At 69.6% G+C, this 54,490-nt stretch carries 59 protein-coding genes (2 of these 59 running past the window's edge); 25 read left to right on the top strand and 34 right to left on the bottom strand.

The features are described 5' to 3' along the window. Both hslU and IEY36_RS18600 read left to right on the top strand, forming a co-directional pair. Positions 1–844, top strand: the 3' portion of a protein-coding gene (gene hslU, locus IEY36_RS18605) for an ATP-dependent protease ATPase subunit HslU (RefSeq protein ID WP_188969470.1). The gene continues 482 nt to the left of window position 1, outside the view; 844 of the gene's 1,326 nt are visible here — the last part of the coding sequence; the start codon falls outside the window, past its left edge; the stop codon is at positions 842–844. A gap of 87 nt (positions 845–931) precedes the next feature. Continuing rightward, positions 932–1,720 (top strand): FTR1 family iron permease, encoded by a 789-nt coding sequence (locus IEY36_RS18600; RefSeq protein ID WP_188969468.1) that lies wholly within the window; start codon positions 932–934, stop codon positions 1,718–1,720. A 278-nt stretch (positions 1,721–1,998) separates the two neighbouring features. Here the strand turns inward: IEY36_RS18600 and IEY36_RS18595 are convergent, their stop codons facing one another. Further along, the gene (locus IEY36_RS18595) at positions 1,999–2,979 is read right to left on the bottom strand and encodes an adenosine kinase (RefSeq protein ID WP_188969466.1); all 981 of its coding nucleotides are present in this window, start codon (positions 2,977–2,979) and stop codon (positions 1,999–2,001) included. Positions 2,980–3,062: 83 nt separating this feature from the next. Here IEY36_RS18595 and IEY36_RS18590 point away from each other — a divergent pair, with 83 nt between their 5' ends. Next, positions 3,063–3,293: a hypothetical protein gene (locus IEY36_RS18590; protein WP_188969464.1), complete on the top strand. Its 231-nt coding sequence runs from the start codon at positions 3,063–3,065 to the stop codon at positions 3,291–3,293. 14 nt (positions 3,294–3,307) lie between these two features. After that, positions 3,308–3,820, top strand: a complete 513-nt coding sequence (locus IEY36_RS18585) for a DUF1345 domain-containing protein (RefSeq protein ID WP_188969462.1) — start codon at positions 3,308–3,310, stop codon at positions 3,818–3,820. 87 nt (positions 3,821–3,907) lie between these two features. Here the strand turns inward: IEY36_RS18585 and IEY36_RS18580 are convergent, their stop codons facing one another. The 4 genes from IEY36_RS18580 to IEY36_RS18565 form a co-directional block, all read right to left on the bottom strand. Further along, entirely contained in the window at positions 3,908–4,822 is a 915-nt protein-coding gene (locus tag IEY36_RS18580) for an AEC family transporter (RefSeq protein ID WP_188969460.1), read from the bottom strand. Positions 4,823–4,838: 16 nt separating this feature from the next. Beyond that, the gene (locus tag IEY36_RS18575; RefSeq protein WP_188969458.1) at positions 4,839–5,381 is read right to left on the bottom strand and encodes a hypothetical protein; all 543 of its coding nucleotides are present in this window, start codon (positions 5,379–5,381) and stop codon (positions 4,839–4,841) included. Between the two features lie 157 nt (positions 5,382–5,538). Continuing rightward, a complete protein-coding gene (locus IEY36_RS18570; protein ID WP_188969769.1) occupies positions 5,539–6,027 on the bottom strand; it encodes a bactofilin family protein in 489 nt (162 codons plus the stop codon). Positions 6,028–6,351: 324 nt separating this feature from the next. Next, a complete protein-coding gene (locus tag IEY36_RS18565; RefSeq protein ID WP_188969456.1) occupies positions 6,352–7,011 on the bottom strand; it encodes an EI24 domain-containing protein in 660 nt (219 codons plus the stop codon). A gap of 300 nt (positions 7,012–7,311) precedes the next feature. Between IEY36_RS18565 and IEY36_RS18560 the strand changes: the two genes are divergently transcribed. Further along, positions 7,312–8,109 carry an EcsC family protein gene (locus IEY36_RS18560; RefSeq protein WP_188969454.1) on the top strand — a complete coding sequence of 266 codons (798 nt, stop codon included), beginning with the start codon at positions 7,312–7,314 and terminating at the stop codon, positions 8,107–8,109. A 16-nt stretch (positions 8,110–8,125) separates the two neighbouring features. Here the strand turns inward: IEY36_RS18560 and IEY36_RS18555 are convergent, their stop codons facing one another. From IEY36_RS18555 to IEY36_RS18535, 5 genes are all read right to left on the bottom strand, one after another. Further along, positions 8,126–8,344: a DUF4170 domain-containing protein gene (locus tag IEY36_RS18555; RefSeq protein WP_188969452.1), complete on the bottom strand. Its 219-nt coding sequence runs from the start codon at positions 8,342–8,344 to the stop codon at positions 8,126–8,128. 65 nt (positions 8,345–8,409) lie between these two features. Then, positions 8,410–9,222, bottom strand: coding sequence for a sugar phosphate isomerase/epimerase family protein (locus IEY36_RS18550; protein WP_188969450.1), 813 nt, complete (start codon positions 9,220–9,222; stop codon positions 8,410–8,412). A 324-nt stretch (positions 9,223–9,546) separates the two neighbouring features. Continuing rightward, complete coding sequence (locus IEY36_RS18545) at positions 9,547–10,704, bottom strand: dihydrodipicolinate synthase family protein (RefSeq protein ID WP_188969448.1); 1,158 nt, start codon at positions 10,702–10,704, stop codon at positions 9,547–9,549. A gap of 91 nt (positions 10,705–10,795) precedes the next feature. Further along, positions 10,796–11,950, bottom strand: a complete 1,155-nt coding sequence (locus IEY36_RS18540; RefSeq protein WP_188969446.1) for a Gfo/Idh/MocA family protein — start codon at positions 11,948–11,950, stop codon at positions 10,796–10,798. A 12-nt stretch (positions 11,951–11,962) separates the two neighbouring features. After that, positions 11,963–13,015, bottom strand: coding sequence for a dihydrodipicolinate synthase family protein (locus tag IEY36_RS18535; RefSeq protein ID WP_229681417.1), 1,053 nt, complete (start codon positions 13,013–13,015; stop codon positions 11,963–11,965). Between the two features lie 120 nt (positions 13,016–13,135). Between IEY36_RS18535 and IEY36_RS30710 the strand changes: the two genes are divergently transcribed. Together IEY36_RS30710 and IEY36_RS30705 are read left to right on the top strand one after the other, a co-directional pair. After that, positions 13,136–13,558 (top strand): LysE family translocator, encoded by a 423-nt coding sequence (locus IEY36_RS30710; protein ID WP_229681416.1) that lies wholly within the window; start codon positions 13,136–13,138, stop codon positions 13,556–13,558. Positions 13,559–13,561: 3 nt separating this feature from the next. Then, positions 13,562–13,786 (top strand): hypothetical protein, encoded by a 225-nt coding sequence (locus IEY36_RS30705; RefSeq protein ID WP_229681415.1) that lies wholly within the window; start codon positions 13,562–13,564, stop codon positions 13,784–13,786. A gap of 194 nt (positions 13,787–13,980) precedes the next feature. Here IEY36_RS30705 and rpsO read toward each other — a convergent pair whose 3' ends face one another. Together rpsO and truB are read right to left on the bottom strand one after the other, a co-directional pair. Continuing rightward, the gene (gene rpsO, locus IEY36_RS18525) at positions 13,981–14,250 is read right to left on the bottom strand and encodes a 30S ribosomal protein S15 (RefSeq protein WP_188969444.1); all 270 of its coding nucleotides are present in this window, start codon (positions 14,248–14,250) and stop codon (positions 13,981–13,983) included. Positions 14,251–14,338: 88 nt separating this feature from the next. Continuing rightward, entirely contained in the window at positions 14,339–15,307 is a 969-nt protein-coding gene (truB, locus tag IEY36_RS18520) for a tRNA pseudouridine(55) synthase TruB (RefSeq protein WP_188969436.1), read from the bottom strand. A gap of 71 nt (positions 15,308–15,378) precedes the next feature. Between truB and IEY36_RS18515 the strand changes: the two genes are divergently transcribed. Next, positions 15,379–15,609 carry a hypothetical protein gene (locus IEY36_RS18515; RefSeq protein WP_188969434.1) on the top strand — a complete coding sequence of 77 codons (231 nt, stop codon included), beginning with the start codon at positions 15,379–15,381 and terminating at the stop codon, positions 15,607–15,609. Here IEY36_RS18515 and IEY36_RS18510 read toward each other — a convergent pair whose 3' ends face one another. The 6 genes from IEY36_RS18510 to rimP form a co-directional block, all read right to left on the bottom strand. After that, positions 15,610–15,945: an acyl-CoA thioesterase gene (locus tag IEY36_RS18510; protein WP_188969765.1), complete on the bottom strand. Its 336-nt coding sequence runs from the start codon at positions 15,943–15,945 to the stop codon at positions 15,610–15,612. 44 nt (positions 15,946–15,989) lie between these two features. Continuing rightward, positions 15,990–16,406: a 30S ribosome-binding factor RbfA gene (gene rbfA, locus IEY36_RS18505; protein ID WP_188969432.1), complete on the bottom strand. Its 417-nt coding sequence runs from the start codon at positions 16,404–16,406 to the stop codon at positions 15,990–15,992. Positions 16,407–16,572: 166 nt separating this feature from the next. Beyond that, complete coding sequence (gene infB / locus IEY36_RS18500; RefSeq protein ID WP_188969430.1) at positions 16,573–19,314, bottom strand: translation initiation factor IF-2; 2,742 nt, start codon at positions 19,312–19,314, stop codon at positions 16,573–16,575. A gap of 58 nt (positions 19,315–19,372) precedes the next feature. After that, a complete protein-coding gene (locus tag IEY36_RS18495) occupies positions 19,373–19,993 on the bottom strand; it encodes an RNA-binding protein (RefSeq protein WP_229681414.1) in 621 nt (206 codons plus the stop codon). After that, positions 19,977–21,527, bottom strand: a complete 1,551-nt coding sequence (gene nusA, locus IEY36_RS18490; RefSeq protein ID WP_188969426.1) for a transcription termination factor NusA — start codon at positions 21,525–21,527, stop codon at positions 19,977–19,979. The genes IEY36_RS18495 and nusA overlap by 17 nt, the downstream gene beginning before the upstream one ends. A gap of 117 nt (positions 21,528–21,644) precedes the next feature. Then, a complete protein-coding gene (rimP, locus tag IEY36_RS18485) occupies positions 21,645–22,172 on the bottom strand; it encodes a ribosome maturation factor RimP (RefSeq protein WP_188969424.1) in 528 nt (175 codons plus the stop codon). A gap of 152 nt (positions 22,173–22,324) precedes the next feature. On the opposite strand from rimP, the gene IEY36_RS18480 reads away from it, so the two are divergent. Together IEY36_RS18480 and IEY36_RS18475 are read left to right on the top strand one after the other, a co-directional pair. After that, complete coding sequence (locus tag IEY36_RS18480; protein WP_188969422.1) at positions 22,325–22,915, top strand: YceI family protein; 591 nt, start codon at positions 22,325–22,327, stop codon at positions 22,913–22,915. Then, positions 22,896–23,465: a cytochrome b gene (locus IEY36_RS18475; RefSeq protein WP_188969420.1), complete on the top strand. Its 570-nt coding sequence runs from the start codon at positions 22,896–22,898 to the stop codon at positions 23,463–23,465. The genes IEY36_RS18480 and IEY36_RS18475 overlap by 20 nt, the downstream gene beginning before the upstream one ends. Positions 23,466–23,683: 218 nt before the next feature. On the opposite strand, the gene IEY36_RS18470 is transcribed toward IEY36_RS18475, so the two are convergent. From IEY36_RS18470 to IEY36_RS18420, 11 genes are all read right to left on the bottom strand, one after another. Further along, entirely contained in the window at positions 23,684–24,658 is a 975-nt protein-coding gene (locus IEY36_RS18470) for a Bug family tripartite tricarboxylate transporter substrate binding protein (protein WP_188969418.1), read from the bottom strand. Next, positions 24,655–25,197: a 3-isopropylmalate dehydratase small subunit gene (locus IEY36_RS18465; RefSeq protein WP_188969416.1), complete on the bottom strand. Its 543-nt coding sequence runs from the start codon at positions 25,195–25,197 to the stop codon at positions 24,655–24,657. Before IEY36_RS18465 ends, IEY36_RS18470 begins: the two co-directional genes overlap by 4 nt. Continuing rightward, positions 25,194–26,489 (bottom strand): 3-isopropylmalate dehydratase large subunit, encoded by a 1,296-nt coding sequence (locus tag IEY36_RS18460; protein WP_188969414.1) that lies wholly within the window; start codon positions 26,487–26,489, stop codon positions 25,194–25,196. The genes IEY36_RS18465 and IEY36_RS18460 overlap by 4 nt, the downstream gene beginning before the upstream one ends. Then, positions 26,459–27,472, bottom strand: coding sequence for an alpha/beta fold hydrolase (locus IEY36_RS18455; protein WP_229681413.1), 1,014 nt, complete (start codon positions 27,470–27,472; stop codon positions 26,459–26,461). The genes IEY36_RS18460 and IEY36_RS18455 overlap by 31 nt, the downstream gene beginning before the upstream one ends. Positions 27,473–27,702: 230 nt before the next feature. Further along, positions 27,703–29,106, bottom strand: a complete 1,404-nt coding sequence (ahcY, locus tag IEY36_RS18450; RefSeq protein ID WP_188969410.1) for an adenosylhomocysteinase — start codon at positions 29,104–29,106, stop codon at positions 27,703–27,705. Between the two features lie 122 nt (positions 29,107–29,228). Further along, positions 29,229–29,447: a hypothetical protein gene (locus IEY36_RS18445; protein ID WP_188969409.1), complete on the bottom strand. Its 219-nt coding sequence runs from the start codon at positions 29,445–29,447 to the stop codon at positions 29,229–29,231. 438 nt (positions 29,448–29,885) lie between these two features. After that, positions 29,886–31,712: a phosphoenolpyruvate--protein phosphotransferase gene (gene ptsP, locus IEY36_RS18440; protein WP_188969407.1), complete on the bottom strand. Its 1,827-nt coding sequence runs from the start codon at positions 31,710–31,712 to the stop codon at positions 29,886–29,888. Continuing rightward, complete coding sequence (locus tag IEY36_RS18435; protein WP_308423189.1) at positions 31,702–32,064, bottom strand: HPr family phosphocarrier protein; 363 nt, start codon at positions 32,062–32,064, stop codon at positions 31,702–31,704. Before IEY36_RS18435 ends, ptsP begins: the two co-directional genes overlap by 11 nt. Beyond that, entirely contained in the window at positions 32,061–32,504 is a 444-nt protein-coding gene (locus tag IEY36_RS18430) for a PTS sugar transporter subunit IIA (RefSeq protein WP_188969405.1), read from the bottom strand. The genes IEY36_RS18435 and IEY36_RS18430 overlap by 4 nt, the downstream gene beginning before the upstream one ends. Next, positions 32,501–33,481, bottom strand: coding sequence for an RNase adapter RapZ (rapZ, locus tag IEY36_RS18425; RefSeq protein ID WP_188969403.1), 981 nt, complete (start codon positions 33,479–33,481; stop codon positions 32,501–32,503). Before rapZ ends, IEY36_RS18430 begins: the two co-directional genes overlap by 4 nt. Continuing rightward, complete coding sequence (locus tag IEY36_RS18420) at positions 33,481–33,912, bottom strand: HPr kinase/phosphorylase (RefSeq protein ID WP_188969401.1); 432 nt, start codon at positions 33,910–33,912, stop codon at positions 33,481–33,483. The genes rapZ and IEY36_RS18420 overlap by 1 nt, the downstream gene beginning before the upstream one ends. A 125-nt stretch (positions 33,913–34,037) precedes the next feature. Between IEY36_RS18420 and IEY36_RS18415 the strand changes: the two genes are divergently transcribed. Beyond that, a complete protein-coding gene (locus tag IEY36_RS18415; RefSeq protein WP_188969399.1) occupies positions 34,038–34,967 on the top strand; it encodes a threonine/serine dehydratase in 930 nt (309 codons plus the stop codon). A gap of 28 nt (positions 34,968–34,995) precedes the next feature. Then, positions 34,996–35,691: a hypothetical protein gene (locus IEY36_RS18410; RefSeq protein ID WP_188969397.1), complete on the top strand. Its 696-nt coding sequence runs from the start codon at positions 34,996–34,998 to the stop codon at positions 35,689–35,691. Between the two features lie 102 nt (positions 35,692–35,793). Here the strand turns inward: IEY36_RS18410 and IEY36_RS18405 are convergent, their stop codons facing one another. Further along, complete coding sequence (locus IEY36_RS18405) at positions 35,794–36,327, bottom strand: hypothetical protein (protein ID WP_188969395.1); 534 nt, start codon at positions 36,325–36,327, stop codon at positions 35,794–35,796. Between the two features lie 256 nt (positions 36,328–36,583). On the opposite strand from IEY36_RS18405, the gene IEY36_RS18400 reads away from it, so the two are divergent. Next, entirely contained in the window at positions 36,584–38,182 is a 1,599-nt protein-coding gene (locus IEY36_RS18400) for a calcium-binding protein (RefSeq protein WP_188969393.1), read from the top strand. Between the two features lie 166 nt (positions 38,183–38,348). Continuing rightward, a complete protein-coding gene (locus tag IEY36_RS18395) occupies positions 38,349–39,050 on the top strand; it encodes a ribonuclease activity regulator RraA (RefSeq protein WP_188969392.1) in 702 nt (233 codons plus the stop codon). Positions 39,051–39,659: 609 nt separating this feature from the next. Here IEY36_RS18395 and IEY36_RS18390 read toward each other — a convergent pair. Further along, the gene (locus tag IEY36_RS18390; protein WP_188969390.1) at positions 39,660–40,454 is read right to left on the bottom strand and encodes a hypothetical protein; all 795 of its coding nucleotides are present in this window, start codon (positions 40,452–40,454) and stop codon (positions 39,660–39,662) included. Between the two features lie 46 nt (positions 40,455–40,500). Between IEY36_RS18390 and IEY36_RS18385 the strand changes: the two genes are divergently transcribed. From IEY36_RS18385 to IEY36_RS18350, 8 genes are all read left to right on the top strand, one after another. Next, complete coding sequence (locus IEY36_RS18385; protein ID WP_188969388.1) at positions 40,501–42,249, top strand: hypothetical protein; 1,749 nt, start codon at positions 40,501–40,503, stop codon at positions 42,247–42,249. A gap of 461 nt (positions 42,250–42,710) precedes the next feature. Further along, entirely contained in the window at positions 42,711–43,607 is an 897-nt protein-coding gene (locus IEY36_RS18380; protein ID WP_229681412.1) for a DUF2272 domain-containing protein, read from the top strand. Then, complete coding sequence (locus IEY36_RS18375; protein WP_188969386.1) at positions 43,604–44,716, top strand: NADH:flavin oxidoreductase/NADH oxidase; 1,113 nt, start codon at positions 43,604–43,606, stop codon at positions 44,714–44,716. Before IEY36_RS18380 ends, IEY36_RS18375 begins: the two co-directional genes overlap by 4 nt. Positions 44,717–44,776: 60 nt before the next feature. Then, positions 44,777–45,667 carry an alpha/beta hydrolase gene (locus IEY36_RS18370; RefSeq protein ID WP_188969384.1) on the top strand — a complete coding sequence of 297 codons (891 nt, stop codon included), beginning with the start codon at positions 44,777–44,779 and terminating at the stop codon, positions 45,665–45,667. A 101-nt stretch (positions 45,668–45,768) separates the two neighbouring features. After that, positions 45,769–46,062, top strand: coding sequence for a DUF1330 domain-containing protein (locus tag IEY36_RS18365; RefSeq protein WP_188969382.1), 294 nt, complete (start codon positions 45,769–45,771; stop codon positions 46,060–46,062). Further along, on the top strand, positions 46,059–46,511 hold the full coding sequence (gene hemJ, locus IEY36_RS18360; protein ID WP_188969380.1) for a protoporphyrinogen oxidase HemJ: 453 nt from the start codon (positions 46,059–46,061) through the stop codon (positions 46,509–46,511). The genes IEY36_RS18365 and hemJ overlap by 4 nt, the downstream gene beginning before the upstream one ends. Before the next feature lie 459 nt (positions 46,512–46,970). Beyond that, positions 46,971–48,245 carry a transcription termination factor Rho gene (gene rho / locus IEY36_RS18355; RefSeq protein ID WP_188969378.1) on the top strand — a complete coding sequence of 425 codons (1,275 nt, stop codon included), beginning with the start codon at positions 46,971–46,973 and terminating at the stop codon, positions 48,243–48,245. Positions 48,246–48,389: 144 nt separating this feature from the next. Next, complete coding sequence (locus IEY36_RS18350; RefSeq protein WP_188969376.1) at positions 48,390–50,270, top strand: AsmA family protein; 1,881 nt, start codon at positions 48,390–48,392, stop codon at positions 50,268–50,270. 204 nt (positions 50,271–50,474) lie between these two features. Here IEY36_RS18350 and IEY36_RS18345 read toward each other — a convergent pair whose 3' ends face one another. Further along, positions 50,475–50,639 (bottom strand): hypothetical protein, encoded by a 165-nt coding sequence (locus IEY36_RS18345; RefSeq protein ID WP_188969368.1) that lies wholly within the window; start codon positions 50,637–50,639, stop codon positions 50,475–50,477. A gap of 53 nt (positions 50,640–50,692) precedes the next feature. Here IEY36_RS18345 and IEY36_RS18340 point away from each other — a divergent pair, with 53 nt between their 5' ends. The 3 genes from IEY36_RS18340 to IEY36_RS18330 all read left to right on the top strand — a co-directional run bounded on the left by IEY36_RS18340 (position 50,693) and on the right by IEY36_RS18330 (position 52,400). Beyond that, positions 50,693–51,250, top strand: a complete 558-nt coding sequence (locus IEY36_RS18340; protein ID WP_188969366.1) for an HD domain-containing protein — start codon at positions 50,693–50,695, stop codon at positions 51,248–51,250. 118 nt (positions 51,251–51,368) lie between these two features. Beyond that, positions 51,369–51,728 (top strand): hypothetical protein, encoded by a 360-nt coding sequence (locus IEY36_RS18335; protein WP_188969364.1) that lies wholly within the window; start codon positions 51,369–51,371, stop codon positions 51,726–51,728. Between the two features lie 126 nt (positions 51,729–51,854). Next, positions 51,855–52,400: a nucleotide exchange factor GrpE gene (locus IEY36_RS18330; protein ID WP_188969362.1), complete on the top strand. Its 546-nt coding sequence runs from the start codon at positions 51,855–51,857 to the stop codon at positions 52,398–52,400. Between the two features lie 130 nt (positions 52,401–52,530). Here IEY36_RS18330 and IEY36_RS18325 read toward each other — a convergent pair whose 3' ends face one another. Together IEY36_RS18325 and IEY36_RS18320 are read right to left on the bottom strand one after the other, a co-directional pair. Further along, complete coding sequence (locus IEY36_RS18325; protein WP_188969360.1) at positions 52,531–53,946, bottom strand: flavin monoamine oxidase family protein; 1,416 nt, start codon at positions 53,944–53,946, stop codon at positions 52,531–52,533. Then, on the bottom strand, positions 53,946–54,490 hold the 3' portion of the coding sequence (locus tag IEY36_RS18320) for a hypothetical protein (RefSeq protein ID WP_188969349.1). Its footprint extends 94 nt past the window's final position; only the last 545 of its 639 coding nucleotides appear in the window; the start codon falls outside the window, past its right edge; the stop codon is at positions 53,946–53,948. The genes IEY36_RS18325 and IEY36_RS18320 overlap by 1 nt, the downstream gene beginning before the upstream one ends.

Genomic DNA, 54,490 nt, shown 5'->3' with positions numbered 1-54,490 from the left:
AGCCCGCGAGATTGAGGTGCAGGTCGCCGATGCGGCTGGCGGCATGCCGATTGGCATGATCGACCTGCCGGGCCAGCAGGGCATCCAGATGCAGAACATGCAGGAGATGCTCGGCAAGATGTTCGGCGGCCGGCAGAAGCCGCGAAAGATGTCGGTGGCCGAGGCGCGCATCGCGCTGACCAAGGAGGAAGCCGACAAGCTGCTCGACCAGGACGCGCTGGTGCGCGATGCGGTGTCGAATGCCGAGAACAACGGCATCGTCTTCCTCGACGAGATCGACAAGGTCTGCGCGCGGACCGGCGAGGGCGGCGTGCGCGGCGGCGACGTCTCGCGTGAAGGCGTGCAGCGCGATCTGCTGCCGCTGATCGAGGGCACCACCGTCACCACCAAGCATGGGCCGGTGAAGACCGACCACATCCTGTTCATCGCCTCGGGTGCCTTCCACCTGGCCAAGCCGTCGGACCTGCTGCCGGAATTGCAGGGCCGCCTGCCGATCCGCGTCGAGCTCGCCGCTCTGACGCGCGACGATTTCCGCCGCATCCTGACCGAGCCGGAGCATTCGCTGCTGAAGCAGTACACCGCCCTGCTCGGCACCGAGGGGGTGACGCTCGCCTTCGATGCCGAGGCGGTGGATGCGCTGGCCGACCTCGCCGCCGAGATCAATGCGACGGTCGAGAATATCGGCGCGCGACGGCTCGCCACCGTGCTCGAGCGGCTGCTGGAGGAGGTCTCCTTCACCGCCTCCGACCGAGGCGGCGATACGGTGCAGGTCGATGGCGCGATGGTGCGCGGCAAGGTGGCGCCTCTCGCGGGCAATGTGGATCTGTCTCGGTTCATTCTCTGATCGGCATGCATGAAGGAGGTTTCACGCGACTTGCGTGAGACCTTCCGTCATTGATTGCGAACGCCTCGCACTCGCTGGTGAAACACCATGACCTCCCACGCTATCGACGCCGGACTGATCCTCTTTCGCGAGGGGATGGAGGCCATCCTCGTCCTCGCCGCCTTGTCCGCCTTCCTGCAACGGGCGGCGCCGGAGCAGGGCCGCTCGCTCGGCTTCGGCGCCCTCGCCGGGGTGGGCGCGAGCCTGCTCGCCGCCGCCGCCTTCATGGCTTGGCGCGACGGCGCGCATGACGACCGGCTCGAAGGCGTGGTCTGCCTGCTGGCGGCCGGGCTGATGTTGTGGACCGGCGGCTGGCTGGCACGACGGTCCGACCCACGGGCCTGGACGGCGGAACTTCGGCGCAAGACGGAAACGGCCATGGCCTCCCCGCGCGTCGGGCTGGCGGTGGGCGCGATCGGCTTCCTCGCGGTGTTCCGCGAAGGGGCGGAGACGGTGCTGTTCCTCGCCGCGCTGCTGCGCGACGCGCCGTCGCCGGCGGCGCTGCTGCCGGGCATCGCGGTGGCGGTGGTGATGCTGGCGGCCTTGTGGTTCGCGCTGACGCGGCTGGCGCTGCGACTGCCGCTCCGCCCGCTATTCCTCGGCACCTCCGTGTTCCTGCTGGTGATGGCGGTGCGGCTGGCGGCGGCGGCGGTGCAGGAATTCCAGGAACAGGCGATGCTGCCGCTCGACCCCATCGACCTGCCGCGCTGGGCCGACAGCCTTGGGCTGCCGGACAATCTGGAACAGATGGCGGCGATGGCGCTGGTCGTGGTGCTGGCGATCCCGGCGCTGGCCGCCGGGCTGCGCGGCGGTGGGGCGCGTTCGGCCGCGGCCTGACCGGGTGGGCCAAGCGGCGGCGCGGTCATCCCCGCGCCGTATCGCTCCGGCAGGTCCTTGCCATGCGACCCCGAACCCAGCACCAACAGGCATTCATTGGCGAACGGCCGGTTGTCCGGCCTGCATCGGCGACCGTGCCGGGCAGCCACGGCGTGTCGGTCAACGCGTACCGGCTCGTCCCCGTCGTCAGGCACGGAACCCCGAGACTCAGCGCCTCGTCCGACCGGAATGCCGAATTGCCGATCGGACCTGACGGCGAATCGGCACCTCCGTCGCGTTCAGCGCGCCACCAGCGCCTTGAGGTCCGCCTGCGGCCGCGCCCCGAAATGCGAGATCGCCTCGGCCGCCGCGACGGACCCCCAGCGCCCGCATTCGGCCAGGTCCCGCCCGTCCGTCAGCGCCGCCAGGAAGCCGGCGGCATAGGCGTCGCCGGCCCCGGTCGTATCCACCACCGTGGTCGGCTCGGCGGCCACTTCATGCGCCGTGGTGGCGGTGAGGACCAGGCTGCCCTTCTCGCTGCGCGTCAGGGCGGCAAGGCCGACCTCGGTCTGGGCGATGGTCGCCGCCGCCTCGACATTGTCGGTCTGGTACAGGGCGCAGATCTCGGCCTCGTTGGCGAAGAGGATGTCGGCCTCGTCGCGGACGAAGGCGCGGAAGGCGTCGCGGTGGCGACCCACGCAGAACGGGTCGGACAGGGTGATCGCCACTTTCCGCCCGGCGGCGTGGGCGATGCGCGCGGCGGCGCGGAAGGCGGCCTGCGCGGCCGGCGGGTCGAACAGATAGCCTTCGAGGTAGGTGACCTGCGCCGCGGCGATCGCGGCCTCGTCCAGGTCGGCCTCGCCGAAGGTCACGCAGGCGCCGAGGAAGGTGTTCATGGTCCGCTGGCCGTCCGGCGAGACCAGGATCAGGCAGCGCGCGGTGGGCGCCCCGCCGGCCAGCGGCGCGGTCGGGAAGGTCACGCCGGCGGCGGTAATGTCGTGGCGAAACACCTGGCCGAGCGCGTCATCAGCGACCTTGCCGAGATAGCCGACCTTGGCACCGAGCGCGGCCGCGGCGGCGCAGGTATTGGCGGCCGAACCGCCGCTGCTCTCGATGCCCGGGCCCATGTCGCCATAGATGCGCTCGGCATCCTCGGGGCCGATCAGGGCCATGCTGCCCTTGGCCATGCCGTGGCGGGCGAGGAAGGCCTCCTCGGCGCGCGCCAGCACGTCCACGATCGCGTTGCCGATGCCGAGGATGTCGAGGGCGTGGGTCGTCATGCGCAGCACTCCAGTTTCGCGTCGTGCGCGGGATAGCGGCGGCCGCGGCCGACGGCAACCGCGCATGGACGGGACAACCGCGCATGATCGCCAACTGGCACGCGCCGCCGGGCGCGGCCCTGCCGCTTCGCACGGGCGGCGATGGGCCTAGTGTGATGGGCATGTCGAAGGATGTGATGACGGCACCCTCGGGAGGCGCGCCAGCCCCCGAGCCGCGCTGGCCTGTTGCGCTGACGATATTCGGCGTGCTGATCATCGCCGCAGCAATGCCGGACCGGCTGACGCTGCTGCCGCCCTGGGCGCCACTGCGATAGCCTTCATCGCCCTGTTGCCGCTGGCCGGCGTCACGCTGGCCAGCGGCAAGCGTCGATGGCTGCGCATCGAGCGCGCCGTGTTGCTGGCGGCCGCGACCTTGATCCTGGTCCTGACGGTGGTCGCCCTCGCCACCCTGATCCGGCACATCATCGTGGGCGGGCCGGAGCGGCTCGGCGGGCTCGAACTGCTAACCTCGAGCGTCGTCTCCTGGGTGGTCAACGTCGCCGGCTTCGCCCTGCTGTTCTGGCAACTGGATGCCGGCGGCCCCCGCGGGCGGACGACCGGCGCGAAAATCCGGCCGGACTGGCTGTTTCCTCAGACGGCGCCAGGTGATGCTGCGCCTGGCTGGGCGCCGGGCTATGTCGACTACCTCTACCTCGCCTTCTCGACCGCCACGGCCTTCAGCACGACCGACGTGATGCCGCTAACCGGGCGGGCGGAGATTCTGATGATACTGGAGGCGTCGATCGCGCTGGTCACCATGGTCATCGTCGCCTCGCGGGCGATCAACGTCCTCGCCAACTGACGGGCGGGCCACCAGCCGCGGCACGCTTGCTGCGCCGGGCACGGGCGGAAGGGATGCGGCAGCTCGGCGCGGGCCGGGCGCCGTCCCTCACGGCGCGACCAGCCAAACCCAGAACGGCAGCGTGACGATCGCCGCGATATGCTCCGTGGTGGTGATCGCCGCCATCAACGGCGCGTCCCCGCCCATCGCGCGCGCCATCACGTAGGACGTCGCGGCCGTCGGCAGCGCCATGAAGATGACCGCCACCGCCATCGCCAGCGGCGGCACGCCGAGCGCCATGCACAGTGCCCAGGTCACCGCCGGCATCACGGTCAGCTTGAGCACGCCGGTGACGGCTTGCGTACCGACCCGGTCGGTGAAGCTGTCGAGCGACAGCGCCGCCCCGACGCAGAGCAGCCCCAGCGCCACCGAGGCACGCCCAAGCGCCTGCACCGTCGGGGCGAGGCCAGGTGGCAGCCCGCCCAGCGCCGCGATGGCGAAGCCAGCCGCCACCGCCAACAGCAGGGGGTTCAGCGCGAGCTGGCGGATCACCGTGGCGGGCCGTGGCGGGCCGCGCTTGCCGTCGAAGGCGAAGGCGAGCGTCGTCACCGTCTGCACGAAGGGCACGATGATGCCGGTGGAGACGGCGCCGAACCCGGTGCCCTCGGCGCCGAACAGCGCGCCGACGATGGCGAAGCCCATCAGGTTGTTGAAGCGAATGCCGCCCTGCAGCACCGAGGTCATGGCCGCATGCCCGTGCCCCAGCGCGCGCGCCAGCAGCACCGAAATGACGGTGCCGAGCCCGAGCGCCGCCCAGATCGCCACCGCGATCCGCCCCAGCGGCAGGCTGCCCAGGTCGAGCGGCGACAGCGCCGCGACGATCAGCGAGGGCAGCAGCACCCAATAGATCAGCCGTTCCATGCCCGCCCAGACGGTGTCGTCGCGCAGCAGCCGGCGCTTCAGCAGCGCACCGAGGCCAAGCAACGCAAAGGCTGGAATGAAGGCGTCGAGCCAGGCGTTCATGCGCGGGCCGGCACGGTCACGCGCGCGGCCCGGGTGCTGCCCAGGGCGTCGGTGCCGGCGCGGTCGCCACGGCGGCCAGGCAGGCCGACTCCGTCACGCCCTCGGCCCCGCCCAGGGCGCGCGCCGCGGCAAGGCCAACCACCAGCGCCGACCCTTCGGCATAGAGAATGACGTCGAGCCGGCATGTGGGCGCCTCATACAACCAGACCTCGGCGGCACCCTCGGGGCGACGGATCGCCGGTTCGCCCAACATGCGCCGCAGCTGGTCGGCCGTCACGCCCATCAGGGCGGCCGCGGTGGCCGGCGCGGCGCGGCCGGGCTGCCTCGTCGCGCCAGGCGCCCAGGCGGGCTGCAGCGCGGCCGGGCGGAGGGGCGTCGCGGCAAGGGCCGGCGGACGGGCGCCGCCAGCCAGCGCCACGCTGGCCTGGGTGGAGGCCAGGGCGTGCTGGAGCAGGGCGGTGGTTTCCTCGTTGTCGGGGGCGCAGCCCGGCAGCAGCAGGGCACAGGCGGTGGCAAGGGCGGGCAGGCAGAGGGGCCTTGCCCTTCGGCACCACCCCACCAAAGGCCTAAGGGCCTTTGGAAACCTCCTGTTGGTGCCCGGCGGGGAGGTCATCCAGGGCCGTGAACTGTCCCACGGGGCGCGCATGCGGGTCTCAATGCTGGCAACCCTGCATAACGGCCGATCAGCCCAGCAAGGCGGGGGCGCAAGCCCCCGATCAGGCGTCAGCCGGCTCGGTGCTGCGCGGCGCCGGGGCCATGCGCACGGTCGGTGCCGGCGGCGTGGCTTCGGTGATCATCTCCATCTTGCCGGAGAGCTGGCCACCATCCTCGACCGACAGGCGGCGCGAGCGGGTGACACCAAGCACACGGCCAGTGGAGCGGATGGTCAGGCTGCCATTGACGGTCAGCGTGCCGTCGAACACGCCGGCGATCTCGGCATCCTCGACATGGACCTCACCCTTGAAGACACCGGAATGGGTGATGACCAGTTCCTGCGCCTGCAGCAGCTGGCTCTCCATGGTGCCTTCGATGATCAGCTTCTCGGCCTCGGTCACCGTGCCCTGCAGGCTGATGCCCTTGCCGACCACGAGGGTGCGGCGGTCGGCCGTCTCGGGCCGGCCGCCGGCGCGCGGCGCGCCCGCGGCCGGCGCGGCCGGGCGGGCCATGCCGGCGCTGGCGGGCGGCGAGTTCGGCTTCGGCGCCATCGGGCCTGTGGCGGGGGTCGGTGCGGTGCTCACGGGCGTCACTCCGGCTGGGCGGAAAGGTGGCATGGCAAGGTCAGGATCACGCGAAGCCGGAATGGTCGTCGGCGCGGGTTCGTTCCCCGTGGCGCCAGTGGCCGGCTCGTCCTTGCGGCGGAACAGCGACATCGCAGACTCCCTCGATTCCCAATACATGGCGACAAGAGACGGGGGCTAGCACGCACCCTTCGGCGCCTACAACGCCGCCAACCGTCTTATCCCCAGGATTCGCGCTATCACGATCCTGCTGGTTCATGCCGCATCACGATCCTCCGGATCCATGCGGCATCACGATCCCCCGGATCGATGGAGCAAGTGTACAGCAGCCGCCGTCCCCAGGACAGGCACCAGCAGGTTGAGAATGGGGACCAGCGCCATCAACGCGAGCAACAAGCCCAGGACCCAACCCGACAGCCGCTGCCGTCGCCAGGCGGCGCGCGCCTCGGGCATCGTCATGCGCAGCAACGCGGTTTGCGTCACCATACCCGCACCCAGCGCATGGGCCGAGACCAGCAGCGCCAGGACGAAGCCAACCAGCGGGATGAAGAACAGCGGCAGCAGCAGGATCTGGATGAGCAGCAGCCGCAGGCCGAAGCGCAGCCCGAAGGCGGCCTGCGCCGCGACCGAGGCGCCGCGGGGCGGCGGCAGGCCAGGGTAGTACCTGCGTTCGACGGCCCTTGCCACCGGCTCGACCAGTTGGGAGGCGATGGCCGCCGCCACCGGCAGGAACAGCCACCAGGCCAGCAGCAGCCCGACCGCCCCGCCGGCCGCCTGGGCGAGCCAGGACAGCCAGGCGGCATCGCCCGCGGCTGCCCAGGCAGCGGCCTCGACCGCGCCCCAGATCAGCAGGCCGAGCGCCAGCGCGGCGCCAAGCACGCCGATCAACAAGGGCCGACGAAAGGCCGGATCGCCGATCTGGCCGAGGGCGAGGAACAGGGCGACGGGCATGGGTGAGGGCGCGGCCTCCAAACGGGTATGGCTGCGGCGTCTAGAACAGATCCCGGTCAGGTGGAATCGCCTGACCGGGTGACGATGCTCACGAAAACAACAGCCCGGAGCGAATTCCGCGAGCCGCAGCAATCCGACGCCGCCCCGGCGCGTGTTTCGCGCGAACGGCACCCGCCCGCGGCGTTTTGGCGTGAGCGGAACTGGCGCGAGCGACCCGGCCGGGTTGCGCAAGGCCCGGCCGATGACACCGCCGGGGGCGGCTCCCTTGCCCCGACGCCCCGGCCGGTCCACCTGAATGCCATGAGCCTTGCGACCACCATGCCCGGAATCCTGCCGCCCGACGCCGAGCGCGACCTCCGCGCGGCACGTCTCGCCCTGGAAAACCCGTCCCTCGCGGCGCGGCTCGCCAATGCCGCTGGCATGCCGGTGGAGGCCTTGCGCGCGCGGCTCCCCGCCATGGTGCAGGGCGGACTCGACAGCGCGGTACGCACCGCCTTGTCGGTGGCGATCGCGGCGGCGCTGCGCTCGGGCCCGGCGGTGACACCGCTGCCCATGCCGTCGAGTTGGTTCCATCGCGGCCTGGTGGCGGCCTCAGGCGCGGTGGGCGGGGCCTTCGGCCTGCCCGGGACCGTGGTGGAATTGCCGGTCTCCACCGCCATCCTACTGCGCCAGGTCGCCGCGGTGGCCGCGGAGGAGGGCGAGGACCTGGCCGCCCCCGGCGCGGCGGCGGAATGCCTGAAGGTCTTCGCCCTGGGCGGCACCACGCCGACGGATGACGCGGCGGAAAGCGGCTATTTCGCCGTCCGCCTCGCCCTGGCCGAGGCATTGAAGGGCGCGGTGATGCCGCGCTTCATCGCCAGCGTCGCGGCGCGGTTCAGCGGCACGGTAGGGCTGAAGCTGTCGGCCCAGGCGGCGCCGATCCTGGGCGCGGCGGCTGGCGTCGCGGTGAACCTGGCATTCCTGGCGCATTTCCGCGCGGTCGCGCGCGGGCATTTCGTGCTGCGGCGGCTGGAACGGATCTATGGCCCGGCCATGGTGCGCGCGGCCTGGGACGCGATCGCCGAAACGCGCGACGAACCCTTCCTGCCGCGGCGGTAACGCTGCCTGGCGCGCGTCAGGCGGCGGTTTCGCCACCCGGCCGCGGCGTTTCGATCACGAACAACCGGTGCTGAGCGGTATCGACGCGGCGGCGCATTTCGTCGCGCCAGACGCGTTCGGCCGTCTCCAGGTCGTGGTAGGGGCCGTGGCATTCCTCGGTACCGGGTTCGAGGTCCTGCCAGGATGTATCGGCAAAGACGCCGCCCCAGACGAAAAACAGCTTCCGTTCGGCCATCACCAGTCCCCCGCGTGAGAGGCTGGCTTATGCCCCAACATGATGCAGTGCAGCAAGCGGACCGGTCAGCAGAAGGCGTGGCTGGCCTTCACCGCCCGCATCACCGCCTCGGGGTCTTCCGCCCACCATCGATTGGACAGGATCTCAACCTCAACGCCGCCCTGCCACCCGGCCGTCTCAGCCATGGCACGGATGGCGGGAATGTCGATGACGCCTTCGCCGGGCATGCCACGGTCGAACACCAGGTCGGTGGTCGGCACCTTCCAGTCGCAGACATGGAAGCCGGCGATGCGGCCCTTCGCGCGCTGCATCTGCCGCGCGAGGTCCGGGTCCCACCAGACGTGATAGACGTCGAGCGCGATGCCGGTCCCCGCGCCAAGTTCCTCGCACAGATCGAGCGCCTGGCCGAGGGTGGAGAGCACCGAACGGTCGGCGCAGGTCATCGGGTGCAGCGGTTCGAGCGCGAGCGTCACACCGGCGGCTCGGGCATCGGGCAGGATGGCGTGCAGGCCCTCGCGCATCATCTCCCGCGCACCGGGCAGGTCCTTGGACGCCTTCGGCAGACCGCCGCCGAGCACAACGAGGCAGTCGGCGCCGATGGCGTGCGCCTCGGCGATGGCGCGGCGGTTGTCCTCGATGGCAGCGGCGCGGCCGGCGGCGTCCGCGGCGGGGAACATCCCACCACGGCACAGGCCGGTGACCTTGAGGCCGGCATCGCGGATCTGCTTCGCGGCGGCATCAAGGCCCACGGCCTGGACCACGTCGCGCCAGGGGGAGATCGCGCGAATGCCGTGGCGGGCGCAGGCCTCGATGACCTGCGGGAGTGTCCAGGTCTTCACCGTGATGGTGTTGAGGCTGATCGGGCCGGCGGCGGTCATGCGGCGTACTCCGTCGGGTAGGGGCGGCGCGCGCATGGAGAGGGGCTCTGCCCCTCTCCAAACCTCACCCCGCCAAATGACAGTGTCATTTGGAAAGCCATCTTTTGGTGCGGGGCACAGCGGACGTGCTGCACCGTCTCAAGGCCCTTCGTGCGCAAGGCTGAATGTCGGCGGCTATCCCGCCCCCAATGCCCCGTACCGGATCGACGTGCCCAGAGGCCCATGGGCGAGGGCTCCCATTGGCATTGCTACACAACGTCAATGGATACCCGTGGCGGGGTGAGGCTCGCAGAGGCGCAGAGCCCCTCTCCGTCGCCCACGCCATCACGCCACCCCATGCACGGCGAGCAACGCCTTCATCCGCGCCACCGCCATCTCCGGGTCCCGCAGCAGCCCAGCCTTGTCGGCCAGCCGGAACAGCTCCGAGAAATGCTGGATCGACCGCGTCGATTGCTGCCCGCCGACCATCACGAAATGGTCCTGGTGCCCGTTCAGCCAGGCCATGAACACCACGCCGGTTTTGTAGAAGCGCGTCGGCGCCTTGAAGATGTGGCGGCTCAGCGGGACGGTCGGCGCCAGGATGTCATGGAAGGTGGACAGGTCGTTGTGCGACAACGCGGCGAGCGCGCCGCCCACCGCCGGGGCGATCGGATCGAAGATGCCGAGCAGCGCGTCGGAATGCCCATGCTCGTCGCCAGCGATCAGTTCCGCGTAGTTGAAGTCGTCCCCAGTGTACATGCGCACGCCGCGCGGCAGGCGACGGCGCATAGAGATCTCCTTCTGGTCGTCCAGCAGCGAGACCTTCACGCCATCGACCTTGTCGGCATGGGCAGTGATGACGGCGAGCGCGGTGTCCATCGCCGCCATGTGGTCGTGATTGCCCCAATAGCCTTCCAGCGCCGGGTCGAACATCTCACCCAGCCAGTGAATGATCACCGGCTGCTTCACCTGCGACAGGATGCGGGCATAGACGCGCTCGTAATCGGCGGGGGATTTCGCGGCCTTGGCGAGCGCGCGTGAGGCCATGAGGATGATGCGCCCGCCCATCGCCTCGACCGCTTCGCATTGTTCCTCATAGGCGCGGATGACGTCGTCGATGGTGACGTCCGGGCCGGGGGCGAGGTGGTCGGTGCCCGCGCCCGAGGCCATCACCGCGCCGGGGTGGTCCTGCATCGCGTCGAGCGAGCGGCGGATGAGTTCCTGCGCGCCGACCCAGTCGAGTCCCATGCCGCGCTGCGCCGTGTCCATCGCCTCCGCCACGCCGAGCCCGAGCGACCAGAGATGCTTGCGGAAGGCGATGGTACGGTCCCAATCGACCTTAGCGTCGAGCCAGGGGTCCTGTTCGGCGAGCGGGTCGGCGACGACATGCGCGGCGGCGAGGGCGATGCGCGGGAAGGGCGGCCTCGCGCGCGGAAACTCGCGCGGCGCGCTGGTGGAGAAGGCTTCGATGGCGCCGCCGTTCGGCAGATTGATCATCGGCATCCGACTGTCCTTTCCGCGCGCCATGGAACCCGGCGCCAAGTCGCAAAAAAAGGGATGGGGGTGCGGGGGAAGGTTCCCCTTCCCCTGCCCTTCAACCGTCGAGCTTCGGCAGATCGATCCAGCGCCGCTCGGCCCAGGACTTCAACCCGGCCTCGGCAAGCTGCACGCCGCGCGCCCCGGCCATCAGGTCCCACGGATAATCCGCGCGTTCGCCGGCGACGTGCCTGAGGAATTCCTCCCACTGCACGCGGAAGCCGTTGGGGAAATCCGTCGTGGTCGGCACTTCCTGCCAGCCGGCGAAGAAGTCGATGGTCTGCGGCTGGTCGGGGTTCCAGACCGGCTTGGGCGTGGCAACGCGCGACTGCGTCCAGCACTTCTGCAAACCGCAAATGGCCGAGCCATGCGTGCCGTCGACCTGGAAGGTCACCAGGTCGTCGCGACGCACGCGTGTCACCCAGGATGAATTGATGTGCGCGATGGTGCCGCCTTCGAGCTGGAATGTGGCGTAGGCGGCATCGTCGGCATCGGCCTTGTAGGGCTTGCCGTCCTCCCCGATGCGCTCGGGAATGTGCACGGCGCCGAGGCAGGATACCGCCTCGACATTGCCGAACAGGTTGTCCAGCACATAGCGCCAGTGGCAGAGCATATCGAGGATGATGCCGCCGCCCTCGGCCTTCTTGTAGTTCCAGGACGGGCGTTGCGCCGGCTGCAGGTCGCCTTCGAACACCCAATAGCCGAACTCCCCCTTCACCGAGCAGATGCGGCCGAGGAAGCCGGACTCGATCACCATCTTCAGCTTGCGCAAGCCGGGCAGGAACAGCTTGTCCTGCACCACGCCGTTCTTGATGCCGGCGGCCTTGGCGAGCTTCGCGACGTCCAGCGCATCGGCCAGATTGTCGGCTGTTGGCTTCTCGCAATAGATGTGCTTGCCGGCCGCGATGGCTTTCCGCAGCAACCCCGCGCGCATCTGCGTGGTGGCGGCGTCGAAGAAGATCTCGTCCTTCGGGTCGGCCAGGCAGGCATCGAGGTCAGTACTGACGCGGCTGATATCGTGCGCCTTGGCCAGCGCCTCCAGCTTCGCCTTGTTGCGTCCGACGATCACCGGGTCCGGCATGATCATATCGCCATTGGCGAGCTTCACGCCGCCATCGGCGCGGATCGCGGCGATGGAGCGGATCAAATGCTGGTTCATCCCCATCCGGCCGGTGACGCCGTTCATGATGAGGCCGATGCGGCGTTCCGCCATGTATCGTGATCCCTACGAAAGCCAGCGATGAAGATTGGCCGCGACGAAGGCGTCATCCGTCAGGTGCGGATAGCGTTCGGCGACGGCGGTCAGCAGCTCCGCCTGTCCGGGCGAAAGCGATTCATGCTCGTCGAGGCACCAGATACCTTCCAGGAGCCCCTGGCGGCGCAGGATCTCATGGCAGCCGGCAATGACGCCGTGGAAGTCGTGCGCGACATCGAAGACGGCGGCGTTCATCTCGGTGACGGCGGCATCGAGGGCCAGCAGCTCAGCCGGGATGGCGCCGGTGACCGAAGCGCAGCGCTTCTGCAATTCCGCCGCCGCACGGTTCCAGACGGACCAATGGCCGAGCAGGCCGCCGACGATGCGTAGCGTGGTCGGGCGCCCCTGATGCACCAGCGTGAAGGGCGTCAGCAGGTCGGCGACGATGTGGTCGTCATTGCCGGTATAGAGGGCGATGCGATCCTGCGCGCCGGCCTCCAGCACGCCGCGCAGCACGTCGAGCGTGGCGTAGCGATTAAAGGGCGCCATCTTGATGGCGACGACGTTCTCGATGGCCGCGAAGCGCTTCCAGAAGGAGGCGGGCAGCTTCACGCCGCCGACCGCGGGCTGGAGGTAGAAGCCAAACAGCGGCATCTCGGCCGCGACGGCCTGGCAATGGGCGATGATCTCGTCCTCGGACGCACCTTTCCAGGCGGCCAGCGAGAGCAGCACGGCGTGGTAGCCAAGGCCGCGGGCGAGTTGCGCCTCGGCCACCGCCTGCGCCGTCCGGCCGATGGCACCGGCAACGAGGATGGAGCTGTCCGCGCGTTCGGCGGCGACCTCGGCCGAGAGGCGCAGCACCGTTTCGTACATCCCGCGCTCGCGGATCGCGAATTGCGTGGTGTGGACGCCGACGGCAAGGCCGCCCGAACCGGCATCGAGATAGTATCGCGAGAGCGCCTTCTGCCGGCGCGGGTCGAGTTCGCGCGCCGCATTCAGGGCCAGCGGATGCGCCGGGATCGCGCAACCCGCGGCCAGGCGTCCGGCGATGCCCGCAGGCCAGTGCTGTCGTGTCAGACCCACCCTTTGCTTCCCCCCGCATCGCGGTAACCGTCCGGTTACTTAATCGAGGCCCGCGCGAGGGTCAAGCGATGCCGGTTCGGACTTGGGATAGGCCGGGACGTCCTGTACAGCCGTCAAACCATGCCCGATGCCAGCCAGCTCACCCTCTACGCCGCCGCGGCCTTCCTGCTCGCCGTAACACCTGGCCCGGGCATCTTCTACGTCGCGGCACGCACGCTGGCCGGCGGCCGCGGCGAAGGCGTGGCATCCGGCTTCGGCACCGGGCTGGGTGGCATGGTCCATGTGCTGGCGGGCAGCCTCGGCGTGTCCGCCATCGTGCTGACCAGCGCGGAACTCTTCGCCGCGCTGAAGCTCGTCGGTGCGGCCTATCTGATGTGGCTCGGCCTGCGCAAGATCCAGGCGGCGCGCCGGGACGCCTCCGCCGCCTTCGCAGGCGGGTCGGCCGCGCCGCAGGTCGGGTCGCGACGCGCCTTCCGCGAGGGCATCCTGGTCGAGGCGTCTAATCCCAAGACCGCGGCCTTCTTCCTCGCCTTCATTCCGTAATTCGTGGACCCCGCCCAGGGCGCCATCGCGGTGCAGTTCGTGGTGCTGGGCTTCGTCTCGGTCGTGCTGAACACCGTGGCGGATGTCGTGGTCGCCATCCTCGCCAGTCGCCTGTGGGATGGCGCGGCGGCCCGCCCCACCCTGATCCGCCGCCTGCGGGAGGCCTCGGGCGCCGCGATGGTCGCGCTCGGCATCGGCCTCGCTTTGGCCGAGCGCCCCGCGAACTGACGGACCCGGACGCAAAAGACCCGCCGCGGCGCAGCAGATGCACCGGGCGGGCCCAGGAAGCGTCTCGGAGGGGCAAGGCCCCTCGCGGTACTAGAGCGACTTCCGTTCGCCCTGGCTCACGGAACCCTCTCCAATCCTTTGTCTTCGCGAGCATCTTCACCCGATCAGATGATTCCATCCGATCGGGATCTGCTCTAACGGCGCAGGTTCAGCCGGCCGATCAGCGTTTCGTAGCGCTTCTGGCTCTTGCGCTTCAGGTAGTCGAGCAGGCCACGGCGCTGGCCGACCAGCACGAGCAGGCCACGGCGCGAATGGAAATCCTTCGCGTGGGTCTTGAGGTGCTCGGTCAGGTTGACGATGCGCTCGGACATGATCGCGACCTGGACTTCCGGGCTGCCCGTGTCATTGGGGCCGGTCGCGTATTCCTTGATGACCGCCTGGCGGCGTTCGGCAGTGATCGACATCGGGGTATCCTTCGGGTTGGCCGGGCGCGCGCGCCATCGGCTTCATGATTGGCCGGCCCATGTCCGTACGTGCCTTGCGGCGCGACAGTCATCGGTCAGCCGGGGAACCACCCTGGCCCAGCCACCGCTCCGGCTTCAGCAAGCCTTCCTCGAAGCGGGCGAGACCCATCAGGCGCTCCCCCGCCATCGCCCTGGCCAGCCCACCATCGGGGTTGGCTTCGCGCGGAACCCGGCCCATCAGCTCGACCAGCGGTATCGGCTGGCCAAAGGACAGGCGGGCAATCTCTGCTTCAGTGAGGGCCAGAGCCGGGATGTCGGCCAGCGCGGTCGTCACCGGAAGCAGAAGATCCGGGGAAGGGGGCGGGGTATCGCCGGAAACGGCGATCCTGTCCAGCGGAACCGCATCCTTCTCGTGGAAAGGCCCCACGCGCATCCGCCGCAGGGCCGCGATGTGCCCCACTGCGCCGCAGGCCTTCGCGATGTCGCGCGCCAGCGAGCGCATGTACACGCCCTTGCCGGATTCCACGAAGAAGATGGCGGTATCGGCGTCCGGCCGCTCGATCAGCTCGAAGCGATCGACGCGGGCCGGCCGCGGCGCGAGCTCCACCGCCTCCCCTGCGCGGGCCAAGTCATAGGCACGTTCGCCCGAGACCTTGATGGCCGAGAAGATCGGCGGCACCTGCATGATGTCGCCGATGAAGGCGGGCAACGCGGCCCGAAGTTGTTCGTCGGTCGGCCGCACATCGGTGGTCTCGATGACCTTGCCGTCGGCATCGTCGGAATCGCGCGCCTCGCCCAGGCGCAGCGTGAAGCGGTACTGCTTCGTGCCGTCCATCACATAGGGCACGGTCTTGGTGGCCGCGCCAAAGGCGATCGGCAGCACGCCGGTCGCCAGCGGGTCGAGCGTGCCGCCATGGCCGCATTTCTGCGCCTGGAAGGCACGCTTGCAGATGGTGACGACATCGGTCGAACCGATCGCGGTCGGCTTGTCGATGATCAGCCAGCCGTCGAGCGGGCGGCCTTTCGGCTTGCGGTGGCGTTGGCGGTTCTGGGCCATGAAATGATCCGTAGCGGGTCAATGCCGGCGGCGAGAGGCTCGCCCCGGTTGGTCAGCGCAGGAGGCTGCCGGTGGAAGAGGATGTGGAGGAGGATAAGGAATACCCCCTTTGGGGCCGTATCCTGATCGCCGCAACGGTCCTTGGCCTGGGCGGCTTCGCCGGCGGGCTGATCGGGGAGAGCTGGCTGGGCGCGCTGTGGGGCACCATCCTCGCCGCGCCCGTCGCGCTGCTGGGCTTCGCAGCCCCCGCCGCGCTGGGGTGGATCATGGTCGTGCTCCAGGTGTTCAGCTGCGCCTCCTGATCAGGCGGCGGGTACGGGTCGCGGCCGGCCGTCGTCGTCCAGGGCGACGAAGGTGAAGGTCGCCTCGGTCACCCGCGCGGCGTCCTCAGTGGTCCGATCGCGGCGCCAGGCCTCGACATGCACGCGGATGGAGGTACGGCCGGTACCGAGCAGGCGGCCATAAAGGCTGACCTCATCGCCGACATGTACGGGCAGGTGAAAGGTCATCGCCTCCACCGCCACGGTGGCGACACGCCCGCGCGCCGAGCGGAAGGCGACCGAGGCACCCGCCTGGTCCATATGCGCCATCAGCCAACCGCCGAAGATATCCCCGGCGGGGTTGGCATCGGCCGGCATGGCGATGACACGGATCTGCGGCGCTTCATCCGGCGGGACGGCGCTCACTCCTCGCCGTCCTTCTTGGGCGCGAGGTCGCGCGCGACTTCCGGCCGGTGCATCACCTCATTGATGTGCATGGCGTACTCCAGCGCGGTGTCGGGCTGGAAATGCAGGTCGGGCGCGTATTTCAACCGGACCGCCTTGGCGACCTCCCGGCGCAGGAACGGCGAGACGCGCCGCAGCGCGGCCATCTGCTCCTTGCTCAAATCCTTGCCCAGCGCCGAGACGAAGGCGGTGACATGCTTGAGGTCTGGCGAGGCGCGGACTTCCGTCACCGTCACGCGCAACTCGTGCAGGTCGGGGTCGCGGAATTCCTCCCGCGCGAAAACAGCGGCGAGCGTGTGGCGGATTTCCTCCGCGACACGCAGCTGGCGCTGGGAGGGGCCTTCCGCCGGGCCGCGATGCTTTGGCTTGTTCATCAGAAACCTACCCAGCTTCGGCGCACCGAAGGTGCGCCGGGAGCGCACAGCGCGACCGCGCCCAGACTGCCATTTGCCGCCCACGCAACAGTGCCGGGCGCGAAAGCCAAGCGCGCGGATGCGCGCGCTTGGCATTTGAGGGCAAGACAAAGCTCGTCGCTGCGGCTTACGCCGCCGCGACGGTCTCCACTTCGTAGCACTCGATCTGGTCGCTGACGCGGATGTCGTCGTAATTCGCGAAGGACATGCCGCACTCGAGCCCGTTGCCCACTTCGCGGACATCGTCCTTGAAGCGCTTCAGCGTGGACAGCTCGCCCTGGTGGATCACCACGCCGTCGCGCAGCAGGCGGACACCCGCACCGCGCTTGACCACGCCTTCGGTGATGCGGCAGCCGGCGACCTTGCCGATCTTCTTGACCTCGAAGACCTGCAGCACCTGCGCGTAGCCCAGGAACTTCTCGCGCTGCACGGGAGCAAGCTTGCCCTTGTACAGCTTTTCGATGTCATCGGCGACTTCGTAGATGATCGAGTAGTAGCGGATATCCACGCCTTCCTTGGCCGCCAGGTCGCGCGCCTGCGACGTCGCACGGACATTGAAGGCGACGATCACGGCATCCGAGGCCTTGGCCAGCTGGATGTCGGATTCGGTGATCTGGCCCACCGCGGAATGCAGCACGCGGACCTTCACCTCGTCATTGCCGAGCTTGCCCAGCGTCACGCCGATCGCCTCGGCGGAACCCTGCACATCGGCCTTCACGACGACAGCCACTTCCTTCTGCTCGCCCGCCTGGATGCGCGCCAGCATGTCGGTCAAATTGCCACGGCCGGCACCCAGGGCGGCGGCCGCCTTGTCGCGCAGCTTGCGCTGGCGGAACTCGGAGACCTCACGCGCGCGGGCCTCGTTCTCGACGGCGATGAAGTTCTCGCCGGCGGAGGGAACGCCCGAAAGCCCCAGGATCTCGACCGGCAGCGACGGGCCGGCCTCCTTCATCTGGCGGCCCTTGTCGTCGAGCATCGCGCGCACCCGGCCCCATTCGGCGCCGGCCACGACGATGTCGCCGGTCCGCAGCGTGCCCTTCTGGACCAGCACGGTCGCGACCGGACCTCGGCCGCGGTCGAGCTTGGACTCGATGACCGTGCCTTCCGCCGCGCGATCCGGGTTCGCCTTGAGGTCGAGCACCTCGGCCTGCAGCGAAATCCCCTCGAGCAGCTTGTCGAGGTTGATCTTCTGCGTCGCCGAGACCTCGATCTCCTGCGTGTCACCACCCAGGGACTCCACCACGATCTCGTGCTGCAGCAGTTCCTGCTTCACGCGCTCGGGCTTCACGCCGGGCTTGTCGATCTTATTGACGGCCACGATGATCGGCACGCCCGCCGCCTTGGCATGGCGGATCGCTTCGATCGTCTGCGGCATCACGCCGTCATCGGCAGCCACCACCAGCACCACCATGTCGGTCACCGAGGCACCGCGCGCACGCATCGCGGTGAAGGCCTCGTGGCCCGGCGTGTCGATGAAGGTAACCTTCGTCCCGTCCGGCACCGTGATCTGGTAGGCGCCGATATGCTGGGTGATGCCGCCGGCCTCATGCGCGACCACGTCGGTCTTGCGCAGCGCATCCAGCAGTGACGTCTTGCCGTGGTCGACATGGCCCATGATGGTCACGACCGGCGGGCGCGATGCCAGCTCGGTGTCGGTATCCACCGCACCTTCCAGGCCGATCTCGACGTCGCTCTCGCTCACGCGCTTCACGCGATGGCCGAATTCCTGCACCACCAGCTCGGCGGTGTCGGCATCGATGCTCTGCGTCAGCGTCGCCATGACGCCCATGCGGAAAAGCGCCTTGACCACTTCGCCGCCACGCGCGGCCATGCGGTTCGCCAGTTCCTGCACGGTGATGGCTTCCGGCACCACCACGTCGCGCACCACGCGTTCGGCACCCGACCGCAGACGCGCCAGCTCCTGCTGACGGCGCTCACGGTCGCGGGCACGCCGCAGGGACGCGATGGAGCGGCTGCGCTCATCCTCGCCCTCGATCGCGGCCTGCACGTCAATGCGGCTGTCCCGACGACGGTCGGTCGGCGGCGGCGCCTTCTTGACTGGCACCGGCATCGGGCGACGGCCAGGCGCACCCGGCGGGCCACCCGGGCGACGCATCGCCGGACGGCGCTCATCCTCTTCCTCGGTCGGCCGGGCCTTCAGCGTCAGCCGCGCGGCGGGGCTGTCGGCATCGGTCTTGCGGGCACCGGGGGCCGCCGGCGCACCGGCAGCAGCGCGCGGCGCGGGCCGCGCCTGCGGGGCCGCCGAGACAGGCGCCGCACCCGCGGCCGCGGGTGCGGCGGCGGCGGGACGGCGAACTTCTTCCTGCACCTTGGGACGGGCGGCTTCCGCGGCGGCGGCGCGAGCCTCCTCCTCGGCACGGGCCGCGGCCTCCTCGGCTGCCTTGCGGTCTTCCTCGGCCTTGCGGGCGGCTTCCTCGGCGGCGGAACGCACCATCAGCGCCTGGCGCTCGCGTTCCTCACGCTGGCGCGCGGCTTCGGCGCGGCGATTCTCCTCCAGCACGCGCTGGCGGACCGCGATCTCGGCCTGGGTCAGCGGCCGCCCCGGGGGCGCGACGCGCGGGCCCGTATTCGGCGGCGCCACGGTGCGGGACTGGCCGCCCTGCGGCTGCGCCTGCGGCTGCGGCGCGGCAGGCGCCGTCGCACGCGCCGGCGGCGCTGCAACGCCAGGCTTCGCCGGCGGCGCACCCGCGCGCTTCTTCACAACTTCGACCTGTACGGTCTTGCTGCGGCCATGGCTGAAGGATTGCCGCACGCTGCCGGCATCCACCGTCTTGCCAAGTTCGAGGCGTCCGCCGGGCCGAAGGCTCAGCCTGCTCTTGCCCGCGTCCTGCTCGTTCTGGTCGCTCATCCGCCGATCCGAACCCGATTCAACAAAAATTCCAAAGTCGCCACGATCGTTGCGACCCTTACGCCTGTTCTGGCGGGGTGCCGGCAAATCCTGCCAGCCTCTCCGCCTCGGTCCGTATGGCTTCCGCCAACCGACCCGGCGCAACCACCACGTGAACGGCGTGGTCGCGCCCGAAAACAATACCCAACTCCGCCGCCGAAAGCGGCGTCACGGCCGGCAAATCCCGCCCGCCGAAGCGCGCACGCTCGGCCAGGCTGCCATCCGCGGCCTGCACCAGCAGCCCCGCGCGTCCGGCCTGAAGCCATTCACGCGCCGCCTGCCAGCCCGATACGGCCTGCCCGGCCCGCCGGGCCAAGCCCAGAAGGTCGCGGACACGACCGCGAAGTCCGTCCTCAATCCGCACGCGAAGGTCGGGGGGAAACGTCACCTGCCCACGCGCGGCCCGCAAAAAGGCCCCGCGGCTCAGGGCGGTTTCTAGCACATCGCCTCGCGCGCTCAACCACATTCCCCGACCCGGCAGCTTGCCGGCGATATCCGGGACGATTTCGCGCCCAGGACCCAGCACGAAACGGAGCATGCGCTCCTTCGGCTGGACCTCTCGCGTCACGATGCAGCGGCGGTGGGGGCCGGTTTCCGGCTCCTCCTCCTCCGGGGCATCGGCGTCAATCGTTGCCGTCACCCGTATCTGCATCCTGTTCGTCGCCAAGCCACCCGGCCCGACGCCGCGCTTCCATGACGATGGCGTTCGCCGTTTCCTCGTCCACCACCTCGGTGCCGAGAATCTCGATCAGCTCATCGCCGGCGAGATCGGCCAGGTCCTCAAGACCCTTCACACCCTTCTCACCCAGCGTGACCATCATGGCCGGCGAGAAGCCGCCGATCTCGGACAGCACATCATCGACGCCCAGTTCGCGGCGCTTGTCGTCCAACTCGTTGTCGCGCTTCTCGATGAAGGTGCCGGCGCGACGCTTCAGCTCGGCGGCGACGCTTTCGTCGAAGCCTTCGATCTCGGCCAGTTCTTCATCCTCGACGGTGACGATGTCCTCGATGGTGCCGAAGCCTTCCTGCACCAGCAGGCCGGCAATGACGTCATCGACATCCAGCGCCTCGACGAATAGGCCGGTACGCTTGCGGAATTCCTCCTGCCGGCGCTCGGATTCCTCCGCTTCGGTCAGGATATCGATATCGTAACGCGTCAGCTGGGATGCAAGACGCACATTCTGCCCGCGACGACCGATCGCCAGCGAAAGCTGGTCATCCGGCACCACCACTTCGCAGCGCTTGCCGTCCTCGTCCAGCACGACCTTCGACACTTCGGCCGGCGCCAGCGCATTCACGATGAAGGTCGCGAAATCGGGCGACCAGGGAATGATGTCAATCTTCTCGCCCTGGAGTTCGGCGACCACCGCCTGCACGCGCGACCCACGCATGCCGACGCAGGCACCGACCGGGTCGATGCTGCTGTCGCGGCTGATCACCGCCATCTTGGCGCGCGAACCGGGGTCGCGGGCGACTGCCTTGATCTCGATGATGCCGTCGTAGATTTCCGGCACTTCCTGCGCGAACAGCTTGGCCAGGAAGCCCGGATGCGTGCGGCTGAGGAAGATCTGCGGCCCGCGCGGTTCCTCGCGCACGTCATAGATATAGGCGCGCACGCGGTCGCCGTTGCGGAAAGCCTCGCGCGGAATGGTCTCGTCCCGACGCAGCAGGGCCTCGGCCCGGCCGAGGTCCACCATCAGGTTGCCGTACTCGGTGCGCTTGACGATGCCGTTGATGATCTCGCCGACGCGGTCCTTGTATTCGTTGAACTGCTTGCCGCGTTCCACCTCGCGCACGCGCTGGACGATCACCTGCTTGGCGGTCTGCGCGGCGATGCGGCCGAAATCGATCGGCGGCAGCGGGTCGATGATGAATTCGCCGAGCTTGATGCCCGGCTTGATCTTCTGCGCGATGCGGTAGGAAAGCTGGGTCGCCTCGTTCTCGACCGGCTCGGCCTCGACCACCTCGGTCCAGCGCGACAGGCGGACTTCGCCGGTCTTGCGGTCGATGATGGCGCGAATGTCCTTCTCGTGCCCGTATTTGGCGCGGCCGGCCTTTTGGATGGCCTGCTCCATCGCCTCCAGAACCTCGTCGCGCTCGATCATCTTCTCGCGCGCGACGGCTTCGGCGACCTGCAGCAATTCGGGACGGGCGATGGCGATATCGATGGCCATGGAGCCTCTCTCCTAGAGCGTGATGACCGCAGGTGCGACGGCACCGGAGGTCTGAATCACGCGATCAAACAACAGGGGCAGAGCGCGATGCGTGAAGGAAGGTGAATGCATCACGCTCTAGTTCTCGGTCTGGGGTGCCGCGGTCGCGGCAATGAGTTCATCGGTCATCACAAGTTTCGCGCGGCGGATATTCGACCGCGCGAAGGCGATCTCATTGCCGTCGTCGAGCCGCATCCGGGCCAGTTCGGCATCGGCGCCGAGGGCAATGCCGCGGAAGCGCTTGCGCCCGTCCTGCGGCATGGCGAGCTCGACGGTCGCAACATGGCCAGCAAAGCGGTTCCAGTCCTTCGCCCGCGTCAGCGGCCGGTCGATCCCGGCCGAGGAGACCTCAAGGTTCCACTCACCCTTGATCGGGTCCGCGACGTCGAGCACGGCGCCGATGGCGTGGCTGATCGCCTCGCAATCCTCGACCCGGAAGATGGCCCCATCCGCCCGGTCGGCCATCACCTGCACCGTCGGGGTTTCCTTGCCCGAGACCTGCACGCGCACCAACTCATAGCCGAGGTGACCCAGCGTCGGCAGGATCGCATCGGCGATACGGGCTTCGAGCCCTTCATGGCGTGGCTGGTCGTCGGTATCGTTCAAGCAACAAAAAAGGCGGCCCCTTGCAAGGCCACCCCCCGTCGGATCGGTTGGAATGTCTGGCACGCGTTATGACGCTTCGGCGGCGCGGATGCAAGCGGCCTTGCATGGGGGGCATGAGATGCAACATGTCTCCCGCTGGATGGGAGCGGACCATGGCACACCCCCTGCTGATCGGACGGCGCATTCTGGCCGGCGGCCTGGCCGCCATGGTGGTGCGGCCCAGCCGGGCCGCCACCCGAAGCCGCTATGTCTTCGACGGGACGCGCGGGCAGCTGGAATTCACCGCGCGGCATCTCGGCATCCTGTCGTCGACCGGCCGCTTCGAGAATTTCGCCGCCGAGCTGTTGATCGACCCCGATCAGCCGCTGACCACCGCCGTTACCGTCACCGTGCATACCGCGGCAATCGCCCTGGCCTATCCGGGCGCGGTGGACCTGTTGCGTTCGCCTGCCTTCTTCGATGTCGAGCACTTCCCCGAGGCGCGGTTCACCGGGGCCGCCACGGGACGGGGGAGCCTGGCCGGCTTCAGCCTCGCCGGGGAGCTGACCATCCGCGGCATCACCCGGCCCTTCGCCATGGACGCCCGGCTGGTCGACCGCCGCCGGGATGCCACCCTGGGCGCCGATGTCGCTGCCTTCGCCGCCACCGGAGAGATGAAGCGCTCAGAATACGGCATGACGGCGGAATCCGCGGCGATTTCCGACACCATTCGCCTCACGGTCCATGTCAGCCTCATCGTCTGACGGCTGGAGCCGGTGGCAGCGCTGGCTGCATTGGGTGGTGGCCGGGCTGGTCGTCGCGGCCTTCGGCATCGGCCTTGTCATGGTGGCGCTGCCGCTGACGCAGCTTCTGGCGAAAATCCTCGCCTACCAGGCCCATAAGACGATCGGGCTGCTGGTGCCGCCGCTAGTGGCCTGGCGCTTGGTGTTGCGCGCGCGTCGGCCCCGCCCGCCGGAAGACCCCGGCATCGCGGCCTGGCAGCGGCGCGCCGCCGGCGTTGGCCACGCGGCCCTGTATGTGCTGCTGATGGTGGTGCCGGTGCTCGGCTATCTGTCGGCCAGCACGGCGCCAGGTCAGATCGAGACGACGCTGTTCCTGCTCATCCCGGTGCCGCATCTGCTCGGGCCGGACGAAGCCAGTTTCAACCTGCTCCGCGGAATTCACCGGCTGCTGGCCTGGAGCCTCGTCGTCCTGGCCGCCGGGCATGCGGTGATGGCGCTGCTGCATCACTGGCAGGGACGCGGGACGTTGCGGCGGATGCTGGGGCGGCCGGACCGCGCGCCGGCGGCGTGACAGGCTGGGAGATTCCTCAACCCGAACGTTGAGCAGATCGCGCCCGGCCGGAATCCGTCAGGCGCGTGAGGATGCTCACTCAACCAAGCGGCTTGACCGGTTTGCCTGCGCCCCGCCGAAGGCAAACGGCGCCGGGCCGCACCCTCCCGGACCTCCCCGTCGTCCAAAAGGTCCTTGCCCGGCGCTGGTGGCCGGGGCCAGGTCGCGCCTGGCACGGCCTATTCGAGGCGGATATTGCCGAGTTGCACTGCGCGCCGATTGGTCTCCATTTCCTCGCGGATCACCGCGGCGTACCGCGCCGGCGCGATGTCGGCGGCGGGCGGGATATCGGCGCCGAGGCTCAACAGCCGTTCACGGACCGCAGCATCGCCCATGGCGGCGACCAGCGCGTCGCGCCACCGGCCGATGATCGGCTCCGGCGTCCCAGCCGGGGCGAGCAGCCCGAGCGTGGTGGTGAGTTCCGGCTCCACCAGGCCCGCCTCGCGCAGTGTCGGCACATCCGGCAGCAGCGGCGACCGCGCCGCGGAAGCGATGCCGAGGATGCGCCCGCGACCATCGGCATGCAGTGGCAGCGCGCTCGACAATTGGTCGAAGATGAGCGGGATGGTCCCGGCGATCAGGTCGCTCTGCGCCGGTCCGGTGCCGCGATAGGGCACATGCACGATGCCCGCGCCGGTGCCGGCGTTGAACATCTCGATGGCCAGGTGCGCGCCGGAACCGATGCCCGCCGTGCCGGCCGACAGGCCGCCCGGCGTCGCTTTCGCCAAGGCGACGAATTCCGCCAGCGTACGCGCCGGCACCTCGCGCCCGACCATCAGCACGATCGGCACGCGATAGGCGATGCCGATCGGCGCGAAGTCGCGCAGCGGGTCGAACGGCAGCGACGGCATCGCCACCGGGAACAGCGACAGCGGCCCGGAGGAGCCGAGCAGCACCAAGGCGCCATCTGGCCGGGCGCGGGCCACCGCCTCGGTGCCGACGATGCCGCCCGCCCCGGCCCGGTTGTCCACCACCACCGGCTGGCCGAGCGAGGCCGACAGCGCCGGTCCGATCAACCGCGCGGTGAAATCCACATTGCCGCCGGGCGGATAAGGCACCAGCAACCGCACGGGTCGGTCGGGGAAGCCCTGCGCCTGGGCGATGGCGGGTGCCGCCAGCGCGGCGGCGATGACCAGGCGGCGTGTCGGCATCATGCGGCGTCTCCCTGATGGCCCGCGGCTTGGGGCCGCGTGGCGAATTCCCGTTCGAGCAGCGGGATCGTCCCGCCCGCCCGCCAGATCTGCACCATGCGCTCGGAGAACGGCTTGCTCCGCAGCACCTGGCCGGTGGGCAGATGCACTTCCCCGGTCGCCGGGTCGGCGCCGATGGTCTCGCCGTCGCTGACCGCCGCGGCGATGCCAGGGCAGATCATCACCGGCAGCCCATTGTTCAGCGCGCGGCGCAGGAAGCCTGAATCGCAGGATTCAACGACCACGACGGCGATGCCCGAGGCGCGCATCGCAACGGAGACCTCGACATGGTTGTGATGCGCGAAGTTGCGCCCGCCGACGACGATGTCACCCGCCTTCACCTGCGCGGGGAATTCCGGCCGCAGGCGGCGGAAGCACATCGCCCGCAGCGCATCCTCGTCGAATTCCTTGCCGAAGCTGTCGCGGATGATCGCGAATTCGATGATGCCGTCATCGCCCGAGACGTCGTCGCCGAACTTCCAGACGCGGCCGCGCGGGGTCATGCCAGCATCTCCCGCGGGTCGGTGATGCGCCCGGCGATGGCCGAGGCCGCGACGGTCAGCGGCCCGGCCAGGAACACACGCGACGTCCGCGCGCCATTGCGCCCCTGGTAGTTGAATTGCTGGGTCGAGAGCGAAACCTCGTTGTCGTTCAACACGCCCTGATAGCCCCAACAGGTGGTGCAACCCGGCGCCAGCACGGCCGCACCGGCTTCGGCGAAAATCTCCAGCAGCCCTTCGCGCGCCGCGGCGGCATAGACCTCCCGGCTCCCCGGCGTGATGTAGAGCGTCACATGCGAGGCAACCCGCCGCCCGCGCAGCAGCCGTGCCGCGTCGCGCATATCCTCCAGCCGATTGCCGGCGCAGGAGCCGATCGAGGCCTGATCGATATGCTGCCCCGCCGCCTCGCCCACCGGCACCGCGCCATGCGCATCCGGCGGCACCGTCACCATGGGCGCGATGGCGCCGAGGTCGTAGGTCATGCGCGTGACGTAGTCTGCGCCGGCGTCGGCGCGCACCACCTCCCAGGGCCGCCCGCCATCGCGCGCACGCACATACTCCAGCGCCACCGAATCCGGCTCCATGATCCCGGTATAGGCGCCGCTGTGGAACAGCGAGGCGAGCACCGTCTGCCGGTCATCCAGCGACAGGGTCGCGACGCCCTCCCCATCGAATTCCACGCAGCATTGCAGCAGCCGCCCATCCGGCGTTGTGTCGCGCAGGATGGTCTGAATCACGTCGCGCGCCGTCACGCCGAGGCCGAGCCGCCCGGTCAGGGTGATGCGCGCCGAGGGCGGCACGGCGAGCCAGTTGGAATCCTGAATCAGCGCGACGATCACCTCGGTCGAGATCGGAATGTTCAACGCGCCCAGCGCGCCAATGCTCGCGATATTCCCTTCATCCGAGAAGATCAGCGTGCCCGGCCGGGCGAAACCGCGCTCCGTCAGCACCAGATGGCGCAACCCATTGCCGGGGCCGAAGAAATTCTCGATGCCCTGTTGCGCGCACCAGTCACGCAGCGTGCGATGCGTCTCATGATGATGGGAGCCCATCGCCGCCGAGGTCGAATGGTCGATTACCATCACCGCCTTGTCCGGGCGCGGAATGCGATCGACGCCAATGCGTTCGAGGTTGCGCTTGTGCCCCGGCCAGAACAGTTCCTGGCAGGCGGTATAGTCGGGCGTGACGGTGACGTAGTCACCAACTTCCACCGCCGCGCGCCCTGCGGCGCGGGCGATGATCTTCTGCGCGACGGACTGCCCCGTCACCGCCACAGCCCGCGCGCGGCGAGCCATTCCTGGATCAGCCCCGCCACCGCATCGGAATTGCGGTCCATCATGATCATGTGGCTGTTGCCGCGAATGCCCCGCGCCGGCAGGTCCACGTCATCCACCGTGCCGCCGGCGGCACGCACCGCATCGGCGAAGCGGCGCGCATTGCGGCGGATCACCGACCAGCGCGGGTCGCCTTCGACGTAGTCGCCATACATCAGCATGGTCGGCACGTCCTTCAGCTTCGCCGCATCAGCCGCGATGCCGGTGCCAGCCGGTTCCACCAGCACGAGCGCGCGGAACAGGTCGGGCCGCCGCTGCGCCACCTGCCAGGCGAAGGCACCGCCCTGGGAATGCGCGATCACCACCGAGGGCCCGACGCGTTCCAGCAGCGCGATATAGGCCGCGATCACGTACTCATCCGTGCCGAGATAGCGCGCGACCACCTGGCGCATGAAGGCGCGGTACTGCTCAGGCTCGGTCGGGAACTGGTTGCCCTCGAGTACCGTGCCGCGCGCATGCGACCCGGCGCCATCGCCGATACGGAAGCGCTCCCACGGATTGGACGTCGGCAGATGGATCGCCAGGCCGAAGATGTCCGGCGTCATCGCCGCGCCGCTGCGCCCGCGTTCCACCGCATCCGTCACATAGGTCGTCCAGCCGCGGCGGAGGAAGTAGTGCTGCCACCCCTCCCGCCCATCCGGCGTCGTCTCATAGGTGACGCCCGTCAGGTACGCCCCATGCCACAGCATCAGCGGCACCGTGCCGCGCACCGGCTGCGGCACCATGAACTGGGCATACATCTGCCCGACCATGTAGGTGCCGTTGGGGTCGATGCGCAGCGGCGCGCCGCCGACGGTCGGCGTGTATTCGATGACCGGCTTGCCGGAAATCTCGACTTCCTGCCCGCCAACATGGAACGAGCCGAAGCGTTCGATGGTCAGCGGCTGTGCCTGCGCCACACCTGCCAGGCCGCTCGCCACCACCAACGCCGAAATGCCACGCATCACGCGCTGCCGCATGTTTCCCCCAACACTCTATCGTTGGGGGAAGCGTGCAACCGGCCCAGCCGTCTGGCAAGGGCCTATGACACAGGTTTATGACCTAAAGGTCGGGGGAGAGAACTCCCCCGAACCCCCTCCTTTTTCTGTCTGTTGGAGACTGACGTCGGAGGTCGGTGCCAACAGATAGAAAGCGGGGGGGATTCGGGGGAGGTGTCCTCCCCCGACTTTCTTCCTCAGTACCGGTACTGCTCGGCCTTGAACGGCCCCTGCGGCGAGACGCCGATGTAGTCCGCCTGCTGCGCCGACATCTTGGTCAGCGTCGCGCCGACCTTCGCCAGGTGCAGCATGGCGACCTTCTCATCGAGGTGCTTGGGCAGCACATAGACCTTCTTCTCGTACTTGCCCGGGTTGGTCCACAGCTCGATCTGCGCCAGCGTCTGGTTGGTGAAGGACGCCGACATCACGAAGGACGGGTGGCCCGTGGCATTGCCCAGGTTCACCAGGCGACCTTCGGACAGCAGGATCATCTTCTTGCCGTCGGGGAACTCGATCTCGTCCACCTGCGGCTTGATGTTGTCCCACTTGAAGTTGCGCAGGCCGGCGACCTGGATCTCGCTGTCGAAGTGGCCGATGTTGCACACGATGGCGCGGTGCTTCATCGCGCGCATGTGGTCGACGGTGATCACGTCGACATTGCCCGTCGCGGTGACGAAGATGTCCGCCTGCGGGGCGGCCTGCTCCATCGTCACCACCTCATAGCCTTCCATCGCCGCCTGCAGCGCGCAGATCGGGTCGACTTCGCTGACCATGACGCGGCAGCCGGCATTGCGCAGCGACGCGGCGGAACCCTTGCCCACATCGCCGAAGCCGCAAACCATCGCGACCTTGCCGGCCATCATCACGTCGGTGCCGCGGCGGATCGCGTCCACCAGCGACTCACGGCAGCCATAGAGGTTGTCGAACTTCGACTTGGTGACGCTGTCGTTCACGTTGATGGCCGGGAACAGCAGCTTGCCTTCCTTCGCCATGTTGTAGAGGCGGTGCACGCCCGTTGTCGTCTCCTCGGAGACACCGACGATCGACTTCGCCAGCTGCGCGAACCAACCCGGCTTGGTCTTCAGGCAGTCCTTGATCAGCGCGAAGAAGACTTCCTCTTCCTCATTGGTCGCCTTGTCGAGGAAGGCCACGTCGCCCTGTTCGGCGCGCAGGCCGTAATGGACCAGCAGCGTCATGTCGCCGCCATCGTCCAGCAGGACGTTCGGCGTGCCGCCATCGCCCCATTCGAGAGTGCGCTTCACATACTGCCAGTACTCCGGCAGCGTCTCGCCCTTGATGGCGAAGACCGGCGTGCCGGTCTCGGCGATCGCGGCTGCGGCATGGTCCTGGGTCGAGAAGATGTTGCACGAGGACCAGCGCACATCGGCGCCGAGCGCCTTCAGCGTCTCGATCAGCACCGCGGTCTGGATCGTCATGTGCAGGCAGCCGGCGATGCGCGCGCCCTTGAGCACCTGCTGCTTGCCGAACTCGGCGCGGGTCGCCATCAGGCCGGGCATCTCGTCCTCGGCCATGGAAATTTCCTTCCGGCCCCAAGCGGCCAGGGACAGGTCCTTCACGACGAAATCGGCTGCAGCGGACATGCGTGTTCTCTTTCTCAACCAGGATGTGCCGGGCGGGTAGCACGCCCGGGCAGGAGAGGCCAGAGAGCACGCTCACTGATAAGGATATCTTTATGTGAAACAGGCCCAGGAGCTCCGAGGCATCACGCGTTCGGTTCGGGCGCCGTGTCTGCGTGGTCGTCATCCTGATCGCGGCGGTTCTCGACAGCGGCGCGTTCAGCCTGCATCGGCCGGTCCGCCCGATAGGCCGGACCATTCGGTGCCTCGGCCACCGCCGACAATGGCGCCAACCAGATGGCGAAAAGACCAGTCACGGCGGCGCGGCGGATGTGGCGCATGGCGTCTGACGTCCTTCGTTCCATGGCGTCAGCCTCCTGGTCGCAAGGGGCGGTGGCGGGGCGCAACCAAGGCAAGATGAAGGCGTTACGTAACGCGCTTATTGCGGGGCGTGAGGTCGATGGAGTTGTTCTAGCCACGACCGTTGGATGCTCAATGCGCGCGAACCTACCGGCGCGTGCGGCCTTGGAGAGGGGCTCTCCAAACCTCACCCCGCCACGGATACCCATGGAATAGGGGCCTCCGGGCACCTCGAATTGGCGCTGAACGCGGTTGCACTGCCAACAAGACGACGTCGCTTCGGGCACAATGCCCAGGAAGCCGCTGAGTACCGGGCACGGCGGACGCCCAACTCGAAGTAACCCCGGCCTCGCCCAGCGCCAGGTATCGGTCACCAAAGGCCTCGGGCCTTTGGTAGGGAGAGCCCGAGAGGAGCAAGGCCCCTCCCGGACGGCACTCCCCCGTCACGCCCGTTCCGTCACACCCTCGGCGAACCCTGCCACCAGCTCGCGGATCCGCCCCGGGTCCGACTGCTCCATCACCCGCCGCGCAAACCGCGCACAATCGCCGATATCCAGCGCCCGCACCGCCTGCTTCACCCGCGGCAGGGCGGAGGCATTCATCGAGAAGGTCCGCACCCCCAACCCCAGCAGCAGCGGCGTCAACTGCGGATTGCCTGCCATCTCGCCGCAGACCGAGACCGGCATGCGCAGCCGCAACGCGGCCTCGGTGGCGAACTGCACCAGCCGCAGCACCGCCGGGTGCAGCGGGTCGTACAGATGCGACACTTCAACTTCCGACCGGTCCACCGCCAGCGTGTACATGGCCAGGTCATTGGTCCCGATGGCGAAGAAATCCGCCTCCAGCGCGATGGCGTCGGCGGCCAGGGCGGCACCCGGCGTCTCGATCATCACGCCGAGCGGCGGCAACTTCTCGGGCAGCTTCTCGCCACGACGGCGCAGGCGGCGAGCAACGCGTTCATAGATCTCGCGCGCCTGTCGCACCTCCTCGGGGATGGTGACCATCGGCAGCAGCAGCCGGACATTGCCATCCGAATGGGCGGCGGCGACCCGCAGCACCGCGGCGAACTGCACTTCCAGCAATTCCGGCCGCTTGAGCAGCATGCGCAGCCCGCGCAGCCCGAGTGCCGGATTGGCCCCGGCATGCACCGGCGCGACGCCGGCGGCCAGAGCCTCCATGTCCTTCTCGCCGCCCCAGTCGAGCACGCGGATGGTGACCGACTGGCCCTCCATCGCCTCGACCACCTGGGTATAGGCCTCGACCTGGGCGTCCTCGTCGGGCAGGTCCTCGCGGTTCATGAACAGGAATTCAGTGCGCAACAGGCCGATGCCCATGGCGCCCGCCTGCGCGATCAGCGGCAATTCCTGCGGAATTTCCAGGTTTGCCTGCAGTTCGACCATCTCGCCGTCGGTGGTCTCGGCCGGCAGGCGACGCAGCTTCGAGAGCTTCGTCCGTTCCTTGGCGAAGGCGGCGAGCTGTTCCTTGGCCGTCGCCAGCGTTGCGGCGGACGGATGCACGAAGACCCGTCCCGCCGTGCCGTCCAGCACCACGTGGTCGCCCCGCCGCGCCGCCTCGGTCAGGCCGTTGGCACCGAGGACCGCGGGAATCCCCAGCGCACGCAGCATGATGGCGGTATGTCCATCGGAGCCGCCTTCCTCGGTGGCGACGCCGGCGACGCGCGAGGGGTCGAGCAGCGCGGCATCGGCCGGCGTCAGTTCCTCGGCGACCAGGATGCAGCCCTCGGGCAGGTCCTTGAAGCTGCGGAAAGGCGTGGCGGTGAGGTTGCGGATCAGCCTGCGGCCGATGTCGCGGATTTCGTTGGCGCGGCGGGCGAGCCCGGCCTTGTCGTCATCCCGGGCGGCGAGGATGACGGCGCGGATCTCCTCCGCTTCCTCGAGCACGGCGGTCTCGGCGCCGAGCAGCCCGGTCTCGATCCGCTTGCGCGCGCCGCGGATCAGCCGCGAATTGCCCAGCATCATCAGATGCGCGTCGAGCAGCGGCGCGATCTCCTCCTGCGCTTCCTCCGGTAGGACGCTGATGCGGGTCTTGAGCTTGCCAACCTGCTTGCGCGAAAAGGCGACTGCGGCGGCGAGCTTCTGCTTCTCGTCATCCACCGCCTCGGCCACGATGGTCCGCCGCGTCACCTCGGTCGCCGGCTCGGTGGTGTCGTAGACTAGGCCGATGGCGACCCCGCGGGAGACCGCGATGCCGGGGACGGTGATTTCCGGCGACTTCGTCTTCGCCTTGGTCCGGGATGGTTCAGTCTTCATGGAAGCCGGCCTCGACCAGGCCGGCAACCGCCTCGAGCGCCTCCTTGGCGTCCCAGCCTTCGGCTTCGATCATCACTTCGGCACCCTGGCCGGCACCCAGCATCATCAGGCCCATGATGGAACAGGCCGGCACCGTCTCGCCATTGCGCACGACATTCACGCAGGCGGAATAGCGTTCCGCCATCGAAACAAGCTTGGCGGCAGCGCGCGCATGCAGCCCGCGGCTGTTGGGAATGACGACACTGCGGCGCAGCACCATGCCCGAATCCCCCGGATTGCAACCGCACGGACCGGCCACCGGGGCGGCATCCACCGCCACACGCCCGCCAGGCTCATCAGGCCATTCGTTCACGCGCCATTCCTCCTGGCGGGGACCACGGGCGTCACTTGCGCCCCGGCCGCCACTTCCCGTCCGCTGGCAATATACTTCCGCCCGGCCGCCTTGGCATGATCCACCGCCTCGGCGAGCGGCTCGCTGCCGCGCACCTTGGCCAGCTTGACCAGCAGCGGCAGGTTGACCCCGGCCAGCACCTCGACCGGACGGTCGGTGCCGGCGATCTGCATCGCCAGGTTCGACGGCGTGCCGCCGAACATGTCGGTCAGCACCACCACGCCGTCACCCTGGTCGACCGCTTCGATCGACCGGCGGATATCGGCACGGGTGTTCTCCATGTCGTCATCGGGGCCGATGCAGACTGTTTCAACGCCTTGCTGCGGCCCCACCACATGTTCCATGGCGTGCCGCAATTCCTCGGCCAGACGGCCGTGAGTGACCAGAACCATCCCGATCATGATACCTGTGTCAGGGCCTCCCGCCCCGCCTCGTGGCCGGCAGCGCCCGCTCCTGCGAAGGATACCGCCGTGGCCATGCCACGATCTGTCCCCGGAGCCGCGCCGGCCGATAGCTCCCGGTGGTGTAGGTCCACCCGCCAGCCATTGGATTGAAGATGGTGTGCCAACCGTTCCGCTGCCAGGACCGAACGGTGCTTGCCGCCGGTACATCCCAGCGCGATCGTCAGGTACTTCTTCCCCTCCTGCGCGTAGCGCGGCAAGAGCAGGCGCATCATATCCGTCATGCATTGCCAGAACGGGGCGAAATCGGGGTCGGCCTCGATATAGTCGGCCACCGCCGCGTCCCGCCCCGTGAGCGGCCGCAGCGCATCAACATAATGCGGATTGCGCAGGAATCGCAGGTCGAACACCAGATCAGCCTCGCGCGGCAGTCCTTTCGGAAACGCAAAGGATAGCACGGAAACGCCCATCCCCAGTGCGCCTTCCGTGCCGAAGCGGTCTTCGATCATGCGCCGCAGCGCCGGCAGCGGCAGGCCGGAGGTATCGACGATCAGCTCGGCCGTCTCGCGCAGCGGGGCGAGCAGCGCCGCCTCGCGCGCGATGCCCTCGGCGACGGAATGGCCGAGCGGCCCGCCCGGCGCCAGCGGATGGCGCCGACGCGTCTCAGTGAAGCGGCGCAGCAGCACATCCGGCTCGGCGGTGGCGAACACCACTGTCACCCCGATGTCCGGCCGCTCGCGCAGCCGCTGCAGCAGCCGCATGGCCTTGGCGGCATCGAAGTCCCGCGTGCGGCTGTCGATCCCGGCGGCGAGCGGCTGGTCGCCATCGCCGACCACCGCCTCCAGCACGCTGAGCGGCGGGTTATCAACGGTTTCGTAACCCAGATCCTCCAGAACCCGGAGGATCGATGCCTTGCCCGCCCCGGACAGGCCGGTGACGAACACCACCTGTCGTCGCGGCGGCGGGGGGTCACCCATCACGCCGCGAAAGCCCCGGCGCGCTGGGCCACGCGCCCGAGCGCGGCATCGAGCGCCAGCGCCACCTTCTCGGGCGCCGAGACATCGAAGCCGTGCAGCGCTACGCGCGGCACGCCCGTCGGCGCCCATGTTACGGGCATCGGCAAGCGCTCCATGGCCTCCCGGGCCACCAATTCCACGACAAGCGCCAGACGAGCCCCCTCGGCCACCGCCATCCCCTCGAAAATGCCGAGGCCGCGAACTTCCAGCATCCCCCGCAAGGCGGGCGGTGCCGAAACCGCGACCCCGTCGATTGCCACCTGATCATCCGCCACCAGGACCCAGCCCCGCGCGATCAGCCGCAACGAAAGGTCTGACTTGCCGGACCCGGGAGGGCCCAACAGCAAAACCGCCGCCGCGTCGCGTGAAACACAGCTTCCGTGAAGCACCATCCCAACGTGACAGTCTGTTCAGGCCGCGGACAGTGGCAGAAATGGGGCAGGGGGGAAAGCGCCACCGGACGGTCCGCCCCGCGGCGTTGCCCACGGGCCACGCCGATGCCACCCTGCCGCCCATCATGCCCAGCCAGGACGCCATCCGCGCCGCCGCGGAACGCATCGCCCCCCATATCCGCCGCACCCCGGTACTTCGGCTCTCACCAGCCGAGACCGGGCTTGAGAACCCGTTGACGCTGAAGCTCGAACAGCTCCAGGTCACGGGCTCCTTCAAGCCGCGCGGCGCCTTCAACCGCATCCTCTCGGCCGAGGTGCCCAAGGCCGGCGTGATCGCCGCATCCGGCGGCAACCACGGCCTGGCGGTAGCCCATGCCGCCCAGGTGCTCGGCATCAAGGCCGAGATCTTCGTCCCCGAAATCGCCGCCGAGGCCAAGCGCGCACGCATCGCCGCGACCGGCGCCACGCTGGTGGTGGGCGGGCCGACCTACGATGAAGCCCGCCTCGCCTGCGAGGCCCGCGCCGCCGAGACCGGCGCGCTGATGGTCCATGCCTATGACCAGGAGGAGGTCCTCGCCGGCCAGGGCACGGTTGGCATGGAATTCGAAGCCGACGCCCCGGACCTCACGCACATCATCGTCGCGGCCGGCGGCGGCGGTCTCTACGGCGGCATCGCCTCCTGGTATCGCGGCCGGGCGCAGGTGGTGATCGCCGAACCCGAGGAATGCCCGACGCTGTTCATGGCCGGTTTCGCCGGCCAGCCGATCGACGCGCCGGCCGGCGGCATCGCCGCCGACAGCCTGGGCGCGAAGCGCGTCGGCACCCTCGCCTTCGAGGTGATGATGGAGGTCGGCGGCCGCTCGGTGGTGTTGCAGGACCAGGTGATCCGCAACGCCCAGCGCTGGCTGTGGGACAAGCTGCGCATCGTCGCCGAACCAGGCGGCGCAACCGCGCTCGCCGCCGTGCTGGGGGATGCCTGGACGCCGCCCAAGGGCGCGCGGATCGGCGTGGTGGTGTGCGGGGCGAATTGCGATCCGGGGTCGGTGGTGGGGTGAGGCTCACCGGCTGAAGGATTTCGCTGCGATGGCGGATCAACAAGCGCATGCTGCCGTCATCGAGACCTTCGGGATCCGTGACATGCGCAAAACCCTCGTCGCCGCCATGCTTGCCGCCGCCTCCACCCTCGCGGCACCACCGGCGGGCGCCCAGGTCATGTACAATGGCTGGAACCTCGGCCCCGACTACGGCGCCATGGCCGATTCAGTGAATCGCGACCGTGCCGCCCAGATGCGGCAGATGCAGCAGGCCGAGGCGCAGATCATCCAGCGCGCGATGCAGGACCCCACCTGCCAAGCCTATTATCACCAGCACCGCGCCCAGGGCGGCCAGACGCCCTGGCAAACCTTCGCCTATCAATGCGCCGCGACCAACAACTTCAGCCCCGAAGGGGTCCGCGCCTTCCGCGAAGGCGAGATGCGCAACCAGCGCGGCGAACAGGACCGCCTGGCCGCGCTGCGCGACGCCGAACGCGCCCGCGGCCAGGCCCAGGGCCAATGGGCCGACGGCTATGGCCGCAACCAGGGCGAAGCCGGCCGCGTCATGCAGGGCCAGAGCACCTGGACCGACCCGCGCACCGGCCAGCAGCAGGTGCTGCCCTATCTCGGCGGCCCGATCACCCGCGACCCGAACACCGGCGCCTATTACGGCCGCGACGCCCAGGGCCAGCAATACGCCCTGGGCCGGGACGGCCAGTGGTACCCGATGCGGCAGGGCTGGTAGGCCGGCCGCCTGGAGCAGATCCCGCCCGGGTGGAATCACCTGGGCGGGTGAAGATGCTCGCTCAAACAACGCGAGAGCGGTTCCACCTTCGGGGGAACCGCTCTAGTTCTGCGTCGTCGCGGGCGCGTCTGGCTGCGTCAGCGTCACCGCCACCTCGTCGCCGGCACGCAGGCGGGTGGCGAAGGCCATCATCGCCGCGTTCTGCACCAGGACTTCCTGTGTGACCCCGTTCGGCCGGTCCAGCACCAACCGACCACCACCAATCGCGACCTCCCGCACCGTGGCGCGCATGCGCCCGGCCGCCTCGGCCCGCGTGATGCGCGACGCCTGGGCAATCCGCACCGCGCCATTGGCGTCGTATTCGACCACCACCCGAGCACCCTGCCGCAGCGTGCCGAAATTGCGCACCTCGGGTGCGGCCGTCATGTCGACTACCGCGCCGCCCGTGGTCTCCAGCACGGCGCGGCGCGTGCCGGGGTCGAGGAACTTCACCGTGGCGAAGGCGGCAAGGCTGGCCAGCACCGGCGGCGGCGGCGCAGCGGCGGCGGGCGGCGGCGGCGGCGGTGTCGGCATCGAACAGGCGGCCAGCGGCAGCGTCACGGCAAGCAGCAGGCGCCGAGAAAGGGTGTGCGTCACGCGGTGAAGCTCCGGGCTGGGGGGGTGCGGGCAGGTAGTGTCCCGGTCGGCGGGGTGTGCACGCAAGGGGCGCGCGCCGGCGCTCAGGGGCCACCGCCGACCGGGCCGCTTCGCCAAGGGGGCGCGGACCCAAGATCGGCTGGCCTCGGCGGGATGACGGGAACGTCATTTTTCATTTAAGATTCAGGATGCTTGAGATTTGCCCAAATCGCTCGCGGCGTGAGCCGATCAACGGGCCGAAAAAAGGGTCCCGCCATTGTCACAGACTCTCCTGAGCACCGGGCTGCGCCGGCTCGGCACCGGCCGCGCCGACTACCTCCTCGGCACTGCCGGGGATGACACGTTGTTCGGCTTCAACGGGGCGGATGACCTGCGTGGCGGTGATGGGCGGGACCTGATCCTGGGTGGCGCGGGCGACGACCGGATCGGCTGGCTCGATTACAACAGGCCGGTGCCGCCCGGCGAAGTCGATCCGGGTTTCGACGCCGGCGACGACACCATGCATGGCGGCGACGGCAACGATATCATCGGCGGCGGCGATGGCGACGACCGGCTGATCGGCGGCGCCGGGCGGGACCAGCTGTATGGCGGCACCGGCGACGATACGTTGATCGGCGGTGCCGACGAAAACTGGCTGATCGGCGGGGACGGCAACGACCGCCTGCGCGGCGGCAACGATGCCGAGGTGTTCTACGGCGGGGCGTGGTGGTCGCCCGACCTCGGCGGGTCGCCCGATGACGACCCCGGCAACGACACCATCGCCGCCTGGGGCGGCAATGACAGCATCCGCGGCGGGCCGGGCGATGACCTGCTGCTCGGCCAGGACGGGCAGGACACCATCTTCGGCGAGGTCGGCGCCGACACCATCATGGCCGGCAACGACGCCGATGTGCTGCTCGGCGGCGCCGGGGCGGATGTCATCTATGGCGGGTCGGGCAATGACCTGCTGATCGGCGGCCTCCGATCCCTCAAGCCCGGCGCCGAAGGCCTGCCGGACTTCGACGCCGGCGCGGATTTCCTCGCCGGCGGCTTCGGCGACGACACGCTGATCGGCGGCGGCGGGGCGGACATGCTGCGCGGCGGCCCGGGGGACGACCTGCTCCGCGGCGGCGGCGGCGCCGACACCCTGGTGGCCTCGACCGGGGTGGACCGCATGACCGGCGGCGCCGGCGACGACCTGTTCTGGCTGGTCGCCGGCGACGAGGCGACCATCACCGACTTCCGCATCGCGCCGCGGAGCTTGGCCATCACCTTCAACGAGCTGGAGGCCGGCAGCACGCTCTCGGGCAGCTATGGCCTGGCCTGGGGCGTGGTCAATGACGACGCCGAAGACCCGACCTTTGCGGACGGCACGCTGCTGGACGGCTACTACCCGGTGACGGTGCGCGAGGGCGGATCCGTCCGGGCCATCAGTGGCACCCTCGGCATCTCCGACCCCGATGGTCGGCTGTTCGTGGTCGAGGCCGGCACGGTCATCAAGGCGGCGAACAGCCTCGGCACGGTGACGACATGGCGCGACGGGCAATTGCTGGAAAGCTTCAGCCTGCCCTATGCGGACAGCCGGCCGGACCTCGGCCCTGTGCTCGCCGGGATGCAGCCGGCGGACCATATCGAAATCGAAGGCCGCACCAATATCGGCAATTTGGCCATGTCAGTGCCGCTCGATGCCATCACGCTGCGCTACACCGAGGCGGCGGATCACGACCTGCTGCGCGTCGCGACGGCGGCGCAGGAGGCGGGCCTGCTGGCCTCGGCGACCGATGTCGAGGGCGGCGTGCGGATGGAATTCGGCGGCATCGCGGTGACGCTGCTCGGGCTTACCGCGGCCGAGGCGAGTACCGACTGGTTCGCGTGACGGTGGCGGCGGATCCGCCGCCGCGTGCCGGATCGAGGCCGCGGCGCCGCGTCGATGGCATCCGTCACGGGCGGCGTGGCATCGCGGAAGCTGAAACTGCGCCCGCCCCCTTGCCGCCGCCTCGCCCCCCTGCGATGCACAGGCGACGCTGAAGGAGAGACGCGCCATGCCCCTCACCCCCGCCCAGAAAACCGCCCTCGAGGGCGTCACCACGGCGACGCTGACCACCGTGCTGCTCAAGAAGGGCGTGCGCTTCTGCTACATCGCCGGCTCGCGTCCGATCGTGCCCGGCCAAGCCAAGCGCATCGTCGGCCCCGCCTTCACCCTGCGCTTCACGCCGACGCGCGAGGACCTGGCGACGGTCGACAGCTGGTCCTCCCCGCGCTCCACCCGCGCCGCGATCGAGGAAATGCCGGAAGGCGCCGTCGCCGTGGCTGACGCGATGGGCAGCACCGCCGCCGGCATCTTCGGCGACATCCTCTGCGCCCGCATGGCCAAGAAGGGCGTCGCCGGCCTGGTGACCGACGGTGTGCTGCGCGACGGCGCCGGCGTGATCGGCACCGGCCTGCCGGTGTTCTGCCAGGGCTATGTGGCGCCGGCCTCGGTCGCCGCGCTGAACTTCGTCGGCTGGCAGGAGACGATCGGCTGCGGCGGCGTCACCGTCATCCCCGGCGACATCATCGTCGCCGACATGGACGGCGCGGTCGTCATCCCGGCAGCGCTGCTCGATGCCGTGGTGGAAGCCGCGGTCGAACAGGAACGGCTGGAAGCCTGGATCATGACCGAGGTCGATCGCGGCGTGGCACTGCCCGGCCTGTACCCGCCGAACGCCGAGACCAAGGCGCGGTACGAGGCGAGCAAGAAGTAGGTCGATGGAGGGGCTCTGCCCCTCCAAACCACCCCGCCAAAGGCCCGAGGCCTCTGGACATCCTGTTTCCGCCCTGGTCGGGGGACGGCGCTGGATTTTGGAAAGCGTTCTTGATATGTTCTTCACACCAAAGGTATCATGCGCCTTGTGCATGCAGGGCCGATAAAGGCTTAAAATCCTAAAATCTTAAAGTTTGTAAAATCAATGCGTTGACTGATTTCGGCCCGTCCCAGGCGCTGTCCGCCGATGCTGATGCCCATGGTCGTGCCCGGCATCAGATCGAGGTCTCCAGAGGCCATGATAGCAACGGCATGAGGCTTTGACGTCTGCCGAGGCCGCGAAGGCGGCCCGTCGGGAGCCCCGCGAAAGCCGAGCAAACCAGGAGTTTTTGCGTCACGCTGAGGGGGTGCCTCCGGCACGATACGCCGAAGGCGTGCCTCCGGCACGACGCATGTGGAGGCACGAAGGTGTGGATACCAACCGTCGCAAACAGCGCGCGTTGGTGTCAGGCCTTTGGTGGGATGTGCCCGGGAGGGGCAAGGTCCCTCTCAATCCCCCGAACCACCGCCCCGGCGGCCTGTCGCCGGAATGGCGCGGGACCCTGCCGCATCATTCAAGAATCACCCGCGACGGCGTGACCACCACGCCCTTGGACCGCCCATTGCCGGTAAAGGTCTCGATCCGCGTCGCATAGCCCTGCGCCAGGACGACCCCGCTCGCCACATCCACCGCGATATGGGCGAAGATCGCCACCCGCGCCTCGGAATCCCCGCCGCGCAGCCGCCCGGCGAGTTCCACCGCGCAGCGCGCCACCAGCACCGCCCGCTGTGCGATGGCATCCAGCCCGGCCGCCCGGCAGACGCCGCCGCGGCTCGATCCGTCGATGGCCATCGGGAAGTCCTCGCCCACCACGATGCGGCGGCGTTCCAGGCTCAGCGTCGCGAATTGGTCGCGCCAGGCCGCCAGCAGCCCGTCGCGCACCTCATCGTGCGGCAGGGCGGTGCCGTCGGCCCGCAGCGCGGTGAATTCGCTGATGCGCCCTTCCGTGCCGCGCAGCACCGACATCCGCAGCCCGGTGCGGTCCTGCACCAACACCAGCCTGGTGCCGCCAGGCTCGGGCTGCACGGCGGCGACGGTCAGGCAATCGCGCGTCGGCGCGCGGCCGGGGCGGTCGGTCTGTTCGCGGCAGATGTGCCGCCACGGTCCCCAGCCGGCGCCGCCGATCGCGACCGGGGTGGTGATCGGGCGCTGTGGCCCTCGCAGCGGCAGGGCCGGGGCGGCGGCGCGCCAGTCCGGCGCCTGCGCCGCGGCCGGGGCCGCCAGCAGCGCCAGCAGCAGCGCGGCGCCGGCGCGGGGCTGCCATCGTGCCGCGCGGCCCGGGCAATGGCGTCGCGATGCGTTCATGCCACACCCTATCGCGCCCCCATGCGCCACGGCTAGAACGGGCGGGATGAGCGGCAGTGGCATGGATGCGGTGCGGGACGGTCTGGCGCGGGGACTGGCGCGATTCGTCGCGCCGGCCCGGCTGCCCGACGGCTTCGCCCCTGCCTTCGCCCAGAAGCCGGATGGCGCCGTCTTCGACCTGACCGCCAATGCAGCGGTGGCCGAGGCCTTGGCACACCCGATGCTCGGCGGCGGGGATGGCGCGATCGACCTGCTGCTGGCGCTCGCCGGCGGGCCCGGCCCGGCCCCCGGCGCCATCGGCCCGGCGCGCATCGTGGTCGAGAACGAGACCCCGCGCGACCTGCGCATCACCACGCCGCACCACCTGTTCACCGGCGACCTGTTCCGCGGCGAAATCCGCCAGCATCTGCACGGCACCGATGGCCCGCCGGCGCTGATCCATGGCGGCAATCTGGTGGAATTCGCCTTCAAGGGCCGCTGGCATTGCCTCGATGTCGAGGATGCCATCGTTGCCGCCGGCATCGAGGATGCTGAGGGCGGTGTCCGCCTGTTCCATGAAAGTGTGCTGTCCGGCCGTGGTGGCCGCTTCTCGCGCGGTGGCCCACGCGAGGTTGCCCGGCTGCGCTACGTGTACGAGCTGCGCGCCGACACCCCTGTGGTGGCGCTGACGGTGACGCTGACGCCGTTGCCCGGCGTCGTCCTCGACCGGCCGCGCATCACCACCGCCTGCGATGCGATGAGCCCGGGCGATGGCGTCGAGTACGGCACATTGGTGCTGGGCGACGGACGGCGCGCCAGCCCCGCCGGGGACAATGTGACCGTCCATGAGGGTCCGCTGGCCGCCTATGGGGTGCGGCAGGGCCGCACGCCGTCGCGCGCGCATGCCGTGCTGCTGACGCCGCGCGACCCGGCGGCGGTGTTGAACGTGAAGGCCTCCGGCCCGACCGAGGGGCGGCTGCATTGGCTGCTGACCCGCTATGCCGGCACGCGGCTGGCGGCGGGCGAGGCGCTCACCCAGCGCGAGGACCGGCTGCTGTTGTGCGGCACCGAGCTGCCGATCGTCGCGCCGCGTGGTGCCGATGCGGCCAGCGCCGCCCCGCGCCAGCGCATCGCCGCCGCGTTGGCCACCCAACTCGTCTTCGGGGACGGGAAACGTGCCGAGGCCCTGTCGGCGGCGGTCCGGCGCATCCTGGCGGCATTGCCTGGGGACGAAACCACCCCCGGCGAATTGGCCCATGCGCTGATGGCGAGCGAGGCGCTGTTCCGCATCACCCGCGATGCCGAGGACCGGGCGCGGATCAACGGGCTTGTCGCCAGATTGCTGGCGACCCAGGCCGGCGACGGCGTGTTCCGCGAACCCGGCGGCGCCGTCGCTTCCGTGGCCGAGCATGCGGCCGCGCTATTGGCGCTGGCGCGGCGCCTGGCGCTCGGCGCGGCAGAGCCGGTCGGCGAGGCGCTGCGGCGCGGCATCGCGGCGCTGGCGCTGATCACCCTGCCCGGCCCGGTCGACACCATCACCCTGCCGGCGACGCCGGCGGCGGACACCGAGGCGCTGGCGCATGTGCTGCGCGCGCTGCGGGCGGCGCAGGCGGCGCGGGTGTTCGGCACGCTGACGATGCCCGAAGCGGAGGCGCGACGCCTGGCCTTCCTCGCCGACCTGGCGCTGCGTTTCCTACAGGCGCGGATCCGGCCGGAAGGGGATGCGCTGATCGTGGATGGGACGGTCTCGGCGCAGGCGGCGGCGCTGGCCGCGCTGGTGCCGCCGGAAGGGGCCATGGCGCGGGTGGCGGGATGACGTGGACGGGGAAAAGCCTTGCCCCGTATGCGTCAGGATCGTGCCGACCGGCGGCGAAACCGGAGAGGGCTTTTCCCCCGCCGCGCGAGGCACTCGCTCGCGCCCCGAGGGAACGGCCCAAGGGTCGGCCTGATTTCGTTGCTGCTTCCGCCAGACCGATTGGAGGGGCTTTGCCCCTCCAAGCCACCCCACCAAAGGCCCGAGGCCTTTGGAAACCGATACTGGGTGTCGGGCGCGAAGGGGGTTCGCGGCAGCGAAAGTCGCTTGGGGCAGGGGAACGCGTCTTGGCATCGAATCCCGCCGTCGTGGCCCGTGCTAAATATCGGTTTCCAATGGCGGGGTGGCGATCGACGGTCGCGTGGGCTGTCGCGTCGCTGCGCATCCTTTGCGGACAGCCCGTACAGAGGCCGCCTTCTACCCACCGTTCCCGCGCCGATCGATTGCGCAGCAATCGCCCGAAGGTGCAGGAAACTGAGTTTCCTGCCGGGGTGCTCGAGGGGCAGCGCCGCTCGATGTCACGACATGCGCAAACCGAGTTTCCTGCCGCGCTTCTCGCGAAGCAGCGCCCCTCGGCCTGCCTCCTGGCCCTGGCACTGCTGATGTCTCTCGCCGCCTGCGCCGTCGCCCCGCCGCCCCCTGAGCCGCCGCTCTCCTACCCCCCCGCCGCGCGCGAGCGGATGCTGCGCATCGCCATGGCCGAGTGGGAGGATTGGGGCCGCCAGGATGCAGCCGCCCCGCCGCGCGGCCAGGAATCCGATGTGGCGAATTTCCCCCGCGTGCTGGCCTATTGGCGGGCCGTGCCGGATGGCGCGGCGCCGATCGCGCGCAACCGCGTGCGGTATCGCGACGGCGACCCTGGCCTGTGGCAGGAACCGGCCTGGTCGGCGGCCTTCATCTCCTTCGTGATGCGTGGGGCCGGGGTGGATGGGCGGGAATTTCCGTCCTCGGCCGCGCATGCCTTCTACGTCGATGCGCTGATCACGGATTCCCAACGCTTCCCGGCCACCGCGCCCTTCATTCCGCATGAGGTGACCGAACGCGCGCCGCGGGTAGGCGACCTGGTCTGCGCCGACCGCTCGGCGGCGCCGCTGGCGTCGTGGCGCGACCGCATCTCCGAACGCGGCCGGTTCCGGCCAATGCATTGCGACATCGTGGTCCGCGTGCGCCCTGGCCAGGTCGAGGCGGTGGGCGGCAATGTGCGCGATGCCGTGACCCTGTCCCGCTTCCGCACCGATTCGGCGGGGTTACTTCTTCCCCGCGCGGCCGGCGAACCCACATGGTTCGCCATCCTTGAGAACCGGCTGGGGCGCCTGCCCCCATGGTTCTCGCCATTCCAAAATGAGGGTTCTGCCCCGTGAGCGACCTTTTCTCGCCCTTCACCTTGCGTGGCGTCACGCTGAAGAACCGCATCGGCGTGTCGCCGATGTGCATGTATTCGTGCCGCGATGACGGCGTGCCGACCGATTGGCACATCCAGCACCTGGTCAGCCGCTCGGTGGGCGGCGCCGGGCTGGTCATCACCGAGGCCTCGGCCGTGGTGCCGGAGGGGCGTATCACCCCCGCCGATGTTGGCATCTGGAACGACACGCAGATGGCCGCTCATGCGCGCATCGTCGCGGCGATCCATGCCACGGGTTCGGTCGCCGGCATCCAGATCGCCCATGCCGGGCGCAAGGCGTCGCGGGCCGCGCCGTGGGTGCATGGGCCGGCGGTGCCGTCCTGGACCTGCATGGCGCCCTCCGCCGAAGCCTTCGAGGGCTTCGCCGTGCCGCAGGCGATGACCGAGGCGGATATCGCCAACACCATCTCCGCCTTCGCCGAAGCCGCGAAGCGCTCGGTGAAGGCGGGCTATCGCTTCATCGAGATCCATGGCGCGCATGGCTATCTCGGCCACCAGTTCTGCAGCCCGATCAGCAACCGCCGCAACGATTCCTGGGGCGGCGATTTCGAAGGCCGCACCCGCTTCATTCGCGAAGTCGCGACCGCGGTGCGCGCGGTGATCCCCGAGGAGGTGGTGCTGGCGCTGCGCATTTCCCACACCGACTGGGTCGAGGGCGGCTGGACCACTGAGGAGAGCGTCGAACTGGCGCGGCGGGTGAAGGCGCTGGGCGTCGACCTGATCGACGTCTCCTCGGGCGGGCTTGATGCCGGGCAGAAGATCGTGCTCGGGCCAGGCTACCAGGTGCCGGGGGCGGATGCGGTGAAGCATGGCGCCGACATGCCCGTCGCGGCGGTCGGGATGATCACCGAACCGGCGCAGGCGCAGGCCATCCTGACCGAGGGCAAGGCCGACCTGATACTGCTCGCGCGGGTGCTTCTGCGCGAGCCGTACTGGCCGCTGCGGGCGGCCGTGGAACTCGGGCGCAGCGATACGCTCGGCGTGCCGCCGCAGTATGAACGCGGCTGGAACGCGCTGGCGAAGCTGGCGATGGACACGGATATCGCGGCGCCGATGCACGCGCTGTAGAACAGGGAGGGGCGGCGCGCTGCCGCCGCCCCGTTCCCGACCCGGCAGAAGGATGCCGCGATGGCCGAGATTGACAAGGTTCGTGGCCTGCTGACCGGCCTCCCACGCCCGGTCGGCTGGGCAGAACGCCGGGCGCGAATCGAACAGGTCGCCGCCGTCGACGCGCCGCCGCCCGAGATTGCCTTCACCTCCACGACCATCGCTGGCATCCCCGCCGAATGGTCCACGGCGCCGATGGCGGATGCGCGGCGCGTGCTGTTGTACCTGCATGGCGGCGGGTATTGCTCGGGGTCGATCGTCAGCCATCGCGGGCTGGTCTCGCGTGCCGGCCAGGCGGCCGGGATGCGGGCGCTGGCGCTGCAATTCCGCCTCGCACCCGAGCACCCCTTTCCCGCCGCGCTCGACGATGCGCGCGCTGCCTATGAGGCGCTGCTCGCCGAGGGCATCGCGCCGGTCGATATCGCGGTCGGCGGAGACAGCGCCGGCGGTGGGCTGACGCTGGCGCTGATGGTGTCGCTGCGCGATGCCGGGCGACCGTTGCCGGGCTGCGGCTGGCTGGTCTCGCCCTGGATTGACCTCGCGATGACAGGGGCGACGATGGACAGCAAGGACGCCGTCGATCCGCTGATCCATCGCGGCTATCTGGAGGAACTGGCGGCTGCCTATCGCGGCGCGGCATCGGCGGACCATCCGCTGGTCTCCCCGTTGCGGGCGGAGCTCGGCGGCCTGCCGCCGATCCTGGTGCAGGTGGGCTCGGCGGAGACGTTGCTGGACGACGCCGTGCGCATCGCCGGCCGGCTCGGCGCGGCGGAGGTGCCGGTGCGGCTCGAGGTCTGGCCGCAGATGATCCATGCCTGGATGTTGTGGGCGGGGCGGCTGGCGGAAGGGCGGCAGTCGCTGGCCTCGGCGGGCGCCTTCCTGCGGGCGCGGGGATTAGTGGCGGCCGGATAGACCGTGCCGGACGGCGCGCGCCGACGTCTGGCGGGTCGGTTCTCCTTGCCGGACCGGCGTGCTGGCCCCATGACGGAAACGACCGCAATCGGAGACCCGCCATGGCCGCCTATCTCCTCGCGAACCTGACGATCCGCGACCCCAGGGCCTTCGAGGCCTACCGCCAGGCCGTGCCGGCGGTCATCGCGCGCTTCGGCGGGCGCTACCTGGTGCGCGGCGGCGCGGTCGAGGTGAAGGAAGGCGAGCCCGGCCTGCAGCGGCTCATCATCCTGGAATTCCCCGACATGCCCGCGGCGCGCGCCTTCTACGACAGCCCGGACTACGCCCCCCTGCTGGCGCTGCGGCTGGCGGCGGCAGATGGTTCGGTCGCATTGGTCGAGGGCTGGTCGGCGTGACCATCGAGGCGCTCGCGCCCTGGTACCTGTGGATGAAATCGGCGCATCTGCTCGGGGTCTTCGCCTGGATGGCGGGGCTGTTCTACCTGCCGCGGCTGTATGTCTATCACTGCCAGGTGGTGCCTGGTTCGGCGCAGTCGGAGCTGTTCAAGGTGATGGAACGCCGCCTGCTGCGCGCCATCATGAACCCGGCGATGATCTGGGCCTGGTGCTTCGGCACGCTGCTGGTGCTGACGCCGGGGGTGGTGGATTGGGGCGCGGGCTGGTGGCACGGCAAGATGCTCGGCCTGTTGACCATGACCTGGCTGCACCATGACCTGTCCATCGCCCGTAAGCGCTTCGAACGGGATGCCAATACCCGCAGCGAACGCGCCTGGCGGATGATGAACGAGGTGCCGACGCTGGCGCTGATCCTGATCGTGGTGATGGTGATCGTGAAGCCCTTTTGATACGGGCAGTCGAATGCTCCGACCGCCCGTATCAGCCTTGCCTTGCCCACAAATTCCGGGCGCGCGCATCCGCGCGCTTGGCTTTCGCGCCCTGCATTGGAGCGCTGGCGGCCGCGGACGGTCTGGGCGCGGTCGCGCTTTGCGCTCGCGGCCCGAGGCAAGCCTCGGGCCGAAGAGGATTGCCAGCCGTGTTCGCCCTTGAAATCAGGGGCCCGGACCGCATATCTCCGGTTGACGAGCGGCTCACGGCTTCATAGGGTTCGCCCGCTTCCCGCCTGCGGTGCGGGGCGTTCCGCGCCAGGCGCCGCCACTTCCTTCCTTTCTTTCGGGACTTCACCCGTCGCGCCAGACCCTGGCGCGGGCCTGGGTGAGCAGGCCGCGACGCGCGGTTCCTCCGTGCGCATGCGGCCCTTGGGAACGTCCCGGCCAATCCCCTGCTATGGACCGCGTCCAGCACCCATGCACCTTTCCGAACTCAAGGCCAAAAGCCCCGCCGACCTTCTCGCCTTTGCCGAGGAGGTGGGCGTCGAGAACGCGTCCTCGCTCCGCAAGCAGGACATCATGTTCGGCATCCTCAAGACGCTCGCCGAGAATGAGCAGGCGATCTACGGGGAGGGCACGCTCGAGATCCTGCCCGACGGCTTCGGCTACCTGCGCAGCCCGCAGGCGAACTTCCTGCCCGGGCCTGACGACATCTACATCTCCCCCGCCCAGGTGCGCCGCTTCGGCCTGCGCACCGGCGATACGGTGGAAGGCCAGATCCGCGCGCCGAAGGATGGCGAGCGGTATTTCGCGATGCTGAAGGTCAACAGCATCAACTTCGAGCAGCCCGAGGCGCTCAAGCACCGCATCAACTTCGACAACCTGACGCCGCTCTATCCCAGCCGCCGGCTGAAGATGGAGAACCCCGAGGTCGAATCCGTCGCCAAGGGCCCGGCCAAGGACAACACGCATCGCGTCATCGACCTGATCGCGCCGATCGGCATGGGCCAGCGCGCGCTGATCGTCGCCCCGCCACGCACCGGCAAGACGGTGATGCTGCAGAACATCGCCAAGTCGATCTCGGCGAACAACCCTGAAGTCTTCCTGATCGTGCTGCTGATCGACGAGCGGCCCGAGGAAGTGACGGACATGGCCCGCACGGTGAAGGGCGAAGTCGTCGCCTCCACCTTCGACGAGCCGGCGACGCGCCACGTCCAGGTGACGGAGATGGTGCTGGAGAAGGCCAAGCGCCTGGTCGAGCACAAGCGCGATGTCGTCATCCTGCTCGATTCCATCACGCGTCTCGGCCGCGCCTACAACTCCGTCGTGCCGTCGTCGGGCAAGGTGCTGACCGGTGGTGTGGACGCCAACGCGCTGCAGCGGCCGAAGCGCTTCTTCGGCGCGGCCCGCAACATCGAGGAAGGCGGTTCGCTGACCATCATCGCCACCGCGCTGATCGATACCGGCTCGCGCATGGACGAGGTGATCTTCGAGGAATTCAAGGGCACCGGTAACAGCGAAATCATCCTGGACCGCAAGCTGTCCGACAAGCGCGTCTTCCCGGCGATCGACATCACCAAGTCGGGCACCCGCAAGGAGGAGCTGCTGGTGGATCGCGGCACGCTGTCGAAGATGTGGGTGCTGCGCCGTATCCTGAACCCGATGGGCACGCAGGACGCGATGGAATTCCTGACCGACAAGCTGAAGTACAGCAAGACGAACCAGGACTTCTTCGACGCGATGAACACCTGATCCGGCGGTCGTCGCGCACCGTCGGCGCGACGCGATGAACAGCCGATCAGTATCGCTCGGAGCCGCCGCGCTTCCCCGGCGCGGCGGCCACGCATTATTGTCGCGGCCGGGCCGGGCGACGCCAGCCAAGGGGAGACGCCATTCATGAGACGCCGAACCAAGATCATCCTCGGCGTGCTGCTGGCCGTCCCGCTGCTCGCCATTGCCGCGACCTTCGTCATCCTGCCGCGTCTCGACCTCGCCGCCCACGCCGCAGCGCGCGCCACCGCGTCCCTCGGCCGCACTGTCACCATCGAAGCGCTGCGCATCACCCCCGGCCTGACCACCACCGTCGACATTCGCGGCGCGAGCCTCGCCAATATCGAGGGCGGTAGCGCGCCGCAGATGGCAACGCTCGAGACCGCCACCGCCGTGCTCGACCTGCTGCCGCTGCTGCGCGGTGAGGTGGTACTGCGCCAGGTGCGGGCGGAAGGCTTCTCCCTGCTGCTCGAACGCGACGCCGAGAAGCGCCGCAACTGGCGGTTCGGCAGCGCCGATCCGGCCGGCCCCTCCGCACCCTTCGCCGCCGAACCGCCCAACCGCAGCGGCCTGCCGCTGATCCTCGATGTGCGCCTTGCGCGCAGCGAAATCGTCTTCCGCACCAGCAGCGGCAATGCCCTGCGCAGCGAGATTACCACCACCACCATCGCCGCCCCGGGCGCCGACCAGCCGCTCACCTTGCACGTCGAGGGTGCCTACAACGCCGTGCCCGTCACCCTGACCGGCACGCTCGGCACGCCGAACCAGCTGCGCGACGGGCGTACGCCCTTCCCCCTTCCGTTTCGCGCGGTGGCCTCCGGCACCGTGGTGACCTTCGAGGGCACCTCGACCGACCCGCTGAATGCCGACCGCCTGGAGGGCCGCCTTTCGCTTGACGCGGAGTCGCCCGGCGCCATCCTGTCGATGGCCGGCGCCGGGCCCGGGCCGGCAATCCCGGTCAAACTCGCCGGCACCTTCCATCACGCTGGCGACCTGTGGCGTCTGATCGAGGCCAGCGGCGAAATCAGCGACGCCGCCTTCGCCGCACCGCAATTGCAACTCACCGAAGGCGCCTCCGGCCAGCCGGATGCGATCTTGGCCGAGATCGACTTCACCCGGCTCGACCTCAACGCCATGTTCGGCGCGCCGCCCGACCACCCCGGTGGCGAACATGGCGATGCGGACATGCCGCTGACCTTCGCCGTGGCGCCCGACCCGCAACTGCGCGTGCACGCCACGGCGCGGGAACTGTCCTATGCCGACCTCGACGCCACCGAGGTGCGTCTGGTCGCCTCGGCAGAGCCTGGCCTGATCAAGGTCGAGACCTTCAACCTGCGGGCCTTTGGCGCGCGCATTGAGTCCTCGGGCACGCTGGAACCCTCCCCGCGTGGCGGCCGGGTCGCCGCCGAGGCGGCGATGCGCGAGGGCAATCTCGACACGCTGCGCCGCGCCTTCGGCATCCGCTCCCTGCCGGCGCAGGGCCCGATGGAATCCCGCGTCGCCGTCACCGCCGAGGGCGAGACGATGAATGCCGCGACGCGCCGCGCCAATGTCTCGGCTGTGGTGTCCATGCGCAGCGGTTCCATCGCGCGGGAGGTGATCGAGATGGCCTCGACCGACCTGCGCGCCCTGTTCCGCACCGCGCAGGGCAATACGTCGCTGACCTGCCTGCTGGCCGTGGTGGATCTCCGCGCCGGCCAGGGCGAGGCCGCGCCGCTGCGTATCCGCGCCGGCACCGGGACGATCAGCGGGCTGGCGAGTTTCGACCTCAACCGCAAGCAGCTCGACCTGGTGATCGGCAGCCAGAGCGAGACGACCTCCGACTTCGCCCTCGACATTCCGGTGCGGGTCAGCGGGTCCTTCGCCGACCCTTCCATCGCGCCGGCACGATGGTCCAGCGAGGGCCGGGCGCGGCTGGCCGCCGGCGACCGCGTCGCACCACTACCGCCGGCATTGCGCGACTTCGCTCGGGCGAGCCCGTGCTTCCGGGCCGGCGGGCGGCGCTGAAGGCGCGTTCAGCGCCGCAGCAACTCCATCCGGCCTCGATGGCGCCGATCGCCACCGCCTCGTCCCAGGATTCGAGGTGTTCCAGCGCGCGGGAGATGTGACCCAGCGCCGCGGCGGCACCGGCCAGGCCGGGCGCTTCGTCGAGCATCTCGCGCGCCGTGACCAGCTTGTCGGACCCGATCATCGAACGGCGGGCAGGGCGGTTCATGCCCCCCCCTCCAGGTCGTTGTCGCAGTCGCCGCAGAGCATCGCGCGGGCGACATCCAGCTGGTCGATGACCTCTGCGGCATCCGGCGGCGGCGCCTGGGCGAGCAACAGCGACGTGAGCAGCAGCACGCGGCGGCGCTTGCCGTCGATCCGGCCGGACATCGTCACTCCTGCGCTCTTGTGCGGCAGGCTATGACACCCCCATTGGAGGAGCCATGAAACCCAGCACGGACCCTGGCGCCGAGATCCTGCGCGCCACCCTGTTCGCCGCGCGCGCGCATGCCGGCCAGACGCGCAAGGGCGCGGCGGCCGAGCCCTACGTCAACCACGTCATCGAGGTCGCCGAGATCCTCGCCGCCCATGGCGCGCCGCTGCCCGTGGTGCTGGCCGGGCTGCTGCACGACACGGTGGAGGACACCGAGGTCACCCATGCCGACCTGGTCGCCGCCTTCGGGGCGGAGGTCGCCGGGCTGGTGGCCGAGGCGACCGACGACACCTCTCTGCCCAAGGATATCCGCAAGGGGCTGCAGGTCAGCCAGGCGCCGAAGAAGTCGGATGGGGCGAAGCAGCTCAAGCTGGCCGACAAGATCTCGAACCTGGTCGCCATCGCCGAGAGCCCGCCGGCCAATTGGATCCATGCGCGGCGCGTCGAATATGTCGGCTGGGCGGGGCGCGTCGCGGCGGGGTTGCGGGGGGTGAATCCGGCGCTCGATGCGCTGTTCGACACCACCTACCGCGCCGCCATGGCGAAGCTGTCGGCCGAGGAAAGCTGACCGGCGGGCGGCGCCTGCCGCCACAATTGACCTCGCGCCGCCGCGCCGTCGCCATGAAGACGCCGCGCCGTTGCCCGGCTGCAATGGTTTGCTGCTTCCTGTCATAGGGAGATGCGCCATGACCCGCCTGCTTCGCGCCGTGACACTGATCTTTGCCACCCTGACCGTCGCTCCCGCCTGCGCTTATGAGCAGCCCTATCAGCAGGGCTGGGGTCCGGCGCCGACGCAGGTCTGGTACCAGCGGCCCGCGCCGCGCGGCTGGCAGCCGCCGCCGCCGCGCTGGGGCTGGCAGCAGCCGCAGCCACGCTGGGGCTGGCAGGCGCCGCCGGCCCGTTGGGCGGGGCCGCCGCCCTCGCGTGGCTGGGGTGGCCCGCCGCCGCGCGGCGACCATGGCTGGGGCGCGCCGCGCCCGACGCGCTACGAGCAGCGTCGGCATGAGGACCATCGGGACCGGCGGCACGACGACCGGCGCTGGTAGCCGCCAGCACGCTTCGTCGCGGTTGGCTCGGCCCGGGCGCCTTGCCCCGGGCCGTCCGGCAGCCTAGGTGAAGAGCCTTCCGCGGCCCTCGGGCCGCGCCCGCGACGTGAGACGCAAATCAGTACCATGACAGACGACAAGGATATCCCCGACACCGAGGCCGAGGCCCCCGTGCCCGTGCCCGTGGCGGAAGCCACGCCGGAGGAGCGCATCGCCGCCCTCGAGGCCGAGGTCGCCAGCTTCAAGGACAAGTGGCTGCGCGCCGAGGCGGAGATGCAGAACCTGCGCACTCGCACCCAGCGCGACGTGCAGGAAGCCCGCGCCTACGCCACCCAGAAATTCGCCCGCGATGCGGTCGAGGCGGCGGAGAACCTGCGCCGCGGCCTCGACGCCCTGCCCGGGCAGGCCGCCGGCGAACCCGAGGTGCTGACCAAGATCCGCGACGGGATAGAAGGGGTGGAACGCTCCTTCCTCGGCGTCCTGGAACGCAACGGGGTGAAGCGGGACGACCCGACGGGCAAGCCATTCGACCCCGAGATGCACCAGGCGATGGCCGAGCAGCCGGCTCCCGAAGGGGTCGCACCCGGGTCCGTGGTGGCGTGCTGGACGCCGGTTTGGACGCTGAACGGGCGTTTGCTGAAGCCGGCGATGGTGGTGGTGGCCGGGAAGTAGAAGGCAAGGTCGGGGGAGAGAACTCCCCCCGGCCCCCCTCCTTTTCTGGCTATTGGCGACGGCCACGGAAGTCAGTCCCCAACAGATAGAAAACGGAGGGGGATTCGGGGGAGGTGTTCCTCCCCCGCCTTCAACTTCCCGCCACTTCCCTTGCCGCCCGCCGCCCGCCCAACAGCGCCCCATGCGCATAGGACGGCCACTCTGTCGTCGCCGCCTCCCCCGCGAAGAAGATCCGCCCCGCCACCGGGCGCGACAGCGCGGCGTGGTCGCCGATCGACGCCCCCACCGGCAGGAAGGAATAGGCCCCGCGCGCGTGGATATCGCGCGACCAGCGGGTGACGCGGCTGTCCACCGGGCGCGGAATGCCGGTGCCGAACATCCGTCGCAGCACCTCCATCACCAGGTCGACCTGCGCGGCATCAGGCAGCATCTCGATACGCTGCGCGGCGGACCCGCCGACCAGCGCCACCAGCACCGGCACGCCCAGATGCGGCTGGAGAGAGACGATCTCGGGCGCCACATTGTCCCGCGTGGCGGACAGGCTGCGCAGGTAATGCACCTCGGCCGGCCAGAAGGGGCGGGGGAAGGCCAGCACGATCTTGTTCAGCAGGCCATTGCCGATGCGCGCGATGGCGCCCTGATGGGCGGCGGGCAGCGGCGGGTCGAAGGCGACATCGCCGCGCTTGAGCACGCCAAGCGGCAGCGTCACCACCACGCGGTCAGCGAAATAAGCCTGGTCTGCCGTCGCCACCACCACGCCGGACCCGGTCAACCGCACCGAGCGCACCACCTGGCGCAACTTTATGTCGAGGCCGCGACCCAGCAGATCGGTGATGGCGTTGTAGCCCTGGGCGAGGAGGTGGTTCTCCTCCGGGATCTCACCCTCGCCCCCGAACCAGCCCTGGGCGGAGACCTCCGCCGCATCGCCTCCGGCATAGCCGGCGACGTAGGAGGACAGCCAGGCGGCGACACGCTGGTCGTAGGGCGTGGTTCGGGTGGTGGGGTCGAGGATCGGCACCGCCTCGGCCAACGAGACGTCGCGCGCGCCGGCATAGGCATAGGGGCTGTCATGGGCGATCAGCCGGCCGACCGTGTCGAAGATGGCGGTGGTCTCGGCCTCGGTCAGGCGCCGGCCATCGGCATCGGCCATGATGGAGCGGGCGTCGTAGGTCGGCATGCGGCGGATGCCGGCAGCGTCGGCCAGGGGGGTGAGGGGGTTGCCCTCCGGCCCGTGGATCCAGGCGCCGCCCATGTCGAGGCGGACGCCGCGGAAGTCGACCGTGTGCAGGCGGCCACCGGTGCGCGGGCGGGCTTCCAGCACGGTGACGCGATGACCAGCATCGGCCAGGGCTCGGGCGGCGCCGAGACCGGACAGGCCGGCACCGATGACGATGACGTTGAGGGCCCGCGCCGGCGCCTGGGCGTCGGCCGCGCCGGGCAGGATGGGCGCGGCGGCAGCGGCCGCGAGCAGCCGCAGCAATGACCGGCGGCCGAAGCCCGGCGCCAGCGCCATGCCTTCGCCGGCAGAGCCTCTAGCGTCGCCCATCAGACCGGCAGGTCCTGCCAGAACGGGTTCAGCGAATAGTCGAGCTGGTTGGATCCGAAGGCGTCGATCGGTGTCAGCATCGTGTCACCGAGCCAGCCGCGGTCGATCTGGGATTCGAATTGCGCACGCAGCGCGTCGCTCTGCAGGTAGGCGGCGGCCCAGCAGCCGACGACCATGTTGTTGCCGACATGCAGGGTGACATGCGCGATCGGGTTGTCGCGGTCGCCGTGATAGACCATCGCGCCCAGCGGCACGTTGTCCCCAGCCACATAACCGCGCACTGGCATCAGCGTGTGAATGAGTTGCCGCGCCGTCTTGTTGGCGCCATCCACCGAGCTCGCGGCGTCCGACAGTTCCTGGCAGAATCGGCCCGCCCGCAGCACTGACAGCGCACCCGACATGACGGCCCATTTGATGACGCTGACGTAGCAGTTCACCGCCCGGTCAAAATCGCCTTCCCCGGGCTTGGCCAGGGCCAGGTCCTGGTGGTGCTGGTCCCAACGCGACCGGCCGACCGCCTGCAGGGCGACCACGCAGGTGTCGC

This window comes from Neoroseomonas lacus, assembly GCF_014644535.1.
GTDB lineage: Bacteria > Pseudomonadota > Alphaproteobacteria > Acetobacterales > Acetobacteraceae > Neoroseomonas > Neoroseomonas lacus.
This window is presented reverse-complemented; position numbering and strand designations above follow the sequence as displayed.

Excerpts from the sequence above, each read along its gene's own strand:
- rho (WP_188969378.1), top strand. The coding sequence starts at position 46,971 with ATGCACCTTTCCGAACTCAAGGCCAAAAGCCCCGCCGACCTTCTCGCC.
- IEY36_RS18420 (WP_188969401.1), bottom strand. The coding sequence starts at position 33,912 with ATGGTGCTTCACGGAAGCTGTGTTTCACGCGACGCGGCGGCGGTTTTG.
- ptsP (WP_188969407.1), bottom strand. The coding sequence starts at position 31,712 with ATGAAGACTGAACCATCCCGGACCAAGGCGAAGACGAAGTCGCCGGAA.
- IEY36_RS18430 (WP_188969405.1), bottom strand. The coding sequence starts at position 32,504 with ATGATCGGGATGGTTCTGGTCACTCACGGCCGTCTGGCCGAGGAATTG.
- IEY36_RS18545 (WP_188969448.1), bottom strand. The coding sequence starts at position 10,704 with ATGCCGATGATCAATCTGCCGAACGGCGGCGCCATCGAAGCCTTCTCC.
- IEY36_RS18555 (WP_188969452.1), bottom strand. The coding sequence starts at position 8,344 with ATGGCCGAACGGAAGCTGTTTTTCGTCTGGGGCGGCGTCTTTGCCGAT.
- IEY36_RS18390 (WP_188969390.1), bottom strand. The coding sequence starts at position 40,454 with ATGAACGCATCGCGACGCCATTGCCCGGGCCGCGCGGCACGATGGCAG.
- IEY36_RS18410 (WP_188969397.1), top strand. The coding sequence starts at position 34,996 with ATGGCGGATCAACAAGCGCATGCTGCCGTCATCGAGACCTTCGGGATC.
- IEY36_RS18560 (WP_188969454.1), top strand. The coding sequence starts at position 7,312 with ATGAGCCTTGCGACCACCATGCCCGGAATCCTGCCGCCCGACGCCGAG.
- IEY36_RS18445 (WP_188969409.1), bottom strand. The coding sequence starts at position 29,447 with ATGGAACGAAGGACGTCAGACGCCATGCGCCACATCCGCCGCGCCGCC.
- IEY36_RS18415 (WP_188969399.1), top strand. The coding sequence starts at position 34,038 with ATGCCCAGCCAGGACGCCATCCGCGCCGCCGCGGAACGCATCGCCCCC.
- IEY36_RS18475 (WP_188969420.1), top strand. The coding sequence starts at position 22,896 with ATGTCAGCCTCATCGTCTGACGGCTGGAGCCGGTGGCAGCGCTGGCTG.
- IEY36_RS18370 (WP_188969384.1), top strand. The coding sequence starts at position 44,777 with ATGGCCGAGATTGACAAGGTTCGTGGCCTGCTGACCGGCCTCCCACGC.
- IEY36_RS18590 (WP_188969464.1), top strand. The coding sequence starts at position 3,063 with ATGATCGCCAACTGGCACGCGCCGCCGGGCGCGGCCCTGCCGCTTCGC.
- IEY36_RS18455 (WP_229681413.1), bottom strand. The coding sequence starts at position 27,472 with ATGCGTGGCATTTCGGCGTTGGTGGTGGCGAGCGGCCTGGCAGGTGTG.
- IEY36_RS18385 (WP_188969388.1), top strand. The coding sequence starts at position 40,501 with ATGAGCGGCAGTGGCATGGATGCGGTGCGGGACGGTCTGGCGCGGGGA.
- IEY36_RS18365 (WP_188969382.1), top strand. The coding sequence starts at position 45,769 with ATGGCCGCCTATCTCCTCGCGAACCTGACGATCCGCGACCCCAGGGCC.
- rbfA (WP_188969432.1), bottom strand. The coding sequence starts at position 16,406 with ATGAACAAGCCAAAGCATCGCGGCCCGGCGGAAGGCCCCTCCCAGCGC.
- truB (WP_188969436.1), bottom strand. The coding sequence starts at position 15,307 with ATGGCCCAGAACCGCCAACGCCACCGCAAGCCGAAAGGCCGCCCGCTC.
- IEY36_RS18480 (WP_188969422.1), top strand. The coding sequence starts at position 22,325 with ATGGCACACCCCCTGCTGATCGGACGGCGCATTCTGGCCGGCGGCCTG.
- IEY36_RS18325 (WP_188969360.1), bottom strand. The coding sequence starts at position 53,946 with ATGGGCGACGCTAGAGGCTCTGCCGGCGAAGGCATGGCGCTGGCGCCG.
- IEY36_RS18350 (WP_188969376.1), top strand. The coding sequence starts at position 48,390 with ATGAGACGCCGAACCAAGATCATCCTCGGCGTGCTGCTGGCCGTCCCG.
- ahcY (WP_188969410.1), bottom strand. The coding sequence starts at position 29,106 with ATGTCCGCTGCAGCCGATTTCGTCGTGAAGGACCTGTCCCTGGCCGCT.
- IEY36_RS18570 (WP_188969769.1), bottom strand. The coding sequence starts at position 6,027 with ATGGCGCCGAAGCCGAACTCGCCGCCCGCCAGCGCCGGCATGGCCCGC.
- IEY36_RS18595 (WP_188969466.1), bottom strand. The coding sequence starts at position 2,979 with ATGACGACCCACGCCCTCGACATCCTCGGCATCGGCAACGCGATCGTG.
- nusA (WP_188969426.1), bottom strand. The coding sequence starts at position 21,527 with ATGGCCATCGATATCGCCATCGCCCGTCCCGAATTGCTGCAGGTCGCC.
- IEY36_RS18335 (WP_188969364.1), top strand. The coding sequence starts at position 51,369 with ATGACCCGCCTGCTTCGCGCCGTGACACTGATCTTTGCCACCCTGACC.
- rapZ (WP_188969403.1), bottom strand. The coding sequence starts at position 33,481 with ATGGGTGACCCCCCGCCGCCGCGACGACAGGTGGTGTTCGTCACCGGC.
- IEY36_RS18340 (WP_188969366.1), top strand. The coding sequence starts at position 50,693 with ATGAAACCCAGCACGGACCCTGGCGCCGAGATCCTGCGCGCCACCCTG.
- IEY36_RS18580 (WP_188969460.1), bottom strand. The coding sequence starts at position 4,822 with ATGAACGCCTGGCTCGACGCCTTCATTCCAGCCTTTGCGTTGCTTGGC.
- IEY36_RS18345 (WP_188969368.1), bottom strand. The coding sequence starts at position 50,639 with ATGTCCGGCCGGATCGACGGCAAGCGCCGCCGCGTGCTGCTGCTCACG.
- IEY36_RS18460 (WP_188969414.1), bottom strand. The coding sequence starts at position 26,489 with ATGGCTCGCCGCGCGCGGGCTGTGGCGGTGACGGGGCAGTCCGTCGCG.
- IEY36_RS18470 (WP_188969418.1), bottom strand. The coding sequence starts at position 24,658 with ATGATGCCGACACGCCGCCTGGTCATCGCCGCCGCGCTGGCGGCACCC.
- IEY36_RS18565 (WP_188969456.1), bottom strand. The coding sequence starts at position 7,011 with ATGCCCGTCGCCCTGTTCCTCGCCCTCGGCCAGATCGGCGATCCGGCC.
- IEY36_RS18395 (WP_188969392.1), top strand. The coding sequence starts at position 38,349 with ATGCCCCTCACCCCCGCCCAGAAAACCGCCCTCGAGGGCGTCACCACG.
- IEY36_RS18330 (WP_188969362.1), top strand. The coding sequence starts at position 51,855 with ATGACAGACGACAAGGATATCCCCGACACCGAGGCCGAGGCCCCCGTG.
- IEY36_RS18540 (WP_188969446.1), bottom strand. The coding sequence starts at position 11,950 with ATGGCGGAACGCCGCATCGGCCTCATCATGAACGGCGTCACCGGCCGG.
- infB (WP_188969430.1), bottom strand. The coding sequence starts at position 19,314 with ATGAGCGACCAGAACGAGCAGGACGCGGGCAAGAGCAGGCTGAGCCTT.
- IEY36_RS30710 (WP_229681416.1), top strand. The coding sequence starts at position 13,136 with ATGCCCGATGCCAGCCAGCTCACCCTCTACGCCGCCGCGGCCTTCCTG.
- IEY36_RS18465 (WP_188969416.1), bottom strand. The coding sequence starts at position 25,197 with ATGACCCCGCGCGGCCGCGTCTGGAAGTTCGGCGACGACGTCTCGGGC.
- rpsO (WP_188969444.1), bottom strand. The coding sequence starts at position 14,250 with ATGTCGATCACTGCCGAACGCCGCCAGGCGGTCATCAAGGAATACGCG.
- IEY36_RS18550 (WP_188969450.1), bottom strand. The coding sequence starts at position 9,222 with ATGACCGCCGCCGGCCCGATCAGCCTCAACACCATCACGGTGAAGACC.
- IEY36_RS18600 (WP_188969468.1), top strand. The coding sequence starts at position 932 with ATGACCTCCCACGCTATCGACGCCGGACTGATCCTCTTTCGCGAGGGG.
- IEY36_RS18510 (WP_188969765.1), bottom strand. The coding sequence starts at position 15,945 with ATGCCGGCCGATGCCAACCCCGCCGGGGATATCTTCGGCGGTTGGCTG.